Annotated in this window: 50 protein-coding genes, 2 tRNA genes, 1 rRNA gene, 2 pseudogenes and 2 riboswitches (1 of these 57 running past the window's edge); of the genes and pseudogenes, 11 read left to right on the top strand and 44 right to left on the bottom strand. The window is 37.4% G+C overall.

The features are described from left to right. The 5 genes from K9V48_RS13850 to K9V48_RS13830 form a co-directional block, all read right to left on the bottom strand. Nucleotides 1-341 carry the 5' portion of an NCS2 family permease gene (locus K9V48_RS13850; RefSeq protein WP_224139559.1) on the bottom strand. 982 nt of this gene lie to the left of the window's left edge, so 341 of the gene's 1,323 nt are visible here — the first part of the coding sequence; it begins with the start codon at nucleotides 339-341; its stop codon lies beyond the left edge, outside the window. 333 nt (nucleotides 342-674) lie between these two features. Next, nucleotides 675-776: riboswitch (purine riboswitch) on the bottom strand. Nucleotides 777-858: 82 nt separating this feature from the next. After that, entirely contained in the window at nucleotides 859-2,379 is a 1,521-nt protein-coding gene (gene guaA, locus K9V48_RS13845) for a glutamine-hydrolyzing GMP synthase (protein ID WP_224139566.1), read from the bottom strand. Nucleotides 2,380-2,654: 275 nt separating this feature from the next. Beyond that, nucleotides 2,655-2,756, bottom strand: a riboswitch (purine riboswitch). A gap of 26 nt (nucleotides 2,757-2,782) precedes the next feature. Then, nucleotides 2,783-4,984: a transglutaminase TgpA family protein gene (locus tag K9V48_RS13840; protein ID WP_224139558.1), complete on the bottom strand. Its 2,202-nt coding sequence runs from the start codon at nucleotides 4,982-4,984 to the stop codon at nucleotides 2,783-2,785. Then, the gene (locus K9V48_RS13835) at nucleotides 4,981-6,201 is read right to left on the bottom strand and encodes a DUF58 domain-containing protein (protein ID WP_224139557.1); all 1,221 of its coding nucleotides are present in this window, start codon (nucleotides 6,199-6,201) and stop codon (nucleotides 4,981-4,983) included. Before K9V48_RS13835 ends, K9V48_RS13840 begins: the two co-directional genes overlap by 4 nt. After that, nucleotides 6,201-7,163 (bottom strand): AAA family ATPase, encoded by a 963-nt coding sequence (locus K9V48_RS13830; protein WP_224139556.1) that lies wholly within the window; start codon nucleotides 7,161-7,163, stop codon nucleotides 6,201-6,203. The genes K9V48_RS13835 and K9V48_RS13830 overlap by 1 nt, the downstream gene beginning before the upstream one ends. Nucleotides 7,164-7,397: 234 nt before the next feature. Here K9V48_RS13830 and K9V48_RS13825 point away from each other — a divergent pair, with 234 nt between their 5' ends. Beyond that, nucleotides 7,398-9,371, top strand: coding sequence for a methyl-accepting chemotaxis protein (locus K9V48_RS13825; RefSeq protein ID WP_224139555.1), 1,974 nt, complete (start codon nucleotides 7,398-7,400; stop codon nucleotides 9,369-9,371). Nucleotides 9,372-9,429: 58 nt separating this feature from the next. Here the strand turns inward: K9V48_RS13825 and K9V48_RS13820 are convergent, their stop codons facing one another. After that, nucleotides 9,430-10,569, bottom strand: a complete 1,140-nt coding sequence (locus tag K9V48_RS13820; RefSeq protein WP_308012581.1) for a CAP domain-containing protein — start codon at nucleotides 10,567-10,569, stop codon at nucleotides 9,430-9,432. A gap of 682 nt (nucleotides 10,570-11,251) precedes the next feature. Further along, a complete protein-coding gene (locus K9V48_RS13815; RefSeq protein WP_224139553.1) occupies nucleotides 11,252-13,375 on the bottom strand; it encodes a glycoside hydrolase family 3 protein in 2,124 nt (707 codons plus the stop codon). Nucleotides 13,376-13,692: 317 nt separating this feature from the next. Between K9V48_RS13815 and K9V48_RS13810 the strand changes: the two genes are divergently transcribed. After that, the gene (locus K9V48_RS13810; protein WP_224139552.1) at nucleotides 13,693-14,634 is read left to right on the top strand and encodes an AraC family transcriptional regulator; all 942 of its coding nucleotides are present in this window, start codon (nucleotides 13,693-13,695) and stop codon (nucleotides 14,632-14,634) included. A gap of 441 nt (nucleotides 14,635-15,075) precedes the next feature. On the opposite strand, the gene K9V48_RS29990 is transcribed toward K9V48_RS13810, so the two are convergent. Continuing rightward, nucleotides 15,076-15,186: a hypothetical protein gene (locus K9V48_RS29990; RefSeq protein WP_438803895.1), complete on the bottom strand. Its 111-nt coding sequence runs from the start codon at nucleotides 15,184-15,186 to the stop codon at nucleotides 15,076-15,078. 141 nt (nucleotides 15,187-15,327) lie between these two features. Here K9V48_RS29990 and K9V48_RS13800 point away from each other — a divergent pair, with 141 nt between their 5' ends. Next, on the top strand, nucleotides 15,328-16,053 hold the full coding sequence (locus tag K9V48_RS13800) for an HAD family hydrolase (protein WP_224139551.1): 726 nt from the start codon (nucleotides 15,328-15,330) through the stop codon (nucleotides 16,051-16,053). 532 nt (nucleotides 16,054-16,585) lie between these two features. Here K9V48_RS13800 and K9V48_RS13795 read toward each other — a convergent pair. The 5 genes from K9V48_RS13795 to K9V48_RS13775 all read right to left on the bottom strand — a co-directional run bounded on the left by K9V48_RS13795 (nucleotide 16,586) and on the right by K9V48_RS13775 (nucleotide 24,498). Next, nucleotides 16,586-17,353 carry an ABC transporter ATP-binding protein gene (locus K9V48_RS13795; RefSeq protein WP_224139550.1) on the bottom strand — a complete coding sequence of 256 codons (768 nt, stop codon included), beginning with the start codon at nucleotides 17,351-17,353 and terminating at the stop codon, nucleotides 16,586-16,588. Between the two features lie 168 nt (nucleotides 17,354-17,521). Beyond that, a complete protein-coding gene (locus K9V48_RS13790) occupies nucleotides 17,522-19,876 on the bottom strand; it encodes an ABC transporter permease (protein WP_224139549.1) in 2,355 nt (784 codons plus the stop codon). Nucleotides 19,877-20,677: 801 nt separating this feature from the next. Next, complete coding sequence (locus K9V48_RS13785) at nucleotides 20,678-21,667, bottom strand: carbohydrate kinase family protein (protein ID WP_224139548.1); 990 nt, start codon at nucleotides 21,665-21,667, stop codon at nucleotides 20,678-20,680. 89 nt (nucleotides 21,668-21,756) lie between these two features. After that, entirely contained in the window at nucleotides 21,757-23,151 is a 1,395-nt protein-coding gene (locus tag K9V48_RS13780) for an MFS transporter (RefSeq protein ID WP_224139547.1), read from the bottom strand. A gap of 285 nt (nucleotides 23,152-23,436) precedes the next feature. Further along, on the bottom strand, nucleotides 23,437-24,498 hold the full coding sequence (locus K9V48_RS13775) for an NAD(P)-dependent alcohol dehydrogenase (protein WP_224139546.1): 1,062 nt from the start codon (nucleotides 24,496-24,498) through the stop codon (nucleotides 23,437-23,439). Between the two features lie 311 nt (nucleotides 24,499-24,809). On the opposite strand from K9V48_RS13775, the gene K9V48_RS13770 reads away from it, so the two are divergent. Then, nucleotides 24,810-27,332 carry an NB-ARC domain-containing protein gene (locus tag K9V48_RS13770; RefSeq protein ID WP_224139545.1) on the top strand — a complete coding sequence of 841 codons (2,523 nt, stop codon included), beginning with the start codon at nucleotides 24,810-24,812 and terminating at the stop codon, nucleotides 27,330-27,332. An 812-nt stretch (nucleotides 27,333-28,144) separates the two neighbouring features. Here the strand turns inward: K9V48_RS13770 and K9V48_RS29985 are convergent. Beyond that, entirely contained in the window at nucleotides 28,145-29,320 is a 1,176-nt protein-coding gene (locus tag K9V48_RS29985) for a hypothetical protein (protein ID WP_263432827.1), read from the bottom strand. Nucleotides 29,321-29,457: 137 nt separating this feature from the next. On the opposite strand from K9V48_RS29985, the pseudogene K9V48_RS29430 reads away from it, so the two are divergent. Beyond that, a pseudogene (locus K9V48_RS29430) lies at nucleotides 29,458-29,599 on the top strand (site-specific integrase); the annotation flags it as partial. A gap of 713 nt (nucleotides 29,600-30,312) precedes the next feature. On the opposite strand, the gene K9V48_RS13760 reads toward K9V48_RS29430, so the two are convergent. The 16 genes and pseudogenes from K9V48_RS13760 to K9V48_RS13690 all read right to left on the bottom strand — a co-directional run bounded on the left by K9V48_RS13760 (nucleotide 30,313) and on the right by K9V48_RS13690 (nucleotide 42,108). Beyond that, nucleotides 30,313-30,624, bottom strand: a complete 312-nt coding sequence (locus tag K9V48_RS13760; protein ID WP_224139563.1) for a DUF5661 family protein — start codon at nucleotides 30,622-30,624, stop codon at nucleotides 30,313-30,315. Nucleotides 30,625-30,642: 18 nt separating this feature from the next. After that, nucleotides 30,643-31,194, bottom strand: a pseudogene (locus K9V48_RS13755) (cupin domain-containing protein); the annotation flags it as partial. Nucleotides 31,195-31,317: 123 nt separating this feature from the next. After that, nucleotides 31,318-31,773, bottom strand: a complete 456-nt coding sequence (locus K9V48_RS13750) for a hydrogenase maturation protease (RefSeq protein ID WP_224139544.1) — start codon at nucleotides 31,771-31,773, stop codon at nucleotides 31,318-31,320. After that, nucleotides 31,773-33,179, bottom strand: coding sequence for a nickel-dependent hydrogenase large subunit (locus K9V48_RS13745; protein ID WP_224139543.1), 1,407 nt, complete (start codon nucleotides 33,177-33,179; stop codon nucleotides 31,773-31,775). The genes K9V48_RS13750 and K9V48_RS13745 overlap by 1 nt, the downstream gene beginning before the upstream one ends. Next, nucleotides 33,172-34,077 (bottom strand): hydrogenase small subunit, encoded by a 906-nt coding sequence (locus K9V48_RS13740; RefSeq protein WP_224139542.1) that lies wholly within the window; start codon nucleotides 34,075-34,077, stop codon nucleotides 33,172-33,174. Before K9V48_RS13740 ends, K9V48_RS13745 begins: the two co-directional genes overlap by 8 nt. Continuing rightward, nucleotides 34,077-34,580, bottom strand: coding sequence for a cytochrome b5 domain-containing protein (locus K9V48_RS13735; protein WP_224139541.1), 504 nt, complete (start codon nucleotides 34,578-34,580; stop codon nucleotides 34,077-34,079). Before K9V48_RS13735 ends, K9V48_RS13740 begins: the two co-directional genes overlap by 1 nt. A gap of 55 nt (nucleotides 34,581-34,635) precedes the next feature. Further along, nucleotides 34,636-35,643 carry a hydrogenase expression/formation protein HypE gene (gene hypE, locus K9V48_RS13730; protein ID WP_224139562.1) on the bottom strand — a complete coding sequence of 336 codons (1,008 nt, stop codon included), beginning with the start codon at nucleotides 35,641-35,643 and terminating at the stop codon, nucleotides 34,636-34,638. A 5-nt stretch (nucleotides 35,644-35,648) separates the two neighbouring features. Further along, nucleotides 35,649-36,755: a hydrogenase formation protein HypD gene (gene hypD / locus K9V48_RS13725; RefSeq protein ID WP_224139540.1), complete on the bottom strand. Its 1,107-nt coding sequence runs from the start codon at nucleotides 36,753-36,755 to the stop codon at nucleotides 35,649-35,651. After that, nucleotides 36,712-36,963 (bottom strand): HypC/HybG/HupF family hydrogenase formation chaperone, encoded by a 252-nt coding sequence (locus tag K9V48_RS13720; RefSeq protein WP_066333622.1) that lies wholly within the window; start codon nucleotides 36,961-36,963, stop codon nucleotides 36,712-36,714. Before K9V48_RS13720 ends, hypD begins: the two co-directional genes overlap by 44 nt. Nucleotides 36,964-36,996: 33 nt before the next feature. Continuing rightward, on the bottom strand, nucleotides 36,997-39,315 hold the full coding sequence (hypF, locus tag K9V48_RS13715) for a carbamoyltransferase HypF (protein ID WP_308012578.1): 2,319 nt from the start codon (nucleotides 39,313-39,315) through the stop codon (nucleotides 36,997-36,999). Then, nucleotides 39,267-39,926, bottom strand: a complete 660-nt coding sequence (hypB, locus tag K9V48_RS13710; protein WP_224139539.1) for a hydrogenase nickel incorporation protein HypB — start codon at nucleotides 39,924-39,926, stop codon at nucleotides 39,267-39,269. The genes hypF and hypB overlap by 49 nt, the downstream gene beginning before the upstream one ends. Then, complete coding sequence (locus tag K9V48_RS13705; protein ID WP_224139538.1) at nucleotides 39,923-40,282, bottom strand: hydrogenase maturation nickel metallochaperone HypA/HybF; 360 nt, start codon at nucleotides 40,280-40,282, stop codon at nucleotides 39,923-39,925. Before K9V48_RS13705 ends, hypB begins: the two co-directional genes overlap by 4 nt. A gap of 187 nt (nucleotides 40,283-40,469) precedes the next feature. Next, nucleotides 40,470-40,820 carry a hypothetical protein gene (locus K9V48_RS13700; protein WP_224139537.1) on the bottom strand — a complete coding sequence of 117 codons (351 nt, stop codon included), beginning with the start codon at nucleotides 40,818-40,820 and terminating at the stop codon, nucleotides 40,470-40,472. A 28-nt stretch (nucleotides 40,821-40,848) separates the two neighbouring features. After that, entirely contained in the window at nucleotides 40,849-40,971 is a 123-nt protein-coding gene (locus tag K9V48_RS29075) for a hypothetical protein (protein WP_263432826.1), read from the bottom strand. 132 nt (nucleotides 40,972-41,103) lie between these two features. After that, entirely contained in the window at nucleotides 41,104-41,754 is a 651-nt protein-coding gene (locus tag K9V48_RS13695; RefSeq protein WP_224139536.1) for a hypothetical protein, read from the bottom strand. Nucleotides 41,755-41,766: 12 nt separating this feature from the next. Then, nucleotides 41,767-42,108, bottom strand: a complete 342-nt coding sequence (locus K9V48_RS13690) for a phage replication protein O (RefSeq protein ID WP_498043126.1) — start codon at nucleotides 42,106-42,108, stop codon at nucleotides 41,767-41,769. A 17-nt stretch (nucleotides 42,109-42,125) separates the two neighbouring features. Here K9V48_RS13690 and K9V48_RS13685 point away from each other — a divergent pair, with 17 nt between their 5' ends. From K9V48_RS13685 to K9V48_RS13675, 3 genes are all read left to right on the top strand, one after another. Then, nucleotides 42,126-42,575, top strand: a complete 450-nt coding sequence (locus K9V48_RS13685; protein ID WP_224139535.1) for a hypothetical protein — start codon at nucleotides 42,126-42,128, stop codon at nucleotides 42,573-42,575. Nucleotides 42,576-42,660: 85 nt separating this feature from the next. Further along, a complete protein-coding gene (locus K9V48_RS13680) occupies nucleotides 42,661-42,771 on the top strand; it encodes an Arm DNA-binding domain-containing protein (RefSeq protein ID WP_224139534.1) in 111 nt (36 codons plus the stop codon). A gap of 46 nt (nucleotides 42,772-42,817) precedes the next feature. Next, nucleotides 42,818-43,825, top strand: coding sequence for a tyrosine-type recombinase/integrase (locus K9V48_RS13675; RefSeq protein WP_224139533.1), 1,008 nt, complete (start codon nucleotides 42,818-42,820; stop codon nucleotides 43,823-43,825). A gap of 101 nt (nucleotides 43,826-43,926) precedes the next feature. Here K9V48_RS13675 and groL read toward each other — a convergent pair whose 3' ends face one another. Further along, entirely contained in the window at nucleotides 43,927-45,561 is a 1,635-nt protein-coding gene (gene groL, locus K9V48_RS13670; protein ID WP_224139532.1) for a chaperonin GroEL, read from the bottom strand. 426 nt (nucleotides 45,562-45,987) lie between these two features. Then, nucleotides 45,988-46,272, bottom strand: a complete 285-nt coding sequence (gene groES / locus K9V48_RS13665; protein ID WP_224139531.1) for a co-chaperone GroES — start codon at nucleotides 46,270-46,272, stop codon at nucleotides 45,988-45,990. 630 nt (nucleotides 46,273-46,902) lie between these two features. Between groES and K9V48_RS13660 the strand changes: the two genes are divergently transcribed. After that, a complete protein-coding gene (locus tag K9V48_RS13660; RefSeq protein ID WP_224139530.1) occupies nucleotides 46,903-47,646 on the top strand; it encodes a CPBP family intramembrane glutamic endopeptidase in 744 nt (247 codons plus the stop codon). Then, entirely contained in the window at nucleotides 47,643-47,846 is a 204-nt protein-coding gene (locus K9V48_RS13655) for a YdiK family protein (RefSeq protein ID WP_224139529.1), read from the top strand. The genes K9V48_RS13660 and K9V48_RS13655 overlap by 4 nt, the downstream gene beginning before the upstream one ends. Nucleotides 47,847-48,019: 173 nt before the next feature. Here the strand turns inward: K9V48_RS13655 and tatC are convergent, their stop codons facing one another. The 4 genes from tatC to moaC form a co-directional block, all read right to left on the bottom strand. Continuing rightward, nucleotides 48,020-48,781, bottom strand: a complete 762-nt coding sequence (gene tatC, locus K9V48_RS13650; RefSeq protein ID WP_224139528.1) for a twin-arginine translocase subunit TatC — start codon at nucleotides 48,779-48,781, stop codon at nucleotides 48,020-48,022. Between the two features lie 17 nt (nucleotides 48,782-48,798). Beyond that, nucleotides 48,799-48,990: a twin-arginine translocase TatA/TatE family subunit gene (locus tag K9V48_RS13645; protein WP_224139527.1), complete on the bottom strand. Its 192-nt coding sequence runs from the start codon at nucleotides 48,988-48,990 to the stop codon at nucleotides 48,799-48,801. Nucleotides 48,991-49,011: 21 nt separating this feature from the next. Next, a complete protein-coding gene (locus tag K9V48_RS13640; RefSeq protein ID WP_224139526.1) occupies nucleotides 49,012-49,659 on the bottom strand; it encodes a redox-sensing transcriptional repressor Rex in 648 nt (215 codons plus the stop codon). Between the two features lie 221 nt (nucleotides 49,660-49,880). Beyond that, the gene (moaC, locus tag K9V48_RS13635) at nucleotides 49,881-50,369 is read right to left on the bottom strand and encodes a cyclic pyranopterin monophosphate synthase MoaC (protein ID WP_224139525.1); all 489 of its coding nucleotides are present in this window, start codon (nucleotides 50,367-50,369) and stop codon (nucleotides 49,881-49,883) included. 202 nt (nucleotides 50,370-50,571) lie between these two features. Here moaC and K9V48_RS13630 point away from each other — a divergent pair, with 202 nt between their 5' ends. Beyond that, on the top strand, nucleotides 50,572-52,515 hold the full coding sequence (locus K9V48_RS13630) for an ABC-F family ATP-binding cassette domain-containing protein (RefSeq protein ID WP_224139524.1): 1,944 nt from the start codon (nucleotides 50,572-50,574) through the stop codon (nucleotides 52,513-52,515). 527 nt (nucleotides 52,516-53,042) lie between these two features. Here the strand turns inward: K9V48_RS13630 and tsaD are convergent. The 8 genes from tsaD to rrf form a co-directional block, all read right to left on the bottom strand. Continuing rightward, complete coding sequence (gene tsaD, locus K9V48_RS13625) at nucleotides 53,043-54,065, bottom strand: tRNA (adenosine(37)-N6)-threonylcarbamoyltransferase complex transferase subunit TsaD (RefSeq protein WP_224139523.1); 1,023 nt, start codon at nucleotides 54,063-54,065, stop codon at nucleotides 53,043-53,045. After that, a complete protein-coding gene (gene rimI / locus K9V48_RS13620; RefSeq protein ID WP_368858293.1) occupies nucleotides 54,062-54,514 on the bottom strand; it encodes a ribosomal protein S18-alanine N-acetyltransferase in 453 nt (150 codons plus the stop codon). Before rimI ends, tsaD begins: the two co-directional genes overlap by 4 nt. A gap of 13 nt (nucleotides 54,515-54,527) precedes the next feature. Beyond that, nucleotides 54,528-55,217 (bottom strand): tRNA (adenosine(37)-N6)-threonylcarbamoyltransferase complex dimerization subunit type 1 TsaB, encoded by a 690-nt coding sequence (gene tsaB / locus K9V48_RS13615; protein ID WP_224139522.1) that lies wholly within the window; start codon nucleotides 55,215-55,217, stop codon nucleotides 54,528-54,530. Continuing rightward, nucleotides 55,198-55,671, bottom strand: a complete 474-nt coding sequence (gene tsaE / locus K9V48_RS13610; RefSeq protein WP_224139521.1) for a tRNA (adenosine(37)-N6)-threonylcarbamoyltransferase complex ATPase subunit type 1 TsaE — start codon at nucleotides 55,669-55,671, stop codon at nucleotides 55,198-55,200. The genes tsaB and tsaE overlap by 20 nt, the downstream gene beginning before the upstream one ends. A 15-nt stretch (nucleotides 55,672-55,686) precedes the next feature. After that, nucleotides 55,687-56,670 (bottom strand): thiamine-phosphate kinase, encoded by a 984-nt coding sequence (gene thiL / locus K9V48_RS13605; RefSeq protein WP_224139520.1) that lies wholly within the window; start codon nucleotides 56,668-56,670, stop codon nucleotides 55,687-55,689. A gap of 694 nt (nucleotides 56,671-57,364) precedes the next feature. Next, nucleotides 57,365-57,441: transfer RNA gene (locus tag K9V48_RS13600), tRNA-Asp, on the bottom strand. A gap of 3 nt (nucleotides 57,442-57,444) precedes the next feature. Next, nucleotides 57,445-57,521 (bottom strand) — tRNA-Met (locus K9V48_RS13595). Nucleotides 57,522-57,545: 24 nt separating this feature from the next. Then, nucleotides 57,546-57,661: ribosomal RNA gene (gene rrf / locus K9V48_RS13590) — 5S ribosomal RNA — on the bottom strand. Nucleotides 57,662-57,671: the final 10 nt, after the last annotated feature.

The raw sequence follows: 57,671 nt of genomic DNA, 5'->3' as shown, positions 1-57,671 counted from the left end.
ACTAACGTACCTGATAACGCAGTTTGCCAAGGGATACCCATTGTTAAAATGACAGTAAATGAGAAAAATGCATTTATCCCCATCCCTGGTGCGAGCGCTATTGGATATTTAGCTATGAATCCCATAAGCAACGACCCAACGGCTGCAGCAATTGCAGTAGCTACGAACACTGCACCTTGATCCATTCTCATTTCAGCAGGTAAATCAGGAACTGCACTCAATGATAGGGTTAATGGATTTACAAACAAGATATATGCCATCGACAAGAAGGTCGTTAATCCCCCAATAAATTCACGGCGATAATTCGTACCTAATTCTTCAAATTGAAAATATTTTTTCATGAATACTGTACCCCCTAGAATTTTATTCAATTGTAGTATGAAGCAAATGGTTATTATGTATTTCCCTCAAAGCAAAGACAATCATTTCCGCAGAACAAAAGCGCAAGCGCCTTGATCAGCCCCGAAAAGCATAAGACGCTTTTGAATAGAAGGTGTTTTTTGCCTTCAATTCAAAAGTGGCTTAGAACCAAGAGGGGCTAGGCGCTGGATCTGGATGTCGTACGCTTATCCACAGTCACAGTACAAGAACTTTATAATTTCTTATAACACACAAAAAAAGCGTTCATCATATAAAATGAGAACACTTGCCTACAACTTAGTTAATTAAAGGTCATCTCCCTTTAATTACTTCGTAGTCAAGCCTTTTACGGTAGCTCGGTAGAAACTATTGGGCCATATCCCCAAAATTATACGATGTGATTTGAGTTATTCAATTTATAACCACTATACTGAAATAATGATGGTTAGTCAATAAAAAACGAACGTTATCTTAGATAACGTTCGTTTTGTTCGTGTTTTATTCCCACTCAATTGTTGCAGGTGGTTTACTTGTAATATCATAAACAACACGGTTAATGTGTTTTACTTCGTTAACGATTCTAGTAGAGATAACCTCTAGAACATCCCAAGGAATTCTTGCCCAGTCAGATGTCATTCCATCGATTGATGTAACTGCACGAATACCAATTGTATAGTCATATGTTCTAGCATCACCCATTACTCCAACACTACGGATGTCAGGTAAAACAGTGAAGTATTGCCATATATCACGTTCAAGGCCAGCCTTTCTAATTTCCTCGCGTAAGATATAATCTGATTCACGAACAATTTCTAGTTTTTCATCAGAAATCTCACCAAGAACCCGAATACCAAGACCTGGTCCTGGGAAAGGTTGTCGCCAAACAATTTCATCAGGTATTCCTAGCTCTGTACCTAAAGCACGAACTTCATCTTTAAATAATGTGCTTAGTGGCTCGATTAATTCGAATTCCATATCTTCTGGAAGTCCACCTACATTATGATGAGATTTTATTGTTTGTGCTGTAGCAGTGCCACTCTCAATAATATCTGTGTAAAGTGTACCTTGCGCTAAAAAGTCAATACCTTCTAACTTAGCAGATTCATCGTCAAAAACGTAAATAAATTCATTTCCGATAATTTTTCGTTTTTGCTCTGGATCTGATACACCTTTTAATTTGTTTAAAAAGCGATCCTTTGCATCAACTTTAATAACATTCATATTAAAGCCTTCACTGAACGTCTTCATTACACCTTCAGCTTCATCTTTACGCAATAATCCATGATCAACAAAGATACATGTCAATTGGTCACCAATTGCTTTATGGATTAAAACCGCTACAACTGATGAGTCTACTCCACCACTTAACGCGCAAAGTACTTGTTTATTTCCTACCTTTTGCTTCAGTTTATCTGTTTCCATCTCAATGAAGTTTTCCATTGACCAATCGCCAGCGCACTCACAAATTTTAAAGACAAAGTTTTTCAACAATTCATTTCCAAATTCAGAGTGACGTACCTCTGGGTGAAACTGAACTCCATAAAACTTACGATCTTCGTTACTCATAGCCGCATATGGACAAGATGCACTTATAGCATCCACTTGGAATCCTTGAGGTATTTCCTTCACAAGATCCCCATGACTCATCCACACAACTTGTTGCTCAGGTAAGTCAGCAAAAAGGGATGGTTGTCCTTGAATATCAATCGTAGCTTTTCCATACTCACGATGATCTGCCGGTTCAACTGTTCCACCGAGAGTGTGCGTCATAAGTTGCATACCGTAACAAATTCCTAGCACAGGTATACCTAAATCAAAAATCGCTTCGTCACATTTAAAAGCATTTTCTCCATAGACACTATTAGGCCCGCCCGAAAGAATAATTCCCTTCGGATTCATTTGTTTAATTTCTTCCGCTGTTAGTGTATGTGGATGCAATTCACTATACACACCAAATTCGCGAATGCGTCGTGTAATCAATTGATTATACTGACTTCCGAAGTCTAACACCACTACCATTTCATGATTCTTTGCCACTAATGTCACCTCATCCGTTTTTTCATTGCAATATTGCGATTATACTAAAAAGACTATAGCCGTCATATAAAGTATCATACCCTAGTAAATACTAACTATTATCAGCACTTCATCTAAATAGCAAAAAAACTAGTCCTCTGTCCTTCAACAATTGAAAAACCTGTCTTATCGCTAAACCAAAATGGCGAAAGCTCAGTTTTTCTTATACTCCTACTTCACGATTAGTATAAAAAGAAGGCAGAATCCTAATTCCACGTACGTACTTATTCTGCCTTCATAGTCAGGTTATTTTCGGTTACCCGGTAGAGACTCTCGAACCATATTTTCGAGGATATATGAAGGATGTATGTAATTTTTTCTATTCTATCAATCTCTAATCCAATGGTCAAGATGATGTCCCTTTAATTAAATTTTCCCACAATTCAATTGATCGCTCCCATTCTAACTTTGCATTATCACGACGGTACAATGCCTTTTCGTAATTTTTCGTCAATGTTGACATATGTCCATTCTGAAAGTAGCTGTCAATTTCCTGGGCATAATCTCGTAAAGTTTGACCTTCACGTCTTTTCATTCCGAAACGATCCAATTGCTTTAATAGTGATTCATAGGCTTGAAAAAATACTTCATCATCGGTGCGCTTTTTATATTTATTAATAATAAGCATCGGCAGCCATCTCATTCTCGTTTTATAGAAGATAAAACCGACGAGAAGAAGCAACAAGGTTATTCCATATAAGGAAATGTGAGCAAGTCGACTACCAAACAAGTTGAATCCTGGATTAGCAGCCATTGAAGTTGACTCCTTTTCTTCTTGGACTTGTTTTTCTTGAGTTTGCTCTTCCTTTTTAGCACTCTCATCTTTTACTTCCTGCTGATCTTGTTCTTTCACATTCCCATAATTACTTGTCATCTCGTAAGGATTCACAAAACCCTTTGTTGGTTCAAATGGAACCCAACCAACACCTTCAAAATAAACTTCCACCCATGAATGGGCATTATTATTTGTCACTTGATATTCCTTTTCATCATTATTAATATTTCTAATAAAATCTCCTTCTGTGTAACCCTTCACCCATCTTGAAGGAATATCATTTGCACGTAATAAAGCAATCATCGCTGTTGAAAAGTTGTCGCAATAGCCCTTTAATGTCTCAAAAAGGAATTGATCAACATAATCTTGATCTCTCTCAGGGATTGTGACATCCTCGGTTTCATATGAAAATTCTGCTGAGTTGAAATAGCTCTCAATCGCTTTCGCCTTATCGTACTGATTTTCCTTATCTGCAGTAATCTCTAACGCAAGCTCCTTAACACGGTTAGGTAGAGCATCAGGTAATTGTGTGTACCGTTCGATAAATCCTTCTGGCTTATCAGTAAAGCGTTGTTCCTTTCTCATCTCATTGATTGGATAAGAAGGGAGGTCATAGCTAACTTCGTATGTCATAAATTCCTCTCGGGAACCCTCATTATCTAGAAAAGGAGTAATCAATTCCGTATTTTGATTAAGATAAAAACTCATAGCTTGATCTGTGCGAATCGACGTTAGGCCTAACGGATACATCAGATGAAAATGACGATAATTTTCATCAATCGTTACGGAAGATGTTAAGCTTTTCGTTTCTACACGTTCATCAGTCCAGCTTAATTTTTCAGCTACATTTGTCAGTTCTTCTAATTTAGATTCTGGATCAGATACCTCCCAGCCCTTCCCCGTATAGACATCCTTTGTTTCAACGCGCCAATAATGGCGATCAGCTGACACATGTGTAAAGACATCTGTATCATCCTCAACAAAACCTCCACCAAGCTTTTCATCATTTTGACTAAAACCAATTTTCTTCATTCCTCCAGCAGCATCGTCCTCACGCCCAATGGCTGTAATAAATGGGACTGGATCAGCCCATTGCGGTGAAGCCTTTGGTGCGATCAGGGCAAGAAACATTGAGAGTAGAACGAATGCAAGTAGTGGTACCATCCAACGAATGGAGGTCGCTCTCTTCACCTTTAAATTTTCTACTATTTTTAATCGATCAAAGTGGAGCATCCCAAGCATGAAAAAACCGATTAGTACAGTTCGTACAATCGCTAGTGTCGCATCATAAGGAGTAAAGGTATCTAAAACCGTAATATAAAGGAGTGTCAATAGAAGGAAATACAAAATCCTTTTTTGAAAAAGAATCCAATAATGAATCAAATAAACGAGTAACCATAATAAAATGAAGAACAAGAGTGACCTGTACGATGATGTGATATTATTCCAATTCCCACTCTGTATTAAACTTGTATTACTAATTATATCTCTGATAAATTCCTCCATCCAAAGGAAGCGAAAGAAGATACCGTCGAAATAAAGCCCGTGCAGGATAGTCAAAATAAGGATCATTTTAATAGGAAATGTCACATACCAGCGTAATTTAAGAAATAGTAGTAAAAAGCCAACCCCTATAAAGATGACAAAAATATACGTATTTGCCGTATCCGTCACTTCCTGAAGAGGCCTCAGCCACTCCCATAACAACATAAACGCAAAAAAATAATAAACAAAAGCTGTTGTTTTTCTTTCATGAGAAGTTATTATTTTCATACCTCCCTCACCTCTTTATATCCTCTACCATCATCTCGACTACTAATTACTTTTACATCAATATGACGCTTTTTTAATCTTTCAATTAAGACCTTTTCTTCATTTAACGTTTTATCATGAACACTTTTAATGACAAAAAGCATGTACGATTGTTGCAATTTCACAAGGTATTCAAGTCTCCGAGCGAAATCTAAAGTCAATTGACTAGTAACAATAATGTTTGTTACTTGCTTCATTTCAGTTTTGAATACATCTTTTTCTAACAAGGTAGACAATGGTTCTTTACTATCACAGTCAACTTTTGCAAGGTGATAAAACATGTTCCTCCCATGCTCCTCATCAGATTGTAACGGAAAAATATGCCGATCACTTCCGATTGAAATAAGACCAACTCGAGCTCCACTTTTCATTATTGCCCGAATGAAAGACGCGGTATATGTAACAATCGATTCAAACATGTCCGACTTTACGCGGTCTAAAATGATGACAACATCATGACTTTGCATTTGTTCAAATTCCTTTGTCATGATCGAATCTCTTCTTGCGGTTGCTTTCCAATCAATCCAGGATAATTTATCGCCAGCCTGGTACTCTCTAATCCCAACAGCCATTGTTGAATCGTGGAGGTAATTTGCTACCGTTGAGGCAGACCCTTGTTCAAAGCGTCTTTGCTGTGGATAATATCGGAAATTAACAAATGGCGGATAGACTAGAAAGGTGTTTTCGACTTCAAAAGTCACCTCTTTTTCGATTAGTCCAAAGAAATCCCCGGTTCTAATACGAATGGCGGAAAGTTGATGCTCTCCTCGTGGAAGTTCAAGTAATACATAACTAAACGAAACTCTCCGCTTAAACCATGGGAAAAAGAGCTTCTTAGGCTCTGATACTTTTTTACTTCCTTGTAACTTTTCAGTCATTTCGTCCTCTACTAATAGATAGAAGAGCGGAAAAGGAAACCTTCTCTTAATCGTAATCATCCCTATAAGTCTTTGGCCAACAGTATATTGCTCTTGGCTAACTGTTCTAGAAGCCATAAATGAACGAATCGGATAGAGCAGTAGTAAAAGCGAATACACCGCAAAAGGGAAAAAGCTATAGAAGAGAAACCAGCTTACAAAGCCACCTTGAAACATCGCATAGCTAAATGCCGCTAACGTGAGAAATAGGAGGGAAACTAGTTTCCACACAGCACGGAGCTTTTTATAAAATTCTTTCATTACCGGCTTAACGACTTTCGAACAGGGACAGACGTCCTATCTAAAAGTTCACCAACTATATCCTCAGCAGTTTTCCCCTCGAATTTTGCCTCAGACCTTAAGATCATTCGGTGCGGCAACGCAAATTGCGCTAAATATTGAATATCATCAGGAATGATGTAATCTCTACCTGTAATAAATGCATACGCCTGAGCTGCCTTCATTAATGAGATGGATGCGCGGGGACTTGCACCCAAATAGACAGATGGATGCCTTCTCGTGTTCCCAGTAATCTCAATAATATAATGCTTAATCGTTTCATCAACATACACATGTTGAATTTCGTTCTGGAGTGCAACTAATTCCTCTTTTGTAATAACACTTTCAATCGTATGAATCGGCCTTTCTTTTTCAGCTAATGTAAGAACGTCAAATTCTTCACTTTTAGTTGGGTAACCCATTCGTAACTTAAATAAAAACCGATCAAGTTGAGCCTCAGGTAATGGATATGTTCCCTCGTAATCTACTGGATTTTGGGTTGCCATTACGAAGAATGGTTTAGCGAGGATTCTTGTTGTGCCATCAACTGTGATGCTTCCCTCCTCCATCCCTTCAAGTAATGCAGATTGAGTTTTAGGAGATGTACGGTTTATTTCATCTGCTAAAATAATATTTCCAAAAATGGGACCTTCACGAAACTCAAATTGAAGTTCCTTAGGGTTATAAATTGAAACACCTGTTACATCTGATGGCAATAAATCAGGGGTAAATTGAATTCGTTTAAATTCTACACCTACCGACTTAGCAAGCGCACGCACCATCATCGTTTTCCCAACACCCGGCACATCTTCAAGTAAAACATGCCCATTAGCAAGTAACGCAACAAGACTAAGTACACTAACATCTCGCTTTCCAACCATTACATTTCCAATATTCTCTATCACCTGACCGAGTTTTGGATGCATTTCTTCAATTTGAGACATAATCTTCCTCCTATGATGAGTTTCAACCTCATTTCCTAATTATAGTATTCCTAGAATATTTATCAAAACCCTTTTTATCATTTTCAATATGTTTTCGTCTTTTATACAAGCCGATATACCTCTCATAAATTCAACCTTATTTTGATAGAGAAAAAAACTATAAATAAAAACTTTTATAGGGTATAATTGTTCGATTAAATCGACGCAGTATTCTAACAAAGGAGAACTACCTTCATGTTTAAACTTAAATCTTTAAACAAAAAATTATTACTCGTATTGTGCTCAACAGCAATCATTCCATTAGTTCTTTTAAGTGGTATTCTTTTATTCAACATAGATCGTGGTTTTTCAACACTCACGAAACAAACTCAAGAATCGACTAAGAACTCTGTTATCAATAGTCTAAATATTGCTTCAATGGAACTTTTAGAGCTGACAAAACTCTATGCCCAAGACAAAGAACTTATCAATACTTTCCGGACAAGTACACGCGATTCCTTAGCTGTAGAAGTTCAACCGATTTTTGATCGATTGCATAAAGAACAGAAACTAAGCGTATTTGAATTTGGAGATGAGCATGGAATTGTTTCTTTCAGAGGGCATAATCCTGCAAAATTTGGTGATGACAAAGGTGGGCTTGCTGCTATCCAGGCAACATTGAATGGAGAAGAACTATCAGGGTTTGAATTTGGTAGTAGCGGTTTGGCCGTTCGTGCTTTTGTTCCAATTAAATATAACAATGAAGTTATAGGTACTCTGCAAACAGGAATCGATGATCACTTTCTAGAGAAAATCACACAATCAATCCAAGGCGTACAACTAAACCTTTATAATGAAAAAGGAGAAACCATTGCTTCATCTAATAATGATCAAGTTGGTACGTATTTAAAAGATCAAGTAACAATTGATAAGGTACTTTCTGGAACAGAAATATCTCTTGATAACGAGGAGTCTCTTCAAACCTTCATACCAATGTATGATCCTACTAAAACAGTCGTTATCGGAATGATCGGGATTACACAAGATATTTCGATCATAAAACAAGTCGATCAAACGACTACATTAATAACGCTCATTGTTTTAGGTCTCACACTTCTACTTGTTACCATCGTAGCCCTATTATTTAGTAGATCGATTTCTCACCCAATAAAACAAGTTGCGTATTTTATGGATGAGCTTGCTAAGGGGAATTTTGACAAACACTATCAAGGCAAAGAGAGTGCTGACGAAATCGGACTACTAACAAAATCTATGATCCAAATGCAGAAAAACTTTAAAGAAATGGTCCTAAAAATTAGAAATACTTCAGATGTCATTAAAAATCAGAGCACCCTTCTTACGCAATCAGCTAATGAAATGAGTGCTGGAAGTCAACAAATTGCTACTACCATGCAAGAATTATCCGTTGGAGCTGAATCGCAAGCTAATTCATCATTAAAGTTAGCTGAGAAAATGTCAGACTTTTCTAGAAAGACTCAATTTGCAGCCAAAAACGGTGATGAAATATCCTTCACAACAAAGCAGGTGTTAGAATTAACAGAGCAAGGACGCAAAATGATGGAGATCTCAGTAAAGGAAATGAGTTTGATATATAACATTGTGACAGATTCAGTAGCCAAGGTAAATGAATTAGATGAACAAGCGGAACAAATTACCGAAATGATTAAAGTCATTCAAAATATTGCTGAGCAGACGAATTTATTAGCTTTGAATGCAGCAATAGAAGCAGCTAGAGCCGGAGAACATGGGAAAGGCTTTGCTGTCGTAGCTGATGAGGTTCGGAAACTTTCGGGGCAAGTGAAGCTCTCAGTTGGTGATATTACACAAACTGTAAACAGTATTCAACACGGCTCAAAACAAGTAACGGCTTCTTTAGAAGAAGGGTATGAAAAAGTCTCATCAGGGACGATACAAATTCAAACGACAGGAAAAACATTTGTAGAAATAACTGATGCAGTTTCTAATATGGTTGAAAAAATCAATGGCATTGTTACCAACCTAGCACAAATCAACAATGATACCGCTACAATCCAATCAGTTATTGAACAGATCGCGTCAATTTCTGGGGAATCTGCTGCAGGAATTGAAGAAACAGCAGATTCTTCACAGCAAACAAGCAGTTCTATGGAACAAATTAGCAACAATGCTAAAGCCTTAGAGAACCTTTCCAAAGATTTAAATGATTTAGTCCGTCAATTTAATATTTAGTAGTAATGAATGAATCAAAGAGGACGACTAAACAACAAAAGAGTCGTCCTCTTTCCTGCTATTTAGTCAAAAAATTCTCAGTATAATATGGACGTGATTCTGCATTAAAAGCAACACCTACTGCTAATGATTCAAAATCGGATTGCAAAATATTTTCCCGGTGACCAAGTGAGTTCATCAAGCCTTCGTGAGCAAAAATACTACTTAATTGTCCCATTGCGAGGTTTTCTCCAGCCATCCGATAGGAAATACGGTCTGCAGTCATGCGATCAAAAGGAGATTGTCCTTCAAGATTCGTATGGCTGAAGTAATTGTTGTCGGCCATATCTGTGCTGTGGCCACGAGCAGTCTCTCGTACCGCTTCCTCCCAGGAAAGAACAGAGAGGCCGTGATTCACTCTCGCGGCATTCGTCAGGTCGAACAATTGATATTCAAATCCCTCTTTCAGCTCAGCACTTGCATCTGTAAAAAATTTTTCCTTTTTCTGTTCAAGTTCCCCGCTGATGATTTGAATGGCCGTGACCGAGTTGTCTTCGTGTTTATCATAAAAAATCGTCACATAATTGTTATCAATAAGAAACGTATCATATTCTTGATTATTTTGAATTTGGTAAGACACAAATCCCTTTCGTATGCTTTCTAGAGGGTCATTCGTCATTTTAAGAACGGATTCTCTTGAATTTTTGAAGGTAATTCCATTTGTAGAGGCTAATAAATCCTGATTTGTATATAATCCAACCACTTTATTTTGTTCATCATAAGCAGCCATGAAAAAGTTTTGATAGTTTTCGTGGTAAGCAACCCACTCGATTCCATATTCATTCAAGGTAGACCGCTTTGCAGGACCTACTTGCTGTTCTACTTCTGAACGATCATCACCAAGTTCGACATTATGAATGGAAAAGGATTGTTCAGAAGGTGCATCCAACTGTGGCTTTTCAGCAACATTTTGATTTTGTGGTTCGTTTTCTTGTAGACTTTGCGTTAACTCACCCAACCAATGTTGAATCTCATTGCTCGCATAATTAACCGCAGCTATTACTTCTGGATTCTCTTTTATTCCATTAATATCTGAACGAATTTCTGAAAAAACGCCCTCCACACCGAACTGGTTGTATGTCTCTCCGTAAAAATACCAAAACCCACCTACTACAAGTAATAGAGCGACAATATTTCGTATTTTCGGCAAAATTGACACTCCTGTCTTATATTTCATTTATTATTTTTGCCATGATTGTAGCAAATTCTTAAAGTAAGAACAAATAATAGAGGCCGATTAGCAACAAGTGATGTTGGATTAACAATTATTCAGAAGGTGTTGTCAAAAAGGATACGATTAAGACAGATTCGAATTATTACACCCTAGGGAATCCCACCTATAAAAATAAAGTTGTTGTAAGTTATAAAAAAGGCGAGCTGTTATCCGCCTCAGCCTTAGCCTTCTTAATATGGCAAAAGTAACCTACCAGCAAATCTAAAGCACAAGTGCTGGATGTCGTGCGCTTTTCCACAAGACAAGAATTTGGGTGATGATGGAGATTTCCTTGATAATAGATGATAATCTATCAACTTTGCGCAAAAATCTATCAACTTTTTGGATTTATCTATCATTCAGCAAATTTCGACATCTACTTCTAAAGTTAATCTCTCAAGAACAAAAGCATAAGATGCTCACAGAACAACAACCAAAAAGCCCCATGCCAAATCATTCTCAAGGCATGAGGCTTTTTCTTCTTCAACTAAATCCATCTTTATACTTCCATTGAAAAATCCCCTTCAGGCAGACTATCTGAGAACCTATTAGCATGCTCTCTTTTTTTCATGTCTACCTAAAGAGGATTAATACGATAAATCCTTAGGATTAGCAGATTTTTTTATTATTAATAAGTTAATCCATGACCTAGTCTATAGACATTACCATCGCTATCCTTATATGCATATGATAGTCCTGCAGGCATATATTTGTCCTTGTCATAGCCTGGTACATCGTTTCTAGAAACACATTCGCCATTTTGACGAACCGCGATTACATCCTCACTCGCTGGTAATGTTAATGGTAAAACACCTACTGGTTTACTATTACCTGCGATAACCTCAAGCTGTGCATTATAGAAAGTATCATATCCAGCGATTAATGCATCTGCCATTGGCTCAATATTTCCTAGTATCCATGGCAATGTTACATTCACACTCATAACGACTTTTCCACCACGGCTATGAACATTGTTTGTCACTTCTTTTAGATGATCCATACCAGTTATAGTCGTTTCCTGATACAATGAGCCATCTAAAGATGATACTACTTTGTCCTCACAAATCTCAAGCTCTAATAGTCCAGGTGTCGCGTTGAAGTAAGAGCCTGATTTTGGATGTAAGAATATAATTGCTACGTCAGCTTCTTCATAGTTATCAGTCATTGTAAATAGACCAAGCTCTTCACATTCTTTTCTTGCTTGCTCAGTGTATTTTGTTGCTCTTTCTACTTCCTTGTGTAGTACTTCCACATAAACCTTTTTATTATCAAGCTTTTCAGCTGTTAATGGTAATGTTTCGTTTTGGTTTTTAAGAATTGTTACAGATTTCTTATGTCCTTCATAAGCTGCGTCCCAATTCTCTTTATTGCTAACTACAGCTGTAGCCGCTTCTGGTGAATTATATGTACGATCATCAAAAATACCTAATGTAAACATTTCTGTTAGAAGTCGTACGTTTGCTTCATTAATACGCTTTTCACTGATCCAGCCTTTGCTAACAGCAATTTTAAGATTTTCGATATCATTTGTGTCAGCAACAATATCTGTCCCAGCATTAACTGCTTTCGCAAAACGTTCAGCTTCGCTTAATTTTTCCACGCCCCAGCTCATATTATTCACAATACCGCTGTCACTGTTAATATAGCCTTTAAAGCCAAGCTTGCCTCTTAAAATATGGTTAATGAAATAGTGATTGAATGTGAAGCCTACTTCTTCGAATGGAATGTCTTCGCCTTCAAACTCTTGTACCACACTCTTCTTGATGCTTGGGATAGAATAATATGGCATGATAGATGATGTTCCATGCTCTACCGCTGCTCTAAATGGTGGTAAATGATATTTTTCTAAGCTGCCTGGAGTTGGGTAAAGATTCCACTTTCCTTCTTCATAGTGAGGGTCAAATCCATTCTCCCTTGCTCCTCCACCAGGGAAATGCTTCGTTGTTAGTGCAATACTGTTCTTTCCTAATTCCTCACCTTGGAATCCATCGATAAGGCGACCAATAGCATCAGAAATAAATTCTGGATCTTCTCCAAACGTACCATACGTACGTTGCCATCTCGGATCTGTAACCGTATCCGCCATGTACATATAACCTTTTCTAATACCAGTAGCATCCCACTCTTTGCGGGCGATTTCAGCAAATTCGCTAATAAGTGATGCATCGCCACCGTTTTTAATCTCTCCTTGTGCTGCCGCTGCAAGTCCTAAAGTTCCAGGCCATGTAGAGAAAACTCCTCCTGCATCATTCATACCAAAGATAGATTCTGCATTTTCATTTCTTGAATTCGATGTAACTAAGCAAGGAATACCTAAGCGTGTTCCTTCAGCAATCTCATTCATTTTGTTAAGCCACTCTGCGATTTCAGCTGGGCTAAAGTTATCTCTTAAAATGAAGTGTCTTAAATGTCTTTTCTCAAGAGTATGTGTTGTTCCATATACTTTTGATGTAGCAAATATACTTTGCCCTTTTTCTACAATTGCCTCGTCTATTACACCATCATGACTGGTCTTTTCCTTATCTTCCTGAGAAAGTCCCATTCTGCGCGTATTAATTAGCATCATACCGATTTTTTCGTCGGTATTCATCAATGAAACTAGGTTCTCCGCACGCTCTTTAGGGCTTAAACGCCAATCCTCATAAGGATCTAGCTTCCCATCATTATTTAAATCTTTAAATTGTAAACCATCAACTTCAATAATCTTCTTGGATCTAACCTCTAACTCAGGTTGTTTATGGTTCTTTTCCATTTTAAATCCTCCTAATCTTTATCTCCCTTTAATTACACCTTGGAGATGAATCTATTTTGCTTTTCTACTGCTAGATACTCCACATATTGTTCCCACTTAGATATCTCTTATAATAAGGGAACTCAATTTTGAGATTTCTAACAGCTGTTTGAGAATTTTGATAAACTATCGATTCGTTCACTTTTATTCATAGAAAACTTAATAAACTTAATATCATTTTCTTATTCAATGTTATAATAACAACAAAAACCTAAAAATAAATGATACTTATTGCTAAAAACATTGTAAATATTGCTATTCGAGAGGAGAACATCATAATGAAGCAAGCTGCTCTCATACCAGTTATAAATAAAGGGTTTGAAATTAATTACTTTAGCAAAAAAAATCAATTCTATGATCGGCTCAAGAAATATAATGAATCACCAGAGATTTTTTCCCAATTAGAGCCTCTATTCCGATTACATCGGCACGATGCTTTGGAGATTCTTGTCTTTTTAAACGGGGAGTGTGAATTCTTTTGTGAAGGAAAGACATATTCCCTAAAAAGAGGAGATGTAGTTGTAATACCTCCTTATGCTGTTCATAAAGCAATTGTTAAAAGTCCCGATAGCTATGAACGCATCATTGTTAGTGTTAATGAACACTTAATGGACGACTTTATATCGAGTTCTCCATCAATGAAAGAGAATATTGTTTATCAAAAGACACGAGGTTCTTATCTATTACATCTGCATTCAAAAAACTTTCAGGATATCATTTCTCTCCTTCAAGAATTAAATGATCGAATAAAAAATGGTGAAGATACTTTTTCTTTTTCATTACATTACCTATTATTTCAAGTGCTTCAAGTCATCTTCGATCCTGCAAGTAATAGGCCAGACCTTAGTAACAAGGATGAACTAGACCAAAGGTTCGTATCGATACTTGAATACATTGAATCACATTTGACAGAGCCGGATTTAAGTTTAGAAAATGTATCTAAACATTTTCATTTAAATAAATATTATTTTTCTCATTACTTTAAGAAAAACATGAATCTACCCTTTTACCGTTACGTCTCATTAAAGCGTCTATCGTTTGCAGTAACAATGATTAAACAAAATCAGCTCTCCATCGAGAAAATTGCCTTGAATTGCGGCTTTCCTGATTATTCTAGTTTTTACAGACTCTTCAAAAAGGAATACAATCTTTCTCCAAAAAGGTTCCAAAAGGAGTATAAAAATTTATATTATGATCGATCCAGCACAGCACTTATTTGAGCACACCTTTACGCGCTTCTTGCTTGAACAAAGATTCATAGTAAAGAAATACAATTAGACGATTGGTCATTGTGATAGCAATGCTTCTAGGATATATGCAAGAACATTATGAAAAGCGCAAGCGCCTTGTTCAGCCTCGGGCAAATAAGACGCTCAGGAATAGAAGGTGTTCTTTGCCTTCAATTCCTAAGTGACTTAGACCGAAGAGGGGCCGGATGCTTGCGCTGGACACGAAAACTAGGTCAAGAAATTTATACTTTCTTATCATTAAAAAGAGGCTTTCCTTTAAGGTCACTAGCTTAAGGAAAGCCTCTCGAATCTAGCCTTTATAATTGCTGGTCCAATTTGCAGTTATGTAACAACATTCATCATTTATATATAGTAGATTCTCTTTGCAATAGTCTATTTAACTGACGGCAGGTTCATTAAACGGACATGTTCCTACTTTAATAGATTCAATGGACATACTTCTTCCGCATCCTCCAAATCCCCGACAGATTCTTCAGGCACTGCCTCAATCCCCTTATTATCATCTAAAATAACATAAGAAATTCCTTCCTCATCATAAGCGAAAATATCTGGTGCAATAGACTCACATGTCCCGCAAGCAATGATAGAAGGATTCCGTGTCCATGATTTTCAATCTGTACGATTTCTAGTTTTATAGGTATGATAGTGATGGAGGTTGATAGAATGGATACAATTATTTTTGATGTTGATGACACATTATATGATCAGGCATTATCCTTTAAAAATACATGCAAGAGAATCTTTCAAAAACCGTTTACAGAGGAAGAGCTAGAAAACTTTTACAAGGTGAGCAGAAAGCATAGTGATGCGCTATTTGATAAAAGTGTAGCGGGTGAACTATCAGTAAAAGATATGCATATACGTCGAATTACAGATGCATGTGACGAGCTTGGCATTGCGATTAGTACGCAAAAAGCAATGTATTTCCAAGAAGCATATGTTGAGGAACAACAAAAAATAGTCTTATTTGACGAAGTTGTAGAATTGTTAGAATTGCTGTATCAGCAAAAGAAACAACTCGCTATCCTTACAAATGGGTCTGAGGGTCATCAAGCGATGAAAATAAAGCAGTTGAACTTAACTAGATGGATTCCTGAAGAGCATCTATTTATTTCTGAGTCCATTGGCTACTCTAAACCAACAAGAGAAGCATTTCACATCCTCGAAACCAAACTTCAATTAGACAAAGCAAAAACAGTCTATATTGGTGATTCTTTTGATAATGATATGGTAGGTGCAAAACAAGCAGGCTGGCATGCCATCTGGATGAATCATCGCAACAGAAAAATGCCTAAAGGCACTGTGAAGCCAGATCACATCGTTTATAATGCAAAAGAGTTACTGGACATATTTAAGACCAGTGAAAGACATTCGATTATCCTTAAGTAAAACTTACAACATGGAAAAACATTAGAAATAGTACTATTAAATACATCGAGTATGAAATCACATAGGTTTTATACTCGTTTTTTTATTGTCATTTAAAGATTTATGAAATATAGCAATCAAAAAAGCAAGACAAATATCTATGCTCATATGACCACAAACATGGAAAAAAGGCCTCCTAACGGTTTGGTAAACTGATGAAAGACCTTCTCTTATAAATATCACTTTTTAAATTACGTGAACAAAATTTTATTACTAATCGGTAAAACGTTGATGTAAAAGGGATATTAAACCCTAATTACATCATGCCGCCCGTAAGATGAGAGTGTGTAATATCTTTAATGTTGTGTTCAAAAAGCGCGATATATCTAGGTCTGTAAAAATTAGGAGCGTAACATCTTTAACATAATTTCATTATTTCTACTTGATTGCGTTAGCAAATTGTTAGCGTGTCTTTCCTTACAAATATTCTAACTTTCCCTTTCGAACTTACCTAAATTCCCCATATGAACTTTATGCAAATGCCAATGAAAAATTAGAATCCATTTTCCACTAACCATTTCATAATGCTTTCTTCTCTTTCCTTAATATCGTCATGCTGCGCATCGTATTTACGCATTTTCTTCTGTGCAACAAGATTTCCATCTACCATATACAATACTCTTTCGGTTTTTGCTGCCACCTTTACATCATGCGTAACGAGCATTACGGTTGTCCCTTTTTTATTAATCTCTGCAAGAATTGACATAATCTCTGCTGTCGAATTGGAATCTAATGCTCCGGTCGGTTCATCTCCAAATATGATATCCGGATTATTTATCAATGCTCTGCAGATGCCGAATCTCTGCAGCTGTCCACCAGAGCCTTGAGTGATATTATGATCTGCAAGCTTTTCAATTCCTGTCATTTCCAACAGTTTTTTTGCTTTTTGATGTACCGCATTTTTATCCGCATCTTTTGATACAAGAGCAGGAAACATAACATTGTCAATCAATGACAGATTCTTTAATAGATTAATATCCTGAAAGATAAATCCCATTGTTTCCAGTCGAATCTTCGCCAGTTCTTCTTCTTTTAGACTGCCGATTTCACGGCCTTTAAATTTCACACTACCAGAAGTAATTCTATCCATACCGCTTACATTATATAGCAGCGTTGTCTTCCCGCTTCCGGATGGCCCCATGACCGATACGAATTCACCTTCTTCTATATCCAGATTTACATCCTTTAAGATATGAAGCTCATTATCTTTTCCTAATTCTACTTTTTTGTTCATACTTCTTGCTTCTAATATATTGCTCATCTATATTCCTCCAATGCCATATATTTAAACCAAGGTCTATACCGCAGAGACACCATGTAATTCCTTGTTTTTCCAGAAACGTACATTCTTTTCTGCATCGATGCCTTCATGCAGGAGGCTTCTTCCATCTTCGGTGATACGCCTCAACCCCGACCTTTTTCAGCCGTTCTAACTTCTTAAAACTACTGATAAATCATCTTCTACTGTTACCTTACAGCACACAGAAATAGTAAGTCCAACGACTACAATCAGCGCTAACGGGCATAGCAGCCAAGTCTGCCAGGCAACATTAACCAATTCAATTTTTGCAGCTCCCATAGAGGACATTGCCATACTTACAAGAAATTCCCCTAAATAATTAGAAGCCAGCACTCCAACTATGATTCCCAATATGAGTACCATCATAGTTCCTGCCATATATTGATGTTTAATATTTTTAGAAGTTAATCCCATACTTCGCATGATGGCAATCTGAGACATATCCTTTGATAATAACATCCGAAGGAATAATGCAGTTATCAATACAGCAATGATTACTGCTATTGCGATTCCGCCTATAACAATCTGGCTCATCTGATCAATGATATTTCCAAGAGTCTGCCCAGTATATTCTTTGATATCATTTACCTGCGCAGAATCGTAAGCATTCTGGTAGTAGTCCATTTTCACGCGTTTATCAACGCCCGGAGCCATATCCATGCTCACAATATACCAAAGAACAGCCTCTTCATTTACCCCAAGACTCGTATGCGCCTTTGCTGTTTTTCCCCCATTTGTAATATCCTGATAAATACCCGTGACTGATAAAGTCTGTTCTTCCCCGCCAACCCTGACGGTTACCTCATCTCCCACTTTCTTGTTTAATCCATCTTTTGACGCATTTGCATAGGAAAGTGAGATTTCCCCTTCTCCCTTCGGTGCTCTCCCTTCCAGATAATTTAATGGAAATACGGAAAAATCTCCTGTTTCAATATTAATATAGTCCCAGGAATCTTCCGCGTTTTTGACCTGGTAGGAACTTGTAATGTAGGTCGCATACTTTTCAATATCTGAATCATTCTTCAGCTCTTCCTGCAGCTTTTTAAAACCTTCTGTAATCGTATCTGTCCTTCGAAGATCGATTCTCATGTCGGATTTTCCTATTCCCATGTATGTGGAAAATTCCGGTGAATTCATGGTGTTATAAATATTTAACGGAAGGATGACAATAAACGTACATACGACAAAAATAAAAAACAGTAACCTGTATAATTTGAAACGCTTAAATACATCCCTAAGTCCCATGTAAATATTGGTGCTGAAGAATTTGTTCTTAAGAAGTGGAAAACTGTATTTTCGGCTCTTTCCACGCTCCATGATATCCGAACGTAATGCTTCCACCGCAGAAATCTTATCGATTCTTTTCAGTACTTGCTGGCAGTACATCACAATCATGAAATAGACAAGTAATGGAGCTATAAGCGATAGTACATATTTTAAGCTACCTGATAAATCGGAAGATATGTAAAGTCTCATATTACCGTTTAACAGATTTACTGCTGCAAAGGAAAGCAGATAACCGATAATACCGGCTGCTACTGAGATGACTCTGTACTTGTTAAGATAGACCTTTTTTATATCTTTTTTAGATATCCCCATTGCTTTCATAACACCGATTTCTCTAATATCTCCATCAATCGTTGCCAGAAATGTAAGTCTGATACAGAGCGAAGCAATCACAATAAGCAGAATACTAATAAATATAATGACAATCGCAACTGCCATATCTGACATGGCATTAAACATTGTAAATATCTTTCCTTCGATTATAGGACCATTTGCCGGAAGACTCGCTTCGATATAGGCAGTCTGAACAACAGCAGAATCCCCATTTTCATACAGCTTGAATTCGATCAGATATTCCAGTTCCCCAGCCTGCATTTCAAGCATTTCATCATAGTCATTCTGATTGATCACAAACCGTTTCGAAGAAGTAAGGGAAGAGTTCATCTCAAAATCTCTTGCATAATCTGAAATGACAAACTCTTTCTCATACCCTCCACTTTTCACCTTAATCGTATCACCTATTTTTAAGTCATATTGTTCCATGAAATAGATGGGAACGGCAACGAAACCTTCCTTTACATCCAGCCTTTCATTATCCAAATCCAATATAAAATCAAATTTCTTATTCTGTATAACAAATGAAATATCCTGTATAGTTCCAGCCATCGTTTGATTTTGGCCAAAATGAATTTTGCTTCCATCAATATTCTGAAGAACCATCGTCTCCTGCATCGCTATATAGTCACGGTATTGTTCTGTGAATTGGTCAATTTCTGCCTGGTCATATTCTCCAGCATGCATCACCGTAATGTCAGCTGGTACTGCACTCTCCTGAAAATCTGGCATCGCCTGAATCAGATTAGCAATGTTATTGATGGCACTAGCTGCCAAAATAACGGCCATCGTGATAAATATAAATACTGTCATCGTTACAATTTTGTTCCTGAGGAAATCATTTTTGACTATTTTCAAAAACATTATCTTTTCTCCTTCCTGCATCGATAAAATTTTTCTGTTTTATCCTTGTCTCTATCAATCTTTGTCATTGCTTCAGAAGAATAAGTTCCATCTACCTTTTGAATTAATAATATTCTTACATACTGGTTCCTTAGCAAAATTAGCTTGGAACGATTTACCAACTAAAATAATCATACAAAATGATATTTATTAAATTAACCTGCTAGAGCCTAATGATTTACTAAGTCCGCAGCCCTATTTTAGTAAGTTGACTATGGGAGGTTATTAGAAAATAATCGAAATGGAGGGAAGGAAGTGGAAGGAGTAACTATTACGTCAACTGCAACGGACAATCATGAAGAGTTAACCTCAATGTATTATTATTGGGATTAATAATACGTTCGCCACTTGCAGAATCTGTTGTTCCAATCGAACAAATCATGGACAGGCAAGCCATTCAGACGATTAAATAACGAAAGATGTATATCTTCATGTCACCAAATAAAAAAAGCTTTCCACAAGTTTCAAACTCATGAGAAGCTTCACTTAAATCCTTTATGTCAGCAAAATGATAGCATTTCACTCTCATCTTACTCAAAAACCCTTATATATCAAGGATTTGAGGGGAAGATTACATCATGCCGCCCATTCATCATGGCATTTAATAGAAATAAATAGTTTTATAAAATCATTGATATTATAGTTTTTCATCTTTCACTTAAAATATCTTAAAACAGAAGAAAAAATGTCTATGAGCAAAATTATGAGCAATTTTTACAACAGAGATTAATAAAATTTTGTATTAACCTCTGTTAAATTCCTTCATACTTGTTGAAACAAAGAACTTTCTATCTCTTGAATAAAAGGCAGTGCTTCAATCGCTCCTATTTTTGTACAAACGAGAGCTCCAACCTTATTCGCAAAAGTCACAATATCACGTAGCTGCTCAAAATCATTATTAATAGATTTAATATGATCAGTGTTCGCTAATCTGAATAAGGTTGCACCGACAAAAGCGTCACCTGCTCCTGTAGAATCAATTGATGTAACAGGAATGCTTTTTACAATTTCTTTTCTCTTTCCATTAGACAGCAGTGTTCCTCTTTTACCTAGCGTAACCGCTATAATCTTTGCTCCAATTGCATGAAGGATATTAACACCTTCTTCATACTCTTTAGTACCTGTGATTATCTCCAGCTCGTCATCACTTACCTTAACAAAATCACTTAAAGCTATCGCCTTTTTTGCGAATGTAACAAACTCATTGACTCTTCCCTTCCATAAATCGCCGCGATAGTTAGGATCAAAAGATATAAATTGACCCAAATCCCTAGCATTGGACATAAGCTTTAAATAGGTTGTACAAAATGGATCAGATAACATAGCCGTTGCCGAACCAAAATGGAGAATTTTCGCTTCACTTATTTTATCTTGATCTATATCCTCCATTGTTAACAGAGCATCTGCTCCCCTTTGGAAGACAAAGTCTCGCTCTCCATTTTTCTTTAATGAAACAAAGGCCAGCGTTGTTGCTGCTTTCTTATCCATGACAAGCATGGATGTATCAACATTTACAGTATTCAATGTTTGTTTTAAAAAATAACCAAACGGATCCTTTCCTACTTTTCCGCTAAACGCTGCGTCTCCACCTAATTTTGCTATCGCAGCTGATACATTGGCCGGTGCACCGCCAGCACTTTTTAAAAATTGGCGTCCCTCTATTAAATCAACGTCAACTTCAGTACAAAAGAAATCAATTAATAATTCTCCAACACATACAACTGAAAGATTTTTACTTCTATTATTTTGCACGTATATCACACTCTTTTACTTATTCTAAATTTATGTTAGTCCAAGAAAGATTTACATCTCTGTTGATTAATGAATAACGATATTCACTCCTAGTTAGACCTTTGCTCTAACTCTGAAATCATCTTTTTATATACTTTTTCAGTTAAAGGATAGAAGCAGATGATTATGATGGAAAGTAAAATAAAAAGTCCTGGTATCAATGCATTCATATTTTTAATAGCGTTTAGGGAAGTTACTGTTTGATCTGCATTAGGAATATATCCTGCTATCCCTAAATAAATTGCAGAGAACGACCCAGCAAGTGCAACTCCTAATTTATTCGTAAAACTCATACTTGAAATAACAACTCCATCTGCCCGAACTCCAGTTTTCCATTCAGCATAATCGACACAATCTGCAATCATACCCCAAGCAAGCGTATTCAATGGAGTAGTAAAGAATCCCGAAGCAAACAACCAAATTAAAATGAAGGTGATCGAAGAATAGGGAGTAAAATGCAGCCCGATGTACGAAATAAGAGATATAGCGGCCGATATAATCATCACATTCTTTCTACCCCATTTTTCAGAAAATACAGGTATAAATAAGTTACTAATTAACGCTGCACCAAAAAATAAAACAGTTCCAAAGAACACTAATTCCTTTTGATCGACATTGTACGTAAAGTAGTACACCATTGTACTGAGTTTAATATTAAACCCAATGGCAAACGCCAAAAATGATGAAGAAAGGATTAACAAAGGCTTGTTTTTAAACAAAACAGATAAAGTCATTTTCAACCCATGCTTCTCGCTCTTTTTCGGGACAATTCGCTCTCGTACTGTAAAAAAGCTAAAAAGGTTCAAAACGATACTGACAATCGCGTAGACTAAAGCTGTCATCTGAAATCCAAATGCTTGGTTCTCCCCACCTAAAGCTGTAGCAAGTGGTGTTGCACATGCAATGGAAAGGAGGATTCCAATATAAACCAATATCATACGTGTTGTCGTTAATACCGTTCTTTCTTGGACATCATTTGTAATCCGCCCGGTTAAGCTGTTAACTGGAATCGTTTGCATACTAAAGGACATGCCGAGTAAAATATAGGTAATGTACGCATAGATAATGTTTCCAGTTGGTCCAAAGGAAGGAGTCGTAAAACACAAGAAAGTGAATAATGCAAAAGGAAGTGAGACCCATAATAAATATGGTCTTGCTTTCCCCCACCTCGTGTTGGTCTTATCTAAAATAACTCCCATAATTGGGTCAAAAATCGCATCTAAAACTCGTACGACTAGAAATAAAGTTGCGATCACCGCGGGATGAATCCCACCGACGTCCGTATAATAGAATAGGAGATACGCGTTAACAAATTGGAACACAATATTATACGACATATCCCCTATTCCGTATCCAATTCGTTCTAACCAGGGCAAGCCCGCACTAGATTTAGATTTCTCGTTGTCTTTAGACTTTACTACCGGTAATTGTTCTGTTTCTATCATCACTTATACCTCCAGAATCCGTTTTCATTATTCATTTCATTGGAAGTACTCAAGTCGATAAGATGGATATGCCAAACCAATCTCTCAATCCCTCTTCCTATAAAAAGTAACGCCTTGGTTTTTGAAACTTAATCAACGTTCCTCTTCACTTACAATCTTTTAAAGATAGAATTGGAAACGGATTAACCATAATCATTAAATCCGCTCCAAGAGAATTAGACTTATTACTAATTAAAAGGCGAGTACTTTAGCCTAAGTGTCGGAAATATTCATCATTAGCACAGGTTAGTCATTTGGATAGACGATAATTTTTAAACATTCATTTTTAAAATTGAGTGCTCGTTCCATCGCTTCACGTGTATCTGCTAATGAATAGCGATCTGTTATAAGATGCTTAGTGTCAACGATACCGTTAGCGAGGAATTGAATCCCTTTTGGATACGTATTTGCATATCGGAAAATGCCATAAATATCAATTTCATTGTCAGCGATAAATGGGACATTAAGCGGTATTTCATTTTGTGAAGGTAAACCGACAATCGCAAGTTTTCCACCACGGCGCACAGAAGCTAGTGCGGATTTTAGCGCTGCTGGATTTCCAGCTGTTTCCCAAGCAACGTCAACTCCTCTGCCATTTGTAATACAAGAGATTTCATGGAGAGCGTCTTGTTCACGAATATTGATCACATGAGTTGCACCCATTTTTTTTGCAGCATCAAGTCGTAACGGCTCCAAGTCAGTCACGATGATGGTGCCTGCCCCAAATGCTTTGGCAGCAGCAACAGCCATTAACCCGACCGGGCCCATTCCCATAATCGCAATCGTTGATCCGGGTTGGAGATTCGTTCTATTCGCTGCATGAATACCAACAGAAAAAGGTTCAATTAAGGCAGCATCTTCAAAGGAAAGCGAGTCTGGAATCGAAAAGACAAAGTCTTGGCGCATTTTGATATATTGGACAAACGCACCGTCTACCGGTGGTGTTGCCAAAAACTGTACATCTGGACAAAGGTTATAACGGCCCTCTTTACACGCTTCGCAATGTCCGCAGGTTACACCTGGTTCGACCGCCACGCGATCACCAACTTTAAATTGATTTACAGATGATCCAACAGTGGCAATCACACCTGAGCATTCATGACCGAGGATAAATGGCTTCTCCACAATGTATTTGCCAATTCTGCCATGGGTATAATAATGTAAATCTGAACCACAAATTCCAACGGCCATGACCTTAATCAAAACTTCATCACGGTTGATTTCGGGTATAGGCAATGTTTCAATGCTAATTTCTCTCATGCTGTGCATAACAGCTGCTTTCATGTTTTTCGGTACTGTGTTATTCATCGACAATTTCCTTTCTTTCATCAGACTTGTCTATACATGACTAAAATCATTTTGATAACTTCATCTTGTTTTCACAAAGTACATCCATTTATTCTGTTCTTGTTGACGATGATGCCTCTTAGTGTCACGATGTAAGTGCATACATATCAGATCTCTCTGTTACAAGGCTAATTCTACATGCTTATCCAAAGGTCGAGTAGCTTTTTATACTGTATAAAAGTACAGTAACGCTGTACCTTTTACTTGTTAATTTTTCATATACAAAAAGAGATCTATTGGTAAAATAAAAATATTAGGAGGTGGTAGGTACTATGGCTGAACTTGAAGACCAGAAAAATTTCGCGGAACTGTTATCTTCTGGTGTTAAGTCCTTAAAACTCCATCCTGATTATAAGATTCGAAGGAAAAAAAATGAAACTAATCCATCAGGACAATCTTATTTAGATAAAATTGCTTACCAGCTAGGTGTCTCTTCCAACACGATTAAAAGTTGGATTGGACAAATGGGCGCAAAATATATTCCCGGCCGAATTGACGATGGAAAGCTTTTCGGGATTCTCTGGGTCATTCTTGAAAAAACGGATATGAATATCCAATGGTTTACCAAACTACTCGAGACCACTACGATACCTGTTATCAAACCTGCCTTACCTGTATGGGTAACGTCATGTCTTAAAAAAGCAAAAACGTTACGAAATGATGAGTCATTCGGTGCACCTCTTGATGAAGATATTGAAAAAGTAGTGACACGATTGTTTCACGATATACAAGACAGTGACACGAATACATATCAAGAACAACCATTAACGCATAATTTGCCAACACGCTGGACAGGCAACTTTATCGGACGGAGATTTGATGTGGAAGCAATCCGTCAGTGGCTTCTTTCTCCTTCACCAGTTTGTTTAATTACCGGATGGGCTGGTATGGGAAAAACGACAATTGCTCTTGAGGTAGCCTATGCCTGTGCTGGGGACCCCTACGGAGATACTGTTAGAGTTGGCGTAGATTGGCCAACATTTAAATGTATCATCTGGGTTAGTGCAGATTGGAAAGGGTTAAGCTTTAGTGATTTTTTAAATACAATTGCTTACCAACTCGGACGTGTGGAACAAATAGATAAATCGATTAATGAAAAACGGTTTGTTGTCCGTAATGCATTAGCTCATTATTCCAGGAATGAACCTGTTTTGCTTATTGTAGATAGCATCGATACCGCCGAAAGTGAAATACACGAATTCATTACTAACCTTCCTCAAGGTGTTAAGGTCATCCTTACATCTCGCGAGAACTTAAATCTAAGATATAGGGATGCCTTTCGGGAAATGGTGACCACTCAGCTTAAAGGCCTTGAAAAAGAGGAAGCTCTTAATTTTCTTTTTTATGAAATACATCGTTACTTACAAACATGTAATTCTCCAATGAAACGAAAAAAAATCGAACAGTTATTAACGATATCCCCTGAAATCAAGCATCAGTTAATTTTAGCAACCGCTGGAAATCCTAAAGCGATGGCCCTAAGCATAGTGTATATTTCAGATGATGACATTCCAGCTCAGCAACTAATTCACGAGCTAGGCAAAGCGGGCTACTCCCTGTTAGAACTTTTTGACTTCCTTTTCGGGCGCACATGGAAACGATGTGATGAAAGTACTCAGCGACTATGGCAGGTGCTATGCTTTTTCAGCAAACCTCCTGATGAAGAGAGCTGGGCTGCAGCTGCGGGATTAGATGTTCGAAAGTTTCATTATGCGGTTGAACAAATGCGGACTTATGCCCTAATTCAGCCAGAACGTGTTGAAGGGAATTTATATTATCTCGGACATCAAACTGTCGTAGCCTATGGCGAACAACACTTGTCTGAGAATCAAGATTTTGAAAAGGAAGCGCGCATTCGATGGGGCCATTATTATATTCATTACTTAGAAACACATTTAAAACGAGAACAGCCAAATTCTGTTTATTGGAGTTATCTTCTCGGTCGTGACTTGGAGCAAATTAAGAAAGAATGGCCGAACATCCTTAAGGTTTTAGAGTGGTCAAGTCAAGCTAAAAAAAAGGAGCTATTAATTGAACTCATCACCCGGATAAGTCATTTTTTAAGTCGGATTAACTTGCCATTACGAATCGAATATGGACTAAAAGCGGCTGATTATGCCAATCAATTAGAAAGAAAGACGCTTGAAGCATTTTTTAGAATTGATACATTAGGTTGGGCACTTATAGAAGTCAATGACTTGGACGGAGCCCTTCAACAAATCGAAGCCGGTCTTCAAATACTCGAGCATTTAAATTCTGATCATACGGATGTTTACGACTTAAAGGTTTGGGGACTTGCCTTAAAATCGCGACTTTTTTTAAAAGCAAACAAACGAGAGAAAGCGGAAGCTATTTTAGAAAAAGTAAAGGACGTACAGACTACACCTATTATTCAGCATCGAGTTTTATTAGTTCGAGGAGACCTATGCTTATTGCATAGAAATTTTGAAGAGGCAATCCAATTATACGAAGCGGCCAACGAAATCAGCTCAATCTATGGCGGTGAAAAAACGATTGAAGCCTATTTTCATCTTGGTGTCGCCTATGTGAATTGTGACGAATTCGAAAAGGCAAAAGCAGCTTTTGATCATATTCTCTATGACAAAAATAAGGCGAATCAAATTGAGTTAATTTATTATCATTATGGGATGGCCCAATTGTTATCATGCAAAGGAGATTATACAAAAGCGCTAAAATCAAATCTAAAGGCTATCAACCTTATAGATTCATGGGAACCAACCATTAGTATTCGAAAAGAAGTAGAACAGCTTAATAAGTTAATTGAAAGTAATTAAACAGAAACAATAATTAAAACATTTTAAAAGTAATTCTTTATGGTTTTAGCCCTTAAAATTAAATAAAGGTTTAAACAACTTTAAAGGCATGAGTTCGATATTGAAACGGGCTTATGCCTTTTTAATTTTACAATAAAAGAGATTCACCAATGTTTAAGTAATACAGATGTTAATTCAAAAAGCAATGAACATTTATTCATATAACAGCCAATATAAAAGAAAAGGCCTCTCATCAGTTCTGTAAACTAATGAAAGACCTTCTCTAATAAAATGGTTTTTGTAAAGAATGAGCACCTTTTACTACTATTAGTAAAAGTATGAGCATTTATCTTTTATTCACTTAAAAACCATTAATTATCAAGACTTTATGATGATTACATCATGCCGCCCATTCAACAAGGCATATAATAGATGAAAATAAATTTATAAAATCATTGATATTAAAGGGGTTTCCTCCTTTGAATTAAAATAATTTAAAACAGAAAAAAAAGGTTATGAGCAAAATTATGAGCATGTTATGACTATTTGGTAGGGCACTTTTCCTTATCCGTCTCCACAATAACCAGCTTTTTGACCATATTTTTTCGTTCTTTTTATGTTTGCCTATAGACTGAAGTAATTAGAAATATATTTATACGAAGCCTGATTTATCGTACTTTTTTATGTTTAATGAATAATGGATAAAATACCTTAATACTCAGAATGTAGTTGATCTAGGAGGTCAATAATAACATTCATTCGGAGAAAATACCTGATTCTTGTGGCAGCCGAAAATGCAGCTCAAAAGAAAAAAGCAACTAGACCTTAGCTGTCTATTTTTTCATAATAAATGCCAGTTTATAGTACGGATTCATTATGTTAATTGACTTTCCGCTACCTGCTGAGTTTGTCGTAAAGTCGTGGCTATGAGCTCCCGCTTCAGATGTCGTAAAGTCGTGACTATGAGCTCCTGCTTCAGATGTCATAAAGTCGTGGCTATGAGCTCCTGCTTCAGATGTCGTAAAGTCGTGGCTATGAGCTCCTGCTTCAGATGTCGTAAAGTCGTGGCTATGAGCTCCCGCTTCAGATGTCGTAAAATCGTGGCTATGAGCTCCCGCTTCAGATGTCGTAAAGTCGTGGCTATGAGCTCCTGCTTCAGATGTCGTAAAATCGTGGCTATGAGCTCCCGCTTCAGATGTCGTAAAGTCGTGGCTATGAGCTCCTGCTTCAGATGTCGTAAAGTCGTGGCTATGAGCTCCCGCTTCAGATGTCGTAAAGTTGTGGTTATGTTCCCCTGCAGGAGATGTGGTGTAAATGCCGGAAGTGTTATTGGCTGCTGCTTGATTCCCGCCTGCGGGTTTATTAGTGGTTGTGTCGCCACGATCAACGTATTGGTGTGAATGTATTCCAGAAGGATCTGTCATACCAGTATGCGTGTGGTCTCCATCCACAGTCGTTGTTCCCGTATGCGTATGGTTTCCTTCTACAGTCGTTGTTCCCGTATGCGTGTGGTCTCCATCCACAGTCGTTGTTCCCGTATGCGCATGATTTCCTTCTACAGTCGTTGTTCCCGTATGCGTGTGGTCTCCATCCATACTCGTTGTTCCCATATGCGTATGGTTTCCTTCTACAGTCGTTGTTCCCGTATGCGTGTGGTCTCCATCCACATTGGTCGTACCCATATGCGTGTGGTCTCCATTCACATTCGTTGTTCCCGTATGCGTGTGGCCTCCATTCACATTCGTCGTACCCATATGTGTGTGGTCTCCAGCCTCATCCGTGTTGCCGGTATGACTATGGGGAGCAAGTTGAGATTTTTCTAGTTTTATTCTTTTATGTCCGCCCGTGTCGCCAATTTCCGAATTTTTAGCTGTTCCCAAAACAAAGCGATCCCTCAAATCTGGAGTTCCTTTCGTTCCATCACATAACAACCACCCTGTTGGAATATTCTTAATGGAACCGCTCCACATTACGATAACCCCACTCGGAATTCGTTCATAGTTTGTCAATGTTACCCTCTCCTGAAAACAATAAATTTTAATATATTTTATGCTAGGTAACACCTTTAGGGCTGGACTTTTTGTTGAAATAAATAGATTGAATATTGTGCAGTATGAACACACGGAGACGCCCATCCCTACCATAAGCGGGTGTAGGAGTAAAGGAAATTCAGCGGCGTTTAGGGCATACAGACATAAACACAACTATGAATATTCGCTCATATGACTGTCAATATGGAAGAAAAGGCCTCCCACCAGTTCAGTAAACTGATGAAAGACCCTCTCTAATAAAATGAGCTTTTAGTTTTGAAATGAGCATTTTTTTACTCACTATGAGCAAATGTATGAGCATTTATCTTTCTTCTATCTAAAAACCCCTATATATCAAAACTTTATGATGATTACATCATGCCGCCCATTCATTTTCATATATAATAGAAAAAAATGGCGTATAAAAAAGGCTTTAAATCAACATTTTTTAAAAGTTTGATTTAAATATTTTAAACGCTATATAAAACATCGGAGGACAAACCGGAGGACAAATTCAGAAGTGATAAAGTATAAAGCCCATCTCAATTGAGATGGGCTAATACATCAATTGAACCAGTGACCCCAACCCTGTCAAGGTTGTAAAGCGAAGCAGATTATAACAGATTTAATCTGAAAATGCTAATATAATAGGCTTTTGTTTTTCCTTATTATGATTTAAACAGATGGAATTGGTGGCAGTATGTTTCTTTTTGCCACCAGTCTGCCACCAACTTGCACCCAGCTAAAAACCTTGTATTTTAAATGTTTAAAGGACTTTTTCGAAATAACACGGCCTTGTATAATTTCATTTTTATTATTCTACCTAGAACACATGCACTCAAAATACTTTTAAATTATTCGGAATTGTATGATGCTCATCTATATGACCCACAACACTCTTCTTTAACTAACGCACCCATTCGTATTAAAAGGTCAGCCAGATTTCTGGTTGACCATTTTTATCTAGTGTATTATTTGTTCCAATACGCTTTTGCTTCTTCCTCAAGCACTTTCAACCTTTTATAATAATCAGGAAATTCATTGAGATGAGCCAATGCAATTTTTCCAGTAGTGATAGGTTCATCCGCAGTAACATTTGTCTGATTGTATTTTCTTCCATGTTCAAGTTCAGTATTTACTCCCATCCAAAACTCATTTAAATCAAATTTACTCTTGGTAAAATCAATGCCTAAAAGTAAAGCTATTGCAGCTGCTTCCTCTTTAGAAAAGCTAGTTTTAGAGGTGTTTGAATTAGTTGTATTAATATTTTTTGGTCTAAACATATTTGAATTTTTTGTAATTATATTTTTGTCATTGCGATGACCGTAGGCTTCTTCCGTAGCTACTGCATCTGATTTGGTAACATGAACAGTACCAAATGGATGGTTAGGAGGAGCATATATCGAGTAAAGTTTGAGAGGAATATTACCTGTATTGGTTAGATTATGCCATGTTCCAGCAGGTATCATTATTGCAAAATCGTCATAGACATTTCTTTCAAAGTCAAAATTATCTTTACTCTTGCCCATTTGAACAATCCCCTGTCCTTGTTCAATACGTAAGAATTGATCAACGTCAGGATGCATTTCCAAACCGATATCTTCGCCAACATTGAGACTCATTAAAGTAACTTGCAAACGATTCCCTGTCCATAAAGCGGTACGATAGGTTTTGTTTTGCTTCGTAGCCTCATTGATATTAACTACAAATGGTTCTGGTCCATAATCTTTAAAACCATATTGGTTAGTACCATTAGGAATATTACTGTAAACAGGCTGTCTTTCATAGTTATGCATTGGTGCATTAACATAATAATGATATTGATATTGATTTTGATATGGATATGGATACATACTAGGGACATTGTCCATTTTTTTTCATTCCCTTCACAGATATACAAAAACATCATATGCCTATGCTTAGGGAATGTTCTTCTATTTATATTAACTTATAATCTGAAGATCTATATAACACACTCAATTCTTTGCAATCAACCTATCAATGGTCTGTGATACATCTTGTAAAATCGTTTTCCATTTTTCTCTTATAGTTTTGCTTAATCCAATATGGAACCTTATCTCATAAGGCTCCACTCCTATGAGATAACCCTTTATTGATTCTTTCTGTTGATACAATGATTGAAACAAGTGAAAGTTATGCGCTGATATGTCTAAAGTTTGATATTCATGTAAATTGGCAAGTGGATAAACGGTAAGCTCTCCTGGTTTGTTTCCTGAAAATACAGCATCCACAATGATTACAAATGTAGTTTTCATTATTTGATCCATGCAGTAATCAATATCTGATTCTCCAATCAAAAAAGATACATGAGGTGTACGATTCAGCTTGGATAGTTGCTCAATTAGATAAATTCCAATTCCATCATCCATCATTAATCGATTGCCAATACCTAAAACGATTATTTTTTCCATTAAAACACCTTTATGGTTTTTACTTGTTTTCCTGGACTATATACATGAGTCGCACATGACATACACGGATCAAAGGAACGAAGAATTCTGCCAATCTCTGCAGGTTTATCTGGATTCTGAATGAGTGTACCGACTAAGGCTTCTTCAGCAGTACCTCTAAAACCATTATCATCCCTAGTTGAAAAATCCCATGTGGAAGGAGTAATGATTTGATAGAAGGAGATTTTCTTATCTCGAATCTTTAACCAATGGCCTAGTGCCCCTCTCGTTGTATCCACTAACCCCCTTCCAGATGCCAATTCTGGAAGTTCATATTTTTTTTGCACATCTACTCCTGGAATGATTTGCTGAAGTAATATTTTCATAATTTCTGTGATTTTCTTTGCTTCTAGTGCTCTGGCAATCGTTCGATCCATAGCGGAGATTCCATTGTTATACGCTCCACTTAATATTAATCTGGCCAACGGTCCGACCTCAAAAGGGAGACCCTTATATCTTGGTGCCTTCACCCAGGAATAGGCTTTTTCTTTGTCCATATCCGGCTCTGTCACTTCTTCATTTGGTTGATTGCTGTTAGTTATTGATTTGAAATAGGAGTAATCTATTTTTTCTTGAATTTTACTTTCATCAAATGCTTCAACAGACTCCATTGTGGATACAAGCGGATCCACATATAGTGTGCCTAACTCCTTATAATGGTTAAAAGCACCGTAGGTTAAAAGGTTGCCATACCCTCCGCCTATGCGAAAATAGTCTGCATAGAAGCGCGCAATGTCATATACATCTGGGATCATTTTTTCATCAATAAATCTGGCAATTTCCCCTAAAATAGAATCGATATGAACGACTTTCTCGGCTGTTGCCTGTGTTGTTATCCCTCCAATAAAAACCCCATGATTATGGGGAGCTTTACCGCCTAAAACGGCTAACATCTCGTGAGCTAGACGACTGAACTTGAGGGAATCAAAGTAATGCTGTGAAATCCGGTCATTAATGTTTTTGGGTAATCGAAAATCGTCATGGTCGGACTGGAAAAGAGAATTTTGTTCAATCTTTACAAAGTCAGGAACAGTATATTGATAAAAATGGCGGATATGATTTTGTAAAAACTCACAACAATGGATGATGTCTCGTAAATATTTTCCTTGTTCCATTGGTTCAATGTTTAAAGCATCTTCTAAAGCACGGGATGAAGCCATTGAGTGGGCTGCAGAGCAAATGCCGCATATTCGCTGAGTAAAATAAACGGCATCGAACGGACTTCTGCCTACTAACATTTGCTCAAAACCTCGAAATAAATTTCCTTTTGTTTTGACATCAACGACTTGATTCTGGTCGATAATCACATCAATTTCCATAAAACCGCTAATTCGTGTCAACGGATTAATCACGATTCTCTTACTCATTCTTCACCACCCTTGTCGTGTCATAGCTAATGAACGGCGCCATGGCATCTGGAAAACCAAACTGAGCACAGCCAATGCATGGCGTATTATCTCCTATCGGCCAATTCACATGACCATTCCATTGCCTTGTTGGACAATCTACTCTCGTCACAGGGCCCCGGCATCCGAGCTTAAATAAACATGTTTTATCCCCTAATTTTTCAGCAAAAATCCCTCGGTCAAAAAACGGCCTTCTTGGACAACGGTCATGGATAAGCGTGCTATAAAACATTAAAGGCCGGTCTAAGTTGTCTGTTTCCGGCTCCCCATATAATAAAAGATGCGCTAATGTCCCTAAAAACCAGTCTGGATGAACAGGACATCCGGGAAGTTTAATCATGTTTTTGTCAGGCAGGACCTGTTGCAGCCCCACAGATTGGGATGGATTGGGTTTTGCTGCTGACACCCCGCCATGTGTGGCACAAGCCCCCACTGCTAAAATATGTGAAGCCTTTTCCCCGAGCATCTTAGCTGCTTGAAGGCCTGTAAGAGGCTTTCCTTGCCAGCTCCCGATAATATTGTATAAACCATTGTTTTTTAACGCCACAGCTCCTTCAACTGCTAAAATATACTCTTCGTCCATCGCCTTTATTAGTTTCTCGATGGCCCGCTCTCCTTCAGCAGCCATTAAACTATTGCAAAACTTAAGATCAACCATTGAATTTAACGTGTACTCAAAGTCGGGATTCTGCCCGTTTAACAAGGAAATGATATTACCGGAACAACCATTTAATTCTAAGTAAATGAGGTTTTTTTTCTTGATAATCCCCTTTTTGAGGCTCTCCAGTGCCGTACTTGTTAACCTTTCCGCAATGGCTTCATTTGTTAAAGACTCTGGCGGCAAAATTTGTCCTTCCATTAAACCAACCTCCCTACAACGGGTAGTGTAGCTAAGATTGATTGTTGCCCAGCATGACAAGAAGCAAATTCCTGTGTGTAATCTTTTCCTGCTGTTAAGCCAAAGTGAGTAGCCGCAGCCCAGGCCCGGTTGTTAGTCACATCATAGACAATGCCATTTACGGCAACATAGGCAGGCCTTCCATTTTTCCCATCAAAGGTTGCTAATTCTCTAATAGTAAACGTTCGTTGGTTAGGCTGAGTAATGGGCGGAATCTGCAACTGATTGAAAGTCCCTGAAGAACCAGCAACAGCCGTTTGTGGGGGTAAAGCATGATAACTTGTTATGGCTTGATTTGCCAACCATTCACTAAGAAAATGAATGGTCGATAGTGAATCCCATAATCGTTGAAGAATTTGTTGCTTCAAGGATGTGTCACTCAATGTAGAAAGTGTAAAAATATCATGATGTGCTTGTGTAACAAGATAATTTATTTGCATTCTAATCATTTCGATGTTTTGCATGATGTTCTCCCCTTTAGGCCGTTTCCCCCTATCCTATGCTTACATATCAAAATGATTAACAAATTCTAGGCAAAAGCTGACCAGATAGGCGATTAAGTCTTCTTGTTGTACCAACAGCTGTTTTTAAAAGTAGTTTCCCTGATTGAACATGACAGGATGTAATTTGACCAATCACACTTGCATCCTTTCCCATCTCATGATTCTTCAAGATATCAAGTGCCTTTTGTTTATCATTTGAATCAACGATGATAACTACTTTCCCTTCATTTGCTAGATAAAGAGGATCATAACCTAAAATATCACATACACCTTGAACATCCCTACGTGCTGGAATAGAAGCTTCATCTATTTCAATTGTAAAATGAAAGTCTTCACATAGTTCTACTAGTGTTGTGGCTAATCCCCCCCTTGTCGGATCCCGCATGATCCGAATTCCTTTGATTTCCTCCAAGAGTTCATGAATCAGGTGGTTTAATAATGCACAATCACTCCTAACATCTGTGAGCAACCCAAGCTCCTGGCGTGCACTCAGGATAGCGACCCCATGATCCCCTATTGTACCGCTAATGATTACGGAATCTCCTTCTTGAACCATTTCAGGTTTCAATCGATGCTGTTCTTGCATCACACCGATCCCTGTCGTATTAATAAATAGGCCATCCACACTCCCCTTTTCGACTACTTTTGTATCTCCGGCAATAATGTTCACCCCGGCTCTTTCTGCTTCCCCTGCCATAGTGTTGACAATCTCTTTTAGACTTTTTATTGGGAACCCTTCTTCGATAATAAATCCAGCAGTTATCACGTGAGGAATAGCACCACTTACAGCTAAATCGTTCACTGTTCCTGTTATCGCCAGCTTCCCTATATTTCCACCTGGAAAGAAAATAGGTTTTACTACGAAGCTATCTGTTGTTACAGCGATGGTTTGTGAAGGAATAGTAAGAATGGCAGAATCAAACTGTGTTTGCTCTGAATGTCCAAATGATTGAATGAAGATATCTTGTATGAGTTGGTGTGTTAATTCTCCACCTTCTCCATGCGCTAGACTTATTCGCTGCATCAAGGTTACTCCTCCCTCATGAATTGATAATGTGCCGAACAGGTTCCTTCTGTTGATACCATACAAGGACCAATAGGGTGAGTGGGAGTACAACCTTTATTGAACAGCACACACTCCTCTGGTGTAATTAATCCTCGAATGATTTCACCACAGCGGCATTTTGTTACTCTCGGTTCCCCTATCGAAATTTTAAACTTCTTTTTCGCATCGTATAGCGCGTATTGTTCTTTAAGCACTAATCCACTTTTTGGGATGGTACCTATCCCCCTCCATGCCTCGTCATGAGTTTCTAAATATTCTTCTATTAAGTTTTGAGCAACTACGTTTCCTTCATCACTTACAACATATGTATAATCATTAAGGATCTTAACCTTTTTTTCCAGCTGAAGATGTAGCAGCTTATAAATCCCACTGAGCAATTGAACGGGTTCAAAACCAGTAATGACCCCCGAAATATCAAATTCTTCCGCTAAATAACGGTAGCTCTGTTTTCCTATAACAATGGAAACCTGACCAGGTAAAAGAAATCCATCAAGTTTTACATCTCCTGAACTAAGAAGGACTCTTAAAACAGGTTCCACCAATTTTGTTGTCATCCATATCGAATAATTCTTTAACTCCTTTCTTGTTGCCTCTCTAACAGCAAGAGCGAGAATTGGAATCGTTGTTTCAAATCCAATTCCTAAAAAAATGACTTCCTTATCTGGATTTTCTTCTGCTATTTTCACACTATCTAACGGAGAGTAAACGACTCTGATATCCTTTCCATCTGTTTTCGCTTTCATTAGGGTAAATTTAGAACCAGGAACACGCATCATATCGCCAAATGTACAAAGAATCGTGTTAGACTCTTCTGATAATTGAATCATCGCATCGATCGACTTTTGATCTGTGACACATACAGGACATCCCGGCCCAGCAATAAGGTGTACATAATCTTTCAATCTAGTTTTTATTCCTGTTTTGGCTAAGGCCATCGTATGTGAACCACATACCTCCATAAATACCGGGATTCTACCTTTTTCTTTTTTAAATTTCTTCGCTAAATCGATAACAGCCTCTACTGACTCACGAGTTAAGGTCGGTTCCGAAAAAAGTTCCATGTTTACCATCTAACACATTCCTCCATTCTTCTATACTTTCCTTGGCAAATTCCTCATCCACTATGGTCATGGCCTGCCCAGCATGGAGTAAAACATAATCATCTATCCTAACCTCTGGAACAAAAAAGATCCCTACATACATCCTCGAACCCATCACATCTACTAGAGCTCTTTGCTCTTCTATTTCAATGACTTTAGCGGGTACTCCTAAGCACAATTGAATTCACCACCTTCATTTTCTTTTGTCATCTTACAACTGATGAGCAGCAATGATGATTTGTCCTAATGATAAGCCTCCATCGTGGCATGGGACATGTTTATGTGTATAGACGTTAAATCCTTCTTTCTGAAGACCTTTTTGAATCTCTCTGGCAAGAAAAACATTTTGGAAGGATCCTCCTGACAGTACAACCGTTCTATTTAGATCAGGTCTGTTTTTCACAACTTTTAAAACCATTTGTACACAGCAAGACATCAATGTGTTATGAAATTTCTGTATGATTGTAGTAATGGATTGTTGTTGAAATTTGTCTTGAATGATTTGATAAATCATAGGAGATAAGTCAAGTTGAATTTGGTTTGGAGTGTGTGTTATTAAATGATATGAATACATCTCCCCTGTACTTTCGAGTTCGGTTCTATTCATATAATCAGATAATTTGATCGCTGCCTCTCCTTCATACGTTGAAATCGAACAAATACCGAGAATGGCACTAATGGCATCAAATAAGCGGCCACATGTTCCAGCCATAGGCGTATTCATCTGATGGACTATCATTTGTTCCATAATGTTTATTTCTTTTAATCTCTCAGGAAAAAGTTTCATACATAATTCTTTTCCCTCTTGCGGCCAGTAATAAAGCAGCATACCAACTGCATTTCTCCACGGTTCTTTCACGGCTTTTTCTCCACCTGGAAGAGGAGTGGATTTCAGGTGAGCCAGTCGTTCAAAAGATTTTGCATCTCCATATAGAAATTCAAACCCCCAAATATTTCCGTATTCTCCATATCCTGTACCATCTAATATAATACCTAAACAAGGTTCGTTAAGACCGTTATCTTCCATACAAGATACATGGTGTGCATGGTGGTGTTGAATGGATATGGTTTTACAATTGAGTTTTTTTGCAATAGAAGTGGATGCGTATAGTGGGTGCTTGTCGACAGCCACATTCACTTCTTTAACCCCTAGAAATTCTTTATAATGATGGAGTTTCTCTTCAAAGGAGGCAATCATTTCTTCGTTTTCTAAATCACCTATATGAGGACTCATAACAATGTTATTCTGTTTTCCAACTGCAAATGTATTTTTTTGGTTTCCTCCTAATGCAATAATATGATCCACATTGGATGTTGTTTTGAGTGGATCTGGAACAAATCCCCTAGCACGGCGTACAAATTGGATATTTTCACCATCACATTGAACAACAGAATCATCAATTGGAAAATCGATTTTACGGTTATGAGTTAATATATAATCACATATGTTTTGTAAATGTTCTAAATGAGCATCTTTATATAAAATGGGCAGACCAGAAGGATTAGCACTCGTCATCACGATACATTCCAATTGATGATGCTCAAATAAAAGATGATGTAGGGGAGTATAAGGCAGCATCACCCCAATAGTCGATAAACTTTGAGAAATATTTGGTGGTAATACTCCCTCTCTTTTTCTTTTTAAAATAACAATCGGCATTTCGGGGCTCGTCAGGAGATCTTCTTCTTGGCTGGAAATATAACAAAGATTTCTTGCCACCTCTAAAGATTTAACCATGATCGCCAACGGTTTCTGTGGTCGTTTCTTTCTAAGTCTTAATTGGTCAACTACCTTCTCTTGATAAGCATCACAAGCTAAATGGAAGCCACCTATTCCTTTAATTGCAACAATTTTTCCTTGTTTGATCAGATCAACCGTTTGCGTGATGGCTGATTGATTTTCAGCCAATGATTTCCCACCTTGGTTATAAAGCGTAACGGTTGGTCCACAATCTGAACAACAAATAGGCTGAGCATGGTGCCGCCGATTCGATGGATCTTCATACTCCACTTCACAATCATGGCACATAGGAAATTCCTTCATTGTCGTATTTGAACGATCATATGGAAGACGATTGATAATCGTATAGCGCGGTCCGCATTGAGTGCAATTAATAAATGGATAGTGAAAACGTCGATTATATGGGTCGTTCATTTCTTCCAAACATTTCTCACAAATCGCCGCATCCGCAGGTATCCAGGGAATAGACCTTCCGTTTTTTCGACTGGGAATAATCGTAAATTCTTTATAATGGGCGAGTGGAATTTGATGAATGTTTATCTCATTAATTTTCGCCAATTTAGGCGGATACCTTTTGATTTCGTCCAACATTTTCTCTAAATTTCCTTCTTGTCCTTCAACCATAATGGTGACACCATTTAGGTTATTTTGGACCGTTCCATTGAGATGATATTTTTTTGAAAGATGGTAGATAAATGGGCGAAAACCAACTCCCTGCACCTTTCCTTTCACGATTACTTTTATGGCTTTGTACATTGACGATAAGCATCCTTTATCCAATTGATCCATTCTTCCATCCCTTCACCCGTTTTTGCGGATAATGCTTTCAATTGCGCTTGTGGGCTAATTTCTTTTAAGTTTCTTATCGCTTCTTCTAAATTGAAAGATACATAAGGAAGGAGGTCGATTTTATTAATGATAGTTACATCTGTACGTCTAAACATGACAGGATATTTCGGAATTTTATCATTTCCTTCAGGGACACTTAAAACCACCACTTTATAATCTTGTCCTAAATCATAACCAGATGGGCAAACTAAGTTCCCAATGTTTTCAATAAAGAGAATATCAATGGAGTCTAGTTCAAAATCTGGTAATGTTTTCGCAATCATTCTTGCATCAAGGTGACATCCTCCTACCGTATTAATTTGAACCGTTTTGACTCCTTGTGAACGTAATCTTTCTGCATCCAGATCCGTTGCTAAATCGCCTTCTATCACAGCCATATGAAACTCATTCATTAAGGCTTTAATCGTTTCTTCCAGTAAAGTCGTTTTACCCGCTCCTGGAGAGCTCATTAAGTTAATGACAAGAGTATGGTTTTTTTTGAACGTTTCTCTATTGAATGCCGCAGCCAAGTTTTGATCTTTTAACACATCTTCTTGTAGCTTGATTTTCACAGTTCATCACTTCCTTCGTATGATTCAACCCTAAAGGTTTCACCGGAAACGAGTAAACAATTTGGTAGTCCACACTTTGGACATAGCGCCATTCTATAGTCGGGTGTAAACTCAAACAGGCACGTTTGACATTTTGCTTTCGCCACTTCACGTATAATATCTAATTTCGTATTTTCATCAAGAATGCCTAATCCTTGTTTCTGAAAATGGAAAAATGCTAACTCTAGAGCATCACGCAGTACATTTGATAAATCACCAACAATCACATCTATTTTATCTACTTTGCTAAAACCATGTAATCTAGCATCTTCAGAAACTATTTTAATAATTTCAGACATAAGCGACATCTCATGCATCCTTAACACCTTCTGTTTCTTTCTCTTAAATGTTTATGCTTGGCTTTATTAAAAAGAACACTTTGTAACGTACCGCTCATGAGCTAGTATAAGCGGCCATAGAAATAAAGGAGATTCATCAGTGTTAACCATTAACACAACCATGAATATTTATGTTCATATAACGCAAAAGAGGCCTCCCATCTGTTCAGAGGTATCGCACTTTTTTACTGTATTTATTAGAATAAGCCTCAAGATTCCAATTTTTCAAAACAGGTTCCCTCGTATTCGGAACCTTTCCCTTCTCTTCCAGATATTTATATGTCGCCTTTAGATTGTGATACCATACATCGAGCCCTGTTTCATCCTCATATCTCGGTTCATAGCCTTCGTTCATTGCAGCAACCTTAATATAAACATCCCGGTAAGAAAATGTCCTGTCAACAACGCTTTCCATTTCTTCATTCCTTTTAAATCTTTCACGCCACTCTTGAACTGAACCTTTTTCCTTTGGCTTTATGTTTCGCTCAAGATGTTTCAGCTGGGATTTTAAACTCATTCAAAATCGGTCCTTTCATATTTCGGTGCTATTCCTGGTTATCAAACATTTTCTCAATCTTGTTCATTCTTTCCGCTAAATTGCCTAATTCCATTGATTTTAAAGCTGTATTCGATGAGGTCGCTATGATTTTGGCTTTATCTATTGTCATTTCTCCATCCTTCAGCAAAATATTAATTACCTTTGCTATCATCCTTCAGACCGGCTTTCTACAATCTCAAATAACATTCCCTTTCTCCAATCGTCTTTCCCCCTTTTGCCTCTGAGCGAACATCATCCAGGACTAGAAGAGAAGATCTATTCCTTTAATATCCCTAAAAATATCTTCTTCAGATTTAGCAGCTCCTTTACGGTAGGTTGTTTTATACATTGATAGCAACTTACCTGTAGTTAAAAATCCTACGGTAGAACCTTTATCTTTTTTTCCTTTTATAGTCCTTCCAATTGCAGCACATAGATGACTTTTTCCTGTTCCAGGATTCCCCATAATTAGTAAGTTATAATGATCACCTGCTAAAAACATTTTTGTATATGTCATCGCGTTTTCTTTAGCTTTTGAAGTAACATCGTTAGTTTTCTCGAAATTCTTAAACCCTGCATCCTTTAAATCTTCCGGAAGGAGAAAATACTCCTTCGTAAGCCTTTCACCAATTGATGCTCTTAATTCTTCTAAGCTTTTTCGTTGATAAACATTGAAAGCTTCCTTATCCCTACAAACTGAGCATTTCATTGTTTCGCTAACTGCATACCAATCATCTTGATTTAACATTCGATAAAATAACCCACTTGCAGTTTCGTCCCCACAACTCGGACAAGGCAATTTATATTGGAATTCCGCTTCAAAATCGTCTCGTTCAGCTAATGTCGGAACTAATTTTTTAGCAGCATCTTTATAAACATCCTCGATTTGCAAAAAACGCTTTATTGCTTTCAATAACCCAACCTCCTAAAAAGGCATTTCCGCCTCTAATTCTTCAATTCGAAGTAATTCTTCTTTTGTTAAGGGTTTTCGTTCCGGCCAATGTTCTGGGAGTTTTGTTGGAATAACTTGAGGACTTTTCTTTTTCGTTTCATTTTCTGACTTTATCTTTACAACCAATTGATCATATTGTTTTCTTAATTTTGATGGAGAAAGAATATTTGCTTTCCAGAAAGAATCCTGTTGACACCAATCGATTAAGTATTTAATTTGCTCTTCAGTTCGATTATCTCTTTCCATCATTATTCGGATATCATTTGACCATTTTTGGAGGTCAGGCTCTTTAAATGCCTCGTTGTTTTTCCTGATGTTATATAAAAGCCTTAATGATAACTGAAAAGGAACACTGTCTTCGTCGTAAGTTTTCGACTATAGCCAAATATTTTGGTGTTTCAATGGATTACCTCACAAAGGGGGATGAAGTTGTTAACTATGATGAATACCAAGTAAATCGCTACAATGAAGACTTTCATCAAATGCTTATTAAAGCTGAACCGAATGTAAGAGAAAAAATATTAAAAATAAATGATCAAATATTCTTTCTAACATTAGAGCATGCCGTCAGTAACCAGGATAATAAAGAGCTAGATCATTTACATGAAATTATTAATTTTATACTTAGAATGAAAAACAGTTTTGGAATGGGGATTAAAAAAGGTGGGTTTTCACCATCGGATAAATATGAACTTTTAAAATTTTTTCTAAAGGAGAAGCAAGAAATTGATAAAACCTTTAATGAACTCTTTGAAATTTATATAGAAAGACGTATTAAATAATTATTTTGCATTTATTTAAAAGTTTAAAATGGATAAATGGGTATGCTCTGAAAATCCCCTAATACTAATAAAGGGGGCCACTAGAATGGCGAAATTTAGACAACGCGGAAAAACTTGGAGTTATCATATTTATTTAGGGCTGGACCCACTCACAAAAAAACGTAAAGAGATATCTAAAGGCGGCTTTAAAACATAACGAGAAGCAAAGGCAGCGGCACGCCTTGTAGAAATAGAAATTCAAAATGGCACTTACCAAAGAATCCGATATGCCTTTCGAGCAATTCTCCCAGGATTGGTTAAAAACGTATAGCCGCAGTGGTGTGAAGATAAGCAGTGTGAGAGCTCGAGAAAAGGAAATGAAGCATTTTACTTCTGTTTGGGGACCTTATCCAATCAGCCGCATTACTAAGAAAATGTATGAAGAAAGGATTCTGGAATTAAACGAAAAATACAGCCAAAATTATATGGATGGTATTCATGCTTGTGGAAGAATGATTTTTGGGAAAGCATTAACTCAAGGGCTGATAAAAAATAATCCTACTGAGGATTTCAAAATGCCTAAAAAACAGAAAAGTGTTGAAGAACTGGAGAAAGCAGAAGAGGATATTGTCTTTCTTGAAAAAGAAGATCTTGCTCATTTTCTTAAATTAGCCTATACAGACGGGCTTGAAATGGATCATCTTGTCTTCACGGTACTTTCCTATATCGGATTACGAATAGGTGAATTATTGGCATTAAAATGGGGGGATTTTAACAAAAAACAAGGTACTATTCGAGTTACTAAAACTCTTTATAACCCTAACAATCATTTTGAAAAATATCAGCTTTTAACGCCAAAAACAAAAGGCTCTGTCCGTACAATCAAGATTGATGAAATGCTGATCAACATGTTAAAAAAGATCCGGTTTAAACAGAATGAGATTAAAATAAAAAACAGCTTTGTTTACCAGGATAACGGATTTATTTTTGCTCGAGAGGATGGGCATCCACAATTAAGAAAAGTTGTTGAGATCCGGCTTAAAAGACTTCTGAAAAAAGCAGAAATAGAAAAGAACATTACTCCACATTCATTTAGACATACCCACACTTCATTATTGATTGAAGCTGGAGTTGGCATTAAAGAAATACAACAGCGACTAGGACATACAGATATTAATACTACAATGAATATATATGCTCATATGACCGCCAATATGGAAGAAAAGGCCTCCCAACAGTTTAGCAAACTGATGAAAGACCTTCTCCTATAGTTAGCTTTTTTGTCATTAGTTGCCGTGTTTTTTATAAAACGAGGACAAGAAAAGCATATTATCATTTTAGACGTTGATATAACAAGGTTTTAAAACCCTTATTACATCATGCCGCCCATTCCACCCATGCCGCCCATGCCGCTCATATCAGGCATGCCGCCACCTTCTTCTGGCTTGTCAGCGATAACAGCTTCAGTTGTTAAGAACATAGCTGCTACAGAAGCTGCGTTTTGTAGTGCAGAACGAGTTACTTTCGTTGGGTCAACGATACCAGCATCGATCATGTTTACCCATTGACCGTTAGCAGCGTTGAAGCCAATGCCGACTGCTTCGTTTTTCAAGCGCTCAACGATGACAGAACCTTCAAGGCCTGCATTGTGTGCGATCTGACGAACTGGCTCTTCAAGTGCACGAAGAATGATGTTAACACCAGTACGAGTGTCGCCTTCTTCTTCAATTGCAGCTACTTTGCTATATACGTTCACTAGAGCCGTACCACCACCAGCTACGATACCTTCTTCTACTGCAGCACGAGTAGAGTTAAGAGCATCTTCGATACGTAGTTTACGCTCTTTTAATTCAGTTTCAGTTGCAGCTCCAACTTTGACAACTGCTACACCGCCAGCTAATTTAGCTAAACGTTCTTGTAATTTTTCTTTGTCAAATTCAGAAGTTGTTTCTTCTAATTGAGCACGAATTTGGTTTACACGGCTTGCGATTTGTTCAGTTTCTCCAGCACCTTCAACAATTGTTGTATTTTCTTTTGTTACAACAATTTTAGAAGCGCGGCCTAATTGATCGATCGTAGCAGATTTAAGGTCTAAACCTAAATCTTCAGTGATTACTTCACCACCAGTTAAGATCGCAATATCTTCAAGCATTGCTTTACGGCGGTCACCAAAGCCAGGTGCTTTAACAGCTACTGCATTAAATGTTCCGCGAAGTTTGTTCACTACTAAAGTAGCTAACGCTTCACCTTCTACATCCTCAGCAATTAATACTAGAGGCTTACCTTGTTGAACAACTTGCTCTAATACAGGTAAGATTTCTTGAATGTTTGTGATTTTTTTATCAGTGATTAATACGTATGGGTTTTCAAGAACTGCTTCCATTTTGTCAGAATCAGTTACCATATATGGAGATGCATAACCACGGTCAAATTGCATACCTTCTACTACTTCTAGTTCAGTAGAGAAGCCTTTTGATTCTTCGATTGTGATAACACCGTCATTACCAACGCGTTCCATTGCTTCAGCAATTAATTGACCTACTTCTTCATCAGCTGCAGAGATTGCTGCAACTTGTGCAATAGATTCTTTGCTTTCGATTGGTTTTGAAATTGCTTGTAGCTCTGCTAATGCAACAGCAACAGCTTTTTCGATTCCTTTACGGATAACCATTGGATTAGCACCAGCTGTTACGTTCTTTAAACCTTCGCGGATCATCGCTTGAGCTAAAACAGTTGCAGTTGTTGTACCGTCACCCGCAACATCGTTTGTTTTGCTAGCTACTTCTGCAACAAGTTTAGCACCCATGTTTTCGAATGCGTCTTCTAATTCGATTTCTTTCGCAATTGTAACACCGTCATTTGTAATTAAAGGAGAACCGAATTTCTTTTCTAAAACTACGTTACGGCCTTTAGGTCCTAATGTAACTTTTACAGCATCTGCTAATGCGTCAACACCACGAAGCATCGAACGACGAGCTTCTTCGCTAAATTTAATATCTTTTGCCATTTTTACACGACCTCCTCAAGTTTTTAACAGTTTTCTAAAAGAATTCCCCTTCCTCAATCGAGTGCAGGGCGTAGCCCAACGATAGGGAGGGGATAAATTTTGGTAGGCTTTAGCCTAAAGCTTTTGAACACAAATATAATGTGTTCCTCCTTTTTTAGGAGTAGTTACCCTTCGCCAATGTTGGTAAGACTTTGCGGTAAAACCGCCAAATCAGGTTGACCGTTCCTACCCATTCAGAACTATTACAGAGCCTACACAGAGCAACGGACTAGGGTATCATCCGAGGGTGTGATAACCAAACCAACGTAGTTTTCGTAAAACTTAGGCTAGACAACTAAAGGCTTTTTCAAGCCCCCACTTCAAGATTCGTTAGAATCTAAGTGGTGGGTAGTTGACGTGTATTCTATGATATGTGTGCTGTCCGAATTATCCGATAACAGCTAAAATGTCGTTTTCACGTAAAATTAAGTATTCAGTACCTTCATATTTCACTTCTGTACCAGCATATTTTGAGAAGATGATACGATCGCCTTCTGCTACTTCAAGTGCTACTTTTTCTCCGTTGTCTAATACACGGCCTGTACCAACAGCTACTACCTTGCCTTCTTGTGGCTTTTCTTTCGCACTATCTGGAAGAACGATACCGCTAGCAGTTTTTTCTTCTGATTCAACTAACTGGATAATAACGCGATCACCTAATGGCTTTAACAAGTGAAACACCCTCCTCAAATTCTTAAAAAATGATTAAATCTTCCTTTTTGTTAGCACTCTCTGTCATCGAGTGCTAACACAATTATTATATTATATAAGATTTCTTCCAATTTCAAGTATGAAGTTAAAATTTTTTTTAATCTTTCAATAAAATTACATTCAACTTAGAAACCTATTCATCCATGTATGATAAACCGAGATTTTCGACAGATTAAAATTCCCTTCTAACCACTGTTGGCTACCTAGATTTATTTTAATCTTTACGCGCAGAAATCCCCCACCCGTCTTTTTGTTTCTTTTAAACCACATGGTAAGGGTTCTGTTGCTCATTAAATTGACCTCAATAATTGCTTCCGCACATACACGTTCTCTTCTTATCCACATTACGAAATTTTAATTTTCATAGTTTACAGTAAAAAGTCACATTCTATCTAATACATTGTTTGTCCTTATTGGAGAACATATTTTGCTTAGTTCTAAATAGTTATCACTCATATGTTCATCAAAAGGTATGTTACAATAAGGTTTAATAAAATTCATTTCTCTATCTTTGTTCTTGCTATCTTTTTCGTTTTTTATACATAAAAAGGAAAATCAGAGTAGAACAATTTACTAATGAGGGAGGCTTATATGAGAGCGCGTTATTGGTTTATTTTATTAACATATGTGCTAATGCAACTATCAGGAATTGTTGGGATTGGTATATTGGATCGTTTACATATAGGAGAAACAATGACGGAAAGATTTTCCTATTGGACAATCTTTAGCTTTACACTTGCGTTTATTATTATTCTCTTTTTACTACGAAATGACCGTAAGGATGAGAGAACGCTTCTGGGTGAACCATCATCAGCTGCCGCTTCGATCGGTTGGGCAATTGGAGGTGTCTTTTTGGCCATTTTTGCACAAACCTTTGCAGCCAATATTGAAATAAATGTATTTGGCGTTGAAGCTGGTTCTGAAAATACCGAAATGATTGTGAATGTGATTAAGGTAACACCTCTAGTAATCATTGTAACCTCAATTTTTGGGCCTATTTTAGAAGAGATTATCTTTCGAAAGATACTCTTTGGTGTGATCTATTCGAAAACAAACTTTATCATTGCTGCTCTAATTAGTTCACTCTTTTTTGCCCTCTTACATGGCGAGCCCCAGCATCTACTTTTATATGCATCAATGGGCTTTACGTTTGCATTCCTATATGTAAAAACAAAACGAATCATCGTGCCTATCTTCGCACATGTAGCGATGAACACAATGGTTGTCATCATTCAAACAGTTTTTGCTGATGACATTGAAAAAATGATGAACCGATATGAAGGAATGCAACTTGAACAACAAGTGCAAGTAATTATTGGAGGATTTTTAACATGAGAACTCGTCCTAATTCTATGGGATTTTTTTATTTAACGATGGGCTTGCTGTTTACCTATTTAGCGATTAACAGTGCCGAAAATGGAGTCCTGTCTTTTCCCACCATCGTCTTAATGCTCATTGCAACCTTTGATATTGGGGTTGCGATTAGAATGTTTACATTCTCTATAAAAATGAAAAAAATCAAAACCAAGAAATGAGACTGATCAACCAGTCTCATTTTTTGTATTATAGGAAACTAGAAAATTCTTGTACTGTGGATAAGCGCACTGCATCCAGCTCCAACGCCTAGCCCCTCTTGGGTCTAAGCCACTTTTGAATTGAAGGTAAAAAACACCTTCTATTCAAAAGTGGCTTATTTGCCCGAGGCTGTTCAAGGCGCTTCCGCTTTTGTTCCATTTTCTTCTTCGAAACGTAGCTTCTGTGCTTTTCGATAAGAGATACGTGATACCCAAATGCTAATTTCATACAGAATAAACAATGGGATTGAAACCAATAAATGTGAAGTTAACTCAGGTGGTGTAATTAACGCAGCTATCACGAGCAGAACGAAGTATGCGTATTTTCTTACTTTTGATAGGAACATTGGGGTAACAATTCCTAGCCTAGTAAGAAACATAATAACGACAGGTAACTGAAAAAGTAAACCAAATGGGATCGTCAACTGTAATAAGAAAGAAAAGTATTCATTTATTCCAATGACTTGATTAATTTCTAAATCATTTGAGATTCTTTCCATAAAATCTACGACAAACGGAAACAAGATAAAATATGAAAAGGAAATACCTGCAAAAAATAGCATAAGTGAGAGTGGAATATAGCTTAACGTTACACGTCTTTCCTTTTCATACAAACCTGGACTAACGAACGACCAAAGTTGATACAAAATAACAGGTGACGTTATGACCAATGCAATGATAAACGCAAATTGCATGTATACCATTAAGGGATCTGTTAAATTAAAGGCATTTAATGTTAGATTCTTCGCTTCATCTGTTTGCTGCAAATAAATAATAATCGGTCTTGAAAGCAAAAAGCCAGCTATAATTGCTATAACAAAGAAAACGACGATAATAACGAGTCGTTTTCTTAGCTCTGTAATATGTTCAATGACCGACATATCATTATGTTTCATATCGGATTCATCCTATCTTACTTGACTTCTTCCTTCTTAACTTCCTTTTTTACTACTTCATCTTCATCATCTGCTAAACCTTTTGTAGCATGCTTAAATTCACGTAAGGTATTACCAGCTGCTTTTCCTAGCTCTGGTAATTTCTTTGGTCCAAAAATAAGTAATGCTACAAATACGATTAATAAAAGGCTTCCGATTCCTATAGGCATCGATTTCACCTCCCTTAATAGTTATGATTTATCTTCATTTGGATAATGCTTTAAAAAGTAAACAAGTGATTGAAGCTCCACTGCTAAATCAATATGATGTATTCTGATATCATCTGGAACAGTTAACCGAGCTGGGGTAAAGTTTAAAATCCCCTTAATCCCCTTCGTTATCAACCGATCTGTAATAGACTGAGCAGCCGGTGCAGGTACGGTTAAGATCGCAACTGTTACATCGTCTGGAAGATTTTCCTCAAGATCATCTAAATGAAAGACAGGTATACCACCTATGTCAGTTCCGACTTTCTCGTTATCAACATCAAATGCAAGTGAAATAACTGTATTATTATTCTTTGTAAAATTATAATGCAAAAAGGCTGTCCCTAAGTTCCCTACACCAATTAAACATACCTTTGTTGTTTCATCTTGATCTAGTGTTTTTCTAAAAAATGAAATTAAATAATTCACATTATACCCATAGCCCTTTTTTCCAAGCGCTCCAAAATATGAGAAGTCCCTACGAATAGTTGCAGAATCTACCTTTACTGCATCACTTAACTCAGCTGATGAAACACGCTGCTTCCCAGATGAGTGTAGGTTTTTCAAAAAACGATAGTACAAAGGCAATCTTTTAGCAGTTGCCTGTGGTATTTTAGATTGTTCTATATTCACTCTTTCGCCTCACATTCTTACAAAACAAATATGTTGTTTTCACACACCGTTTCAGATGGAGGAAAAATGGAGAAAGTCTACATTCCCAGCTCCTAATAGGGGATGGAATGAGTAAGTACTACATGATATTCTTGTCGCAAAATGAATCATTTTTTGCCAACACTGTCTCTGTAAAGAATAAATTAGAGGGATTCCCCCTCTTTCTTCACACATTAGTGCAGTCATGTGTCTTTCCTTAAGAAGTCTCCATTTTTGCCACCAGTTTTTTCAACTAAATAGGTTGGTCCTATGACCATACCTTTATCCACAGCTTTACACATATCATAAACAGTCAGTGCTGAAACACTAGCTGACGTTAACGCTTCCATTTCCACACCTGTGCTTCCTTTTGTTTTGACTGTCGAAGTAATCAAAAGGACAAATGTACTTTCTGTAACATTCCATTCAAACTCAATATCGACACCTTTAATTGGAATAGGGTGGCACATTGGTATGACATTTGACGTCTGTTTAGCCGCCATTATTCCTGCTACCTGGGCAACTGATAGAACATCACCTTTGCCAATTTCATGATTGGTAATTTTTCTATATACCTCTTCGGTTAGTTCGATACTTGTTTTTGCCTTTGCTGTTCTAACCGTTGTTTCCTTTGCAGAGATATCAACCATTTTTGCTCTGCCTTGATCATTAAAATGGGTAAATTCAGACATATACAAATCCCCTTCTACCTAGACTATACACTATTTTTAAAAATCTGTCTGTCTTGTTATTGTAACAAATTATTAAATTTATGCCTTTCCTCCTACTTATCAATAGAGCAGGAACACTTTCTTAGAGCATATGATATTGTTTCTTTGGTTGCCCATAAGTCCCTATTAAGCTAAACTTAAACCATTAATAGGGGTGAATACAATGATATTGTTGCAAATAAATCAACTTAGTAAATATTTTGGCGCTGATCCTATTTTATCGAATATTAAGCTAGAAGTACAAACTAGAGATAAGATTGCCATTGTAGGGCGTAATGGAGCTGGAAAGTCTACACTTTTAAAAATCATCTCCGGGGCCATGTCTTATGATTCAGGAGATATTATAAAACCGAAAGATGTCACACTAGGTTACTTAGCTCAGGATACAGGATTAGAATCACACTTATCAATTTGGGAAGAAATGAACTTAGTCTTTAAAGAGCTCCAATCAATGGAAAAGGACATGCGCAATGTAGAGCAAAGGATGGCGACAGTCGATCCTGCTAAAGAACCACAAAAATTTGACCAGCTATTAAAGGAATACGATACCTTGCAAGTGAAATTTAAGGAAAATGGTGGTTACCAATATGAAGCAGATATCCGCTCTGTTTTGCATGGTCTTGGATTTAGCACTTTTGATCCAAACACAAAGATTTCCTCATTAAGTGGAGGTCAAAGAACCCGACTTGCATTAGGTAAATTACTATTAACTAGCCCTGACTTATTAATATTAGATGAACCTACGAATCACCTAGATATTGAAACATTAACATGGCTTGAACAATATTTACAAAACTACGATGGAGCTATTTTGATCGTATCACATGACCGATATTTTTTAGATAAAATCGTCACACAAGTATATGAGATTAGTCGTCATACAAGTACAAAATACATCGGGAATTACAGCGACTACTTAAAATACAAAGCTGACAACTATGAAAAAGAGCTCAAATCCTATGAAAGGCAGCAGGAAGAAGTGGCTAAGCTGAAGGACTTTATTCAACGAAATTTAGCACGTGCTTCAACAACTAAGCTTGCCCAAAGCAGAAGAAAAAAATTAGAGAATATGGACCTAATGAACAGACCATTAGGTGATGAAAAATCAGCTAACTTTCGATTTGATATTGAAAGGCAAAGTGGAAATGATGTTCTAAAAGCAACTGATATTTCGGTCTCATATGATTCCGTACATCCAGTCATCTCAAACATTTCCTTTTCTATTTCGCGTGGAGATAGCATTGCCTTAGTGGGTCCAAACGGAATTGGTAAGTCAACACTACTAAAATCAATTGTCCAAAAGCTTGACTCCTTAACTGGAACTTTCTCCCTTGGCTCACATGTTCAAATCGGCTATTATGACCAACAACAAGCTGATCTTACTTCAAATAAACGAGTATTGGACGAGTTATGGGATGATTATCCAGAGAAGACAGAAAAAGAGATTCGAACTGTCCTAGGAAATTTTCTATTTTCAGGTGACGATGTCTTGAAGCCAGTTTCGGCTTTAAGTGGTGGAGAAAAGGCAAGAATTGCTTTATCAAAGCTCATGCTTCAAAATGCCAACTTTCTCATACTAGATGAACCTACAAACCATCTTGATTTAGACAGCAAAGAAATCTTAGAAAATGCGTTAATTGATTATCCCGGAACAATCCTATTTGTTTCACATGACAGGTATTTTATTAACAGAATCACTACAAAAGTTTTTGAGCTTTCAAGTAGAAAATTGAACGAATATTTAGGTGACTATGACTATTACCTCGAGAAAAAAGAGGAGCAATTAGAGCTAGAACGTTTAGAGCAGGAGGCAGATGACCGGTCACTTCCTCATAAACAAAATTCAGCTAGCTCACAACAAGAAAGTAAGCTAACTTATCAACAGGAAAAGGAACTAAAAAAGCTTGAAAGACAAAAACAACGAAGAATTGAGGAGATTGAGGCTGAAATCGCGAATTTAGAGGAAAAGATTGAACATAATGAATCCCTCCTCTGCGACCCTGAAATCTACCAAAATCATGAAGAGGTCCAAAAAATTAATACTGAAAATGAACTTCTTCAATCACAGCTTGAAAATTTAATGAATGAATGGGAGAATCTACATTAGAAAAATGTTGATTAGAACAAAAGCGCAAGCGCCTTGATCAGCCCCGACAAGCATAAGACGATCAGGAATAGAAGGTGTTCTTTACCTTCAATTCATGCGTAGCTTATGACCTCTAGGGGCTAGGCGCTGGAGCTGGATGTCTTACACTTATCCACAGTACAAGAATTTTATAATTACGCTAAACGACGATAAAAACAGCGAATAGCCTCGCTGTTTTTTATTATTATTGATCTCTACTAGTAAATATCACATTATTCGACAATCTTTTTATTATCCTCATTGGTAATTTAATTTATGGGGATAATTTTTGTGTTTTATCCACAGTGAAATCTCTTAATTTCCAACATATCAACAGACTTATACACATTATCCACATAATTATGTGGAATTATCCTAGTTATCCACAAAGACTAATAGGCCTGATATAACAGGTTTCTTTGATACTTTTACACAGTTCTACAAAAATCGTGTATATTCTGTGGATAACTATCTCCACAAAAATAAAAAGCTTTCGAATATTCGAAAGCTTAATACGATGATAACTCAAGTCCAGGATTTGCATTTAAAGCTAAGTCACTTCTAATACCTTTTTCAAATAAAACGCTACCTGCAGCAGCAATCATTGCTGCATTGTCTGTACATAAGGATAACGGCGGGATACATAGCTGTAAATTTTCCCTCGAGGAAAACCTTTCTTCTAAGGCCGTCCGTAAGCCTCTATTAGCTGCAACACCACCAGCTAATAACAGCTGTTTCACTTCATATTTATCCACAGCCTGCGCTGTCTTTGTGACTAAAACATCGATAACACTTGCTTGAAAACTAGCAGCAACATCTTTTGCCTCAAACTCTATTCCTTTTTGCTTTGCATTATGAAGGGTATTAATGACAGCAGATTTGAGCCCACTGAAACTAAAATCAAATGAACCTTCACCTAACCATGCTCTCGGTAAATCAATGTTTGATTCACCTTCATGTGCTAAGCGATCAATATGTGGCCCACCAGGATACGGAAGGCCTAATGTCCTAGCCACCTTGTCATATGCTTCCCCTGCAGCATCATCTAACGTTTCACCGATCACTTCAAAGCTAGCATGATCTTTCATATAGACAAGCTCTGTATGCCCACCTGATACAACTAAGGCGAGTAATGGAAATTCTAGCTCAGTAATCAAACGATTTGCATAAATATGACCTGCGATATGATGCACACCGATCAGCGGAATCCCCTGAGAAAATGCCAAAGCCTTCGCAGCATTTATTCCAGTTAATAAAGCACCAACAAGACCAGGACCTTCTGTCACCGCAATTGCTGATATATCCTCAAATCCTAGTTTTGATTGCTTCATTGCCTCTTCAAATACAATTGTTAGTTGTTCGACATGGTGCCTTGACGCAATTTCCGGGACAACGCCCCCAAATCTCTTATGACTTTCAATTTGTGAAGCTACTACATTTGCTACAATTTCTCGACCATTTTTAATAATCGCTGCAGCTGTTTCATCGCAGCTTGTTTCAATACCTAAAATATATTGATCTGTCTGTTTCATACTAAATTCACCCACATTACTAAAGCATCCTCTAGATTATCTGTATAATAGCCTTTTCTTATTCCGCCAGGTTCAAAACCAAGCTTTTTGTAGAGAGATTGTGCGATATGATTTGATACTCTTACTTCTAAGGATAACCGTGTGGCACCCATTTCTTTACTTAACTGCAGTGAAAATGTTAAGAGCGATTCACCAATTTTCATCCCTCGATATTCAGGGTGTACCGCAATATTGGTAATCTGTGCATCATCCATTATCACCCATAGCCCGCAATATGCGACAACCTTTTCATCACAAACTACTACTACATACTTTGCAAATAAATTTTGCTCAAGTTCATAGGAAAGTGACTCCTTTGACCAAGGGGTAGTAAATGACAGTAGTTCGATTTCATATACTGCTTCAATATCTTCTCTTTGCATCTTTCTGATTGTAAACCTTTTATCCAAATTCCCCACCATCTTACTTTTGCTGTTCAAGCCATTTTGCCTCTGCTTCTGCTAGTCGGATATAATTTGGAACAAGTGAATGAACATCTGATGTTTCTTTCCCGAGCCCCATCATCCCTAGCTCGCTAGGTCTTGGGTTATTTAAAACTACTTGTGCAAGTTCACTCTTGTTTCCTAACAAGCGATGTATCGTTTCTTTATGAATTTCTACATCATTACCAACAAATAAAACCTTTTTATTTTTCGCTTCAAGCATAGTAAGCCAATCACTCAATAAAATATTTTGATCCTTCTCAATTGTTACTAATCCTTCGTCCGTATACTCATATAAACCTGTATATACTTGACCTCTTCTCGCATCGAAAAGCGGAGATATGTACCCCGGAAAAAATCTTCCATTTGCAGCTAACACTTCTAAACTAGAGACTCCGACGATTGGAATTTGAAGAGACCATGCCATCGTTTTTGCAATCGATACACCAATACGGACACCCGTATACGATCCAGGACCAGTAGCAACGACAATCTTATCTAATTGTTTTGGACTTAGATCACAATCACTTAATAATCGTTCAATTGCTGGCATTGCTCTGACGGAATGGTTCTTCTTTAAGTTTGTAATATATTCGCCGATTACCTTTTCCTCATCGACAACCGCTATTCCAAGTACATTATTTGTTGTATCAATTGCTAATGCTTTCATTCCTTAACTCCTTACATATATCAATATAATGAGAACCATATGGAGTCATCGTGATTTTCCTTGTTGAATCATCTACATAAAAGATTTGTATGTCCAATCGATCACTTGGTAATTGGTCCTCGATAAGATGTGCCCATTCTACGACTGTAATCCCATCTCCATGGAAATACTCATCAAAGCCCAAATCTTCATCGGCATCCTCTACACGGTAAACGTCCATATGATATAAAGGCAACCTCCCACCTTTATACTCCTTAATAATCGTAAAGGTCGGACTGTTTACATTTTTCTTAATTCCAAGACCTGATGCTAATCCTTTTGTAAATGTAGTTTTTCCTGCGCCTAAATCACCTTCAAGCGTCAACACATCACTTTTTTCAACCATCTCTGATAACTTTTTTGCAAGTTTTAATGTCTCTTCCGCACTTTTTGTAAAAAAAACATATTCTTCCACTATAATTCACCTAACTTATCCTTTAAAGTGGTTATACCCAGACTTTTCAAGGAAAATCATTTCTAAATTTTCCTTCACTAGTTGCACACTAGAATGGCTGCTAGTTACCGATCCAATTTTAGTAATCTTAATTGATTGTTCATCACATGCCATTTTTAATTTATCCCATGATTCAGCTGAGGTTGTTCCAACTAATTCGAAATCTTCTCCGCCATATAGAAACCACTTAGTTATATCGTTGGACTTCTTCAATTCACTTAAGGCTTCACTTATAGGAATGTCGGCCTCGTTAAATGTTATGCCCAATTGACTTGCTTCCACAATTTCATGTAGTTCACTAGCTAATCCATCACTAATATCATTTAATGATGCTCGGTCCAGCGTAGCAATGATTTGTCCAGCCCTAACTCGTGGAGTTGGCCGTTTATGGCGGTTTATAAGATACTCTTTATGAGCCTTATTATCGACGGCCAGCTGACTTAATAAAATAGCCAATCCAGCGGAAGAGTCACCTATACTACCTGTAACAAAAACAACGTCATGCTCCTTCGCTTTACTTCTAAGCGTCTGTACATGGGCTTCTACTTCCCCAATAACGGTAACTGTTACAACGAGTTTATCTGCTGTTGATACCGTATCACCGCCTATTAAATCCATCTCATATTCATCAGCTAGCTCGTACATCCCATGATAAAGTTCTAAAAGATCCTGTTCCGCCCAATTTGAAGGGATGGCAATAGAAACTAAATAGTAACGAGGAATTGCCCCCATAGCGGCAATATCACTTATATTCACAGCCAGCGCTTTATAACCGATTTCCTCTGGAGTAGATGCGTGCTTTAGAAAGTGTACACCTTCTACCATTGTATCAACACATACCACCTGATTTTTATGCCTCGAAGGTTTATAAACAGCTGCATCATCACCAATGCCAACTACCACATTAGGTTGAAAAATACGTTTTGGTTGCAATTTATCTATAAAATCGAATTCATCCATTTATTTCTCCATCATGATTTATTTAGTAATGAGATTATGAAAAAACCTTAGGAATTGTTTTCCTAAGGAGTTCGCTCTATTTCTAGTTTATCTTATACTGACACTCCCACAACTAAAGCGGTGGGGTTCTGAAAAACTCTTGCTTCTCTTTATTCGTACATGTACTAAATACATTCACACACTCTCACTCAATAGAATGGACGGCTTGGGAATAAAGAACTGACATTAATAAACAAAGTTTAAAGGTTTAATCAAAACTTTCACAGCCAAAGCAACCTCTGTTGCCATTAGCGACTGTATTCGGTAGGTCACACCGAGAACGTTGAAGATTTTACCTAGCAGACGTTCTTCCTGCTAGAACTCCTATCTTCAGTTTTCAAAGAACTGTTTATAGGGGAATTATACCATATTCAAATGCTTGATGTACAAAACGTACATTCGATACTTTATCTGTACACCGCGTTTGAGCGAAAATTCCTCCCATGTCTAAAGATGGTCTACGACCTACATGGGCTTCCTTTTAGCAAATTCTGTAATAGTTTATCCAAGTTTTACTTGTTCTATCTTACTATTTAAATAAATTTAGTGGATTGTAAAGTGCTATTGATTCTTACTGATTCGTTTTTCAAATGAGTCAAAATAAAAAACGACATAAAAAAAACGAAACATCTTTGTTTCGTAACCAATCTAAATATGGCGGTCCGGACGGGACTCGAACCCGCGACCTCCTGCGTGACAGGCAGGCATTCTAACCAACTGAACTACCGGACCATTTGGTTGCGGGGACAGGATTTGAACCTGCGACCTTCGGGTTATGAGCCCGACGAGCTACCGAACTGCTCCACCCCGCGATAATAAAATTCTATAATGAAACTACCTGGCAACGTCCTACTCTCACAGGGGGAAACCCCCAACTACCATCGGCGCTGAAGAGCTTAACTTCCGTGTTCGGCATGGGAACGGGTGTGGCCTCTTCGCCATCATTACCAGATAATTTATTA

Source organism: Metabacillus rhizolycopersici (assembly GCF_020075705.1).
The sequence above is the reverse complement of the archived record's forward strand: the minus strand, read 5'-3'. Positions and strand labels throughout refer to the sequence as shown.

Coding starts and splice junctions, on each gene's coding strand:
- K9V48_RS13685 (WP_224139535.1), top strand. CDS start 42,126: ATGATAACTGAAAAGGAACACTGTCTTCGTCGTAAGTTTTCGACTATA.
- K9V48_RS13795 (WP_224139550.1), bottom strand. CDS start 17,353: ATGAGCAATATATTAGAAGCAAGAAGTATGAACAAAAAAGTAGAATTA.
- K9V48_RS13630 (WP_224139524.1), top strand. CDS start 50,572: ATGATATTGTTGCAAATAAATCAACTTAGTAAATATTTTGGCGCTGAT.
- K9V48_RS13770 (WP_224139545.1), top strand. CDS start 24,810: ATGGCTGAACTTGAAGACCAGAAAAATTTCGCGGAACTGTTATCTTCT.
- tsaD (WP_224139523.1), bottom strand. CDS start 54,065: ATGAAACAGACAGATCAATATATTTTAGGTATTGAAACAAGCTGCGAT.
- K9V48_RS13740 (WP_224139542.1), bottom strand. CDS start 34,077: ATGGAAGGACAAATTTTGCCGCCAGAGTCTTTAACAAATGAAGCCATT.
- K9V48_RS13815 (WP_224139553.1), bottom strand. CDS start 13,375: ATGGAAAAGAACCATAAACAACCTGAGTTAGAGGTTAGATCCAAGAAG.
- K9V48_RS13705 (WP_224139538.1), bottom strand. CDS start 40,282: ATGCATGAGATGTCGCTTATGTCTGAAATTATTAAAATAGTTTCTGAA.
- K9V48_RS13790 (WP_224139549.1), bottom strand. CDS start 19,876: ATGTTTTTGAAAATAGTCAAAAATGATTTCCTCAGGAACAAAATTGTA.
- tatC (WP_224139528.1), bottom strand. CDS start 48,781: ATGAAACATAATGATATGTCGGTCATTGAACATATTACAGAGCTAAGA.
- K9V48_RS13835 (WP_224139557.1), bottom strand. CDS start 6,201: ATGAAAGAATTTTATAAAAAGCTCCGTGCTGTGTGGAAACTAGTTTCC.
- K9V48_RS13660 (WP_224139530.1), top strand. CDS start 46,903: ATGAGAGCGCGTTATTGGTTTATTTTATTAACATATGTGCTAATGCAA.
- K9V48_RS13750 (WP_224139544.1), bottom strand. CDS start 31,773: ATGGAAAAAATAATCGTTTTAGGTATTGGCAATCGATTAATGATGGAT.
- K9V48_RS13675 (WP_224139533.1), top strand. CDS start 42,818: ATGGCACTTACCAAAGAATCCGATATGCCTTTCGAGCAATTCTCCCAG.
- hypE (WP_224139562.1), bottom strand. CDS start 35,643: ATGCAGCGAATAAGTCTAGCGCATGGAGAAGGTGGAGAATTAACACAC.
- hypF (WP_308012578.1), bottom strand. CDS start 39,315: ATGGATCAATTGGATAAAGGATGCTTATCGTCAATGTACAAAGCCATA.
- K9V48_RS13825 (WP_224139555.1), top strand. CDS start 7,398: ATGTTTAAACTTAAATCTTTAAACAAAAAATTATTACTCGTATTGTGC.
- K9V48_RS13810 (WP_224139552.1), top strand. CDS start 13,693: ATGAAGCAAGCTGCTCTCATACCAGTTATAAATAAAGGGTTTGAAATT.
- K9V48_RS13735 (WP_224139541.1), bottom strand. CDS start 34,580: ATGCAAAACATCGAAATGATTAGAATGCAAATAAATTATCTTGTTACA.
- hypD (WP_224139540.1), bottom strand. CDS start 36,755: ATGGTAAACATGGAACTTTTTTCGGAACCGACCTTAACTCGTGAGTCA.
- K9V48_RS13840 (WP_224139558.1), bottom strand. CDS start 4,984: ATGAAAATAATAACTTCTCATGAAAGAAAAACAACAGCTTTTGTTTAT.
- tsaB (WP_224139522.1), bottom strand. CDS start 55,217: ATGAAAGCATTAGCAATTGATACAACAAATAATGTACTTGGAATAGCG.
- K9V48_RS13680 (WP_224139534.1), top strand. CDS start 42,661: ATGGCGAAATTTAGACAACGCGGAAAAACTTGGAGTTATCATATTTAT.
- K9V48_RS13745 (WP_224139543.1), bottom strand. CDS start 33,179: ATGAGTAAGAGAATCGTGATTAATCCGTTGACACGAATTAGCGGTTTT.
- moaC (WP_224139525.1), bottom strand. CDS start 50,369: ATGTCTGAATTTACCCATTTTAATGATCAAGGCAGAGCAAAAATGGTT.
- K9V48_RS13645 (WP_224139527.1), bottom strand. CDS start 48,990: ATGCCTATAGGAATCGGAAGCCTTTTATTAATCGTATTTGTAGCATTA.
- thiL (WP_224139520.1), bottom strand. CDS start 56,670: ATGGATGAATTCGATTTTATAGATAAATTGCAACCAAAACGTATTTTT.
- K9V48_RS13775 (WP_224139546.1), bottom strand. CDS start 24,498: ATGAATAACACAGTACCGAAAAACATGAAAGCAGCTGTTATGCACAGC.
- K9V48_RS13780 (WP_224139547.1), bottom strand. CDS start 23,151: ATGATAGAAACAGAACAATTACCGGTAGTAAAGTCTAAAGACAACGAG.
- K9V48_RS13760 (WP_224139563.1), bottom strand. CDS start 30,624: ATGTTTAGACCAAAAAATATTAATACAACTAATTCAAACACCTCTAAA.
- guaA (WP_224139566.1), bottom strand. CDS start 2,379: ATGGTAGTGGTGTTAGACTTCGGAAGTCAGTATAATCAATTGATTACA.
- groL (WP_224139532.1), bottom strand. CDS start 45,561: ATGGCAAAAGATATTAAATTTAGCGAAGAAGCTCGTCGTTCGATGCTT.
- K9V48_RS13800 (WP_224139551.1), top strand. CDS start 15,328: ATGGATACAATTATTTTTGATGTTGATGACACATTATATGATCAGGCA.
- K9V48_RS13655 (WP_224139529.1), top strand. CDS start 47,643: ATGAGAACTCGTCCTAATTCTATGGGATTTTTTTATTTAACGATGGGC.
- K9V48_RS13700 (WP_224139537.1), bottom strand. CDS start 40,820: ATGAGTTTAAAATCCCAGCTGAAACATCTTGAGCGAAACATAAAGCCA.
- K9V48_RS29075 (WP_263432826.1), bottom strand. CDS start 40,971: ATGACAATAGATAAAGCCAAAATCATAGCGACCTCATCGAATACAGCT.
- K9V48_RS13830 (WP_224139556.1), bottom strand. CDS start 7,163: ATGTCTCAAATTGAAGAAATGCATCCAAAACTCGGTCAGGTGATAGAG.